Origin of the sequence: Pseudoalteromonas rhizosphaerae, from assembly GCF_902498845.1 — a bacterium.
Taxonomy (GTDB): Bacteria; Pseudomonadota; Gammaproteobacteria; order Enterobacterales; family Alteromonadaceae; genus Pseudoalteromonas; species Pseudoalteromonas rhizosphaerae.
Genome location: NZ_CABVLM010000016.1, coordinates 1 through 57671 on the forward strand (window position 1 = coordinate 1; position 57671 = coordinate 57671).

Sequence of the window (57671 nt, forward strand, 5' to 3'; positions counted from 1 at the left end):
TTCACAAGGTTTAGTGTCATTGAGGGATATTTGGATCAATATTCATTACGGGAGATGAACCGCCCATTGCGGACCCGCATGATGGGTGGTGTGGGGGCTGGAGGTTAGAGACCTCCGGCTACCCGATTATGTTTTTAGTAGGTGGCAACTTCACTTAACCACCAGTTTAATTCGTCGTCTAACTGCCAGATTTCAGGAGCAACACAAGACTTTTGAATCACTCTTTCTTCAGAGTGAATATCAAGCGCTTCAAGTTCTAATTCTCCGGTTTCCCAAAGGGTTGCTCTGGCGACAAGCTTATCGGTATCTAAATCTATGTATCGTGCTTTCTTGGAATCACCAAGTTCGCCTGTGATGGATGCTTCATAGCCCTCACAAGTGAATATTTTCTGCTTTGATAACTTCCACACTTCTAAGTGCTTTAATAGCTCATTCATAGTTTTTTAAACATAACAATTTTGTAGTGCGCGCGTCGCGCATATTTCTGCCGATGTCACGCTCATGTATACAATAAGTATATTTTTAACAAATAACATAATGTATTGCCAGCTATAATTTTTTATTGTTCCTAAAGATATTCAGAAAAAAGAAAATGCGCTCGTCGCTCATTTTCTTGAATATGGGAGCCAAACAACTACACTGTACACATATACAGCATGACTATTGGTGATGACATGAAAACGCGCTCCCCATTTTTAAATTATATCGCTGATTATATGTTGGTACGTCAGTATTCATTACGTACCGTGGACACCTACCTGAGATGGATTGCATCTTATATCCATTTTCATGATAAGCGCCACCCGGCCTCAATGGGAGACAATGAAGTCGAACGCTATCTAGAACACTTAGTGTTAAAGCAAAACGTTGCACCGCGTACGCAAGCAACGGCTCTCAATTCATTGTCATTTTTATATAAGCACATAATAAAAAATGAGCTGTCGTTAAACTTAAATTTTGCTCGCAGTAAAAAACAAGCAAAACTGCCTGTCGTGATGACCCCAGAAGAAGTCAAAATATTAATGGCTCATTTAAATAAACGCTATTATTTAATTGCTGCCCTTATGTATGGAAGTGGTTTAAGAGTAATGGAAGCTGTGCAATTAAGAGTGAAAGATATTGATTTTGATTATAAATGTATTCAAGTATGGAATGGCAAAGGCAATAAACACCGTATTGTTACGTTGGCCACAGAGCTAATTCCTATGCTGAGAACTCAAATTTTAAACGTTGATGACTATTTAAAACTTGATTTAAAGAATACCGATTATGCTGGCGTATGGATGCCATATGCTTTAACAAAAAAATATCCTTGCGCCGCAAAATCAATTGCGTGGCAGTATTTATTTCCCTCTCATATATTAAGTACAGATCCTCAAAGTGGTGAAATAAGACGACATCATTTTCATCACTCGTGCATAAGAAAAGAAGTAAAGAAAGCAGTTCAAAAATCGGGATTAACAAAAATAATAACACCGCATACCTTGCGTCATTCATTTGCAACGCATCTATTGCAAAGTGGCGCCGATATCAGAACAGTTCAAGCTCAGCTTGGCCATTCTGATGTCAAAACAACACAAATATATACTCATGTTTTACAGCAAGGAGCAAATTGCGTAGTGAGCCCCTTAAGTAAAATATTTTAAACTTTATCAATGTTCGCTTCACGCCAAAAGTATGATGAAAAAGCACGTCTATTTGATTAAAAAATGATGCCATTACAATTTTGATGAGAATTCACCAAAAAGCGCATTGTGAGAACGTAGTATTGGTGATTTTTAGATAATTTAAAAGGGAAATTTACAACACCCAAATGAGGAATTTGGGTGGCAGTCTTACCAGCCACATCTCGGCACACACGTCACAAACTGTGGCTGCTCCCTTCCGGGCCTGACCAGGTTCGCCTGCTAGTGTTGCGAGAGGACCAATAAGACTACCATTGAGGGCCTTGGTTGGCGCGGGAGGGATTATCTCTACTTTTGCTGTGTTATTCAAGGGGAAACACAAAAAGAAAGTGCGATTGCATGTTAAACATACAATCGCACTGTTTTTTAAACGATTTAAGTAAGATTATTGATTATCTAACTCTTTTTTTACGTTGCGTAGTACAGCTTTTATTTTTTTCATGTTTTCAGGGCCCATGCGTAGCAGTTGTTTTTGTGCCGCCGGTAGGCGTTCCCATTCTGAGTAAGCATATTGATAAGTGACTGAATCACGTAACAGTGGCATATCCCCTTTTGGCTCTGGGGTATCTAGCAGCAATTCTATGGCGTCAGTAAGTGTTTGATTAAACGCATCACCTTGATAGCCTATTTCTGTATATGCATCATTGATAAGTGGTTTGTACTCATCGTATAAACGTACGATTTGTGCTGCACTCATGCTAGTAAAGATTTTTACATAAGGGGTATAACGCTCATAGCTGTTTGGATCAATGGTAAGAATATCACCCTCTACTACACTAAAGCCTTCTTCTAACTTAATAACGGGAGTGTGTTTTTGGGCAATTTTACCTTTGGCAAGATTATCTATAAATACCACACCGCGACGAATAACATCGTCGTTTATAACCAAACTCATAGCTGCATCACCTAAGTATTCGTCTAACTTAGCAACAACGACAGGATCGCTTTCATCAAGAGTAGGTAGTGGTTCTACTTGCGGCTCAGGCTCTACTGGGCGTGGTGTTGGCACGGCTAAATCAGCAGGCTTTTCAGGATTAACAGATGGGGCATTAACAACCGGATCGTTCTCTGGTTTTAGCTCCATCATGGGGCGCTCTGCTACGGGTTGCTCAACTTCGGTTGCTGTTTGTGACTCATCACTTGAGTTTAATAACACAAACGCTGCAGCAATAATGATAATAATTAAAATGATGCCTGCAAATAAAAGGTTATTATTCGGTGGACGTTTTTGAACATCTGACGCTGATGGTTGATCTGACATACGAACTCCATAAATATTAAAATGCGATAACAGTAAGAGTACCCTAAATGGATTTAATTCATAGCCTACACTAATAATTATTAACGTAGCTAAGGTATCCTTTGATTCTTCTAGCTTAAAGACTTACAGTTAATAAATAAAGTAAAGACGCTTAACCGCTTAATTGCAACGACGAAACTCAACTATGAAAATCAAGCAAATCGATAAAAACAAACCTAAAGTTGCTCTGTTACTGACCGGTGGTGGTGCACGTGCCGCTTACCAAGTTGGGGTTCTTAAAGCGCTCGCGCAAAGTATGCCGCGTACCGCCCCGCTACCATTTACTATTATTAATGGTACATCTGCCGGAGCGATCAATTCAGCCGCGCTAGCAAGCTATGCTTCATGCACCCATTTGGCGGTACGTAAACTGGAATCTGTTTGGAAAAACTTTTCTACGTCAATGGTATATAAAAGTGATTTTATCAGCGTGTTTGGCCATTTAATGCGTAACATGCTGACCAGTTTTCAATCTGAACATATTAATCATCCACCAGCGAGCTTGTTGAATAATCAGCCTTTACGTAATTTACTTAATGAAATTTTAGATTTAACTCGCATTGAGCGTAATTTACACCGTAATTATTTAGATGCGCTGTCAATCACCGCATCAAGCTATACCACGGGTGATTCTGTGGCGTTTTTTCAATCTAATACACAATCACCTTGGCGGCGCGCTAAACGCGAAGGCCAAGCGACCCGTATTAACGTTGAACATTTAATGGCGTCCAGTGCAATTCCTATGGTGTTTCCGAGCGTAAATGTATACAACCACTACTTTGGTGATGGCTCTATTCACCAATTGTCGCCACTGAGTCCATGTGTCCATTTAGGCGCTGAAAAAATATTTATTATTGGTGTTGATCAGCCCAAAGAAGCTCATCCGCCGGGTTATCTCCCTCACTTCCCAGGGTTATCCTCAATTGCGGGCCATTTGCTCGACAGTGTGTTTACCGACACCTTACAGTCAGATCTTGAGCGCCTTGAACGAATTAACCGAACTTTAGGTTTGTTACCTGGGCGTGATAAACACCAAGAATTAAAGCAAATACAAAGTTTTGTGATCAATCCATCAGAAAACTTTAACGCCATTGCTGCAAACTATTACGGTGATATGCCTTTAGCCATTAAAATATTACTGCGCATGATCGGGGTTAAAAAACGTTCTCAATCGAGTTTAACCAGTTACTTATTGTTTGAAAAACGCTATACCCAGCATTTGATTGAAATTGGTTATAAAGATGGTTTAGAGAAACTGCCACAGATACGCGAATTTTTAGAGCTCGATTAACAGTTAACGATTCACTAATCCGTACCATCGAGTAAATAGCACTCTACCCGCTCTACTCGTCGAGGTTTACCTTGTAGTACAAGAATATCTCCGGCGAGTAAAATAGTGTGCAGCGATGGACTCTCAATTTCACGATCTTTGCGCCGTAATGCTCGCACTGATACTTTACGTTTTTCGAGATTTAATTCATTAATATTTTTAGCAACCGCAAAAGCATGTTCAGGCAGTGCTATTACGTGTAAATACTCAAGCCGCTCGGCATTGTTTTCTTCACTATCAAATTTATCTCCGGCAAAAAAACCATGTAAAAATTGATAGCGATTCCGCCGCTCTTTACTAACCCGCCTAACAATACGCGACATTGGTACGCCCGACATAGACAACACGTGCGACACTAACATTAAGCTCGCTTCCAGCGTTTCTGGCACCACCTCAGTCACGCCAAGCTCTTTGAGTGCTTCGAGATGACTATCATCGCGCATACGTACCAGTATTTTCACGTCAGGAGCTATTTGCTTTATCGCATCGATCACGATTTGCGCATGTTCAAAATCGGTGAAAGTAATGATCACTAGTCGAGCTCGTTCGACTCCTGCTGATTTTAAAATATCTTTTTGTTTTACATGACCAAAAATAACGGGCTCTCCAGCTGCTTTGGCCTCTTGAACTAGTATTGGGTTACTTTCAACAGCAACATACTCTATTGCTTCTGGCTTTAAAAACCGCGCAATAGTTTGCCCAACCCGAGAGAACCCACAGATCACTACATGGTTTTGATACAAGGTGCTACTGTTAGGCTGTTGCTGCCACTCACCGCTGGGGGTTTTTAATACCCCAAGTTGTTTTAATAACCAAGGCGTCGATTCTATTAAATAAGGTGTTAAGCCCATCGACATGACTGCAATAGCAATTAAAAATGAGGCGTGATCTAAAGCTAATAATTGGTGTTTAGTAGCAAGCGCAATTAATACAAAACCAAACTCGCCCATTTGCCACAGCATGATGCCTGCTGCAATTGCATCTTGTTTTCGCTCGCCCATCAGTTGCGCTAAGAAAGTAATAACACCAATTTTTAATACTAGCATTAGCGCTAATGCAGCCACTATCCAATACCATACACCAAACACATATAGAATATCGAGCTGCATGCCGACAGTGACAAAAAATAGGCCCATTAAAATATCGCGAAATGGTCGAATATCAGCTTCTAATTGATGTCGGTACTGGCTTTCGCCGAGCATCATTCCTGCTAAAAATGCGCCCAGCGCCATCGATAAGCCAAATAAATACGTTAAGCCTGCGGCAAATAAGGCAACCACTAAAGTAGTCAAAACAAACAATTCATCGGTGCGCATTAATGCAACTTCGCTAAAGACTTTTGGCAATACCCACTTGCCTATCATCCATAACAACAAACATACAAACGCGCCTTTAGTTAAAGCGAAAGTCAGCGCCCAGGCAATGCCTTCAGTACCACTGCTTTGGGCCAGTAAAGGTAAAGTAATCAGTAACGGCACCACCGCAATATCTTGAAATAATAACATTCCGATAGCGAGCTGCCCTCGCCGCTGTTTAAGTTCGCCGGTTTCTTTAAGTAATTTAACCACCACCGCTGTTGATGACAGCGCCATTAATGTCGCGATAGTAAAACTACTCAGCACAGACAAATCCATCAGCAATAAAATCAGCATAAATACAATACTTGTAACTATTACTTGCAACGTGCCCAAGCCAAATACAATATTGCGCATTGCCATTAAGCGGCCAACAGAAAACTCCAGCCCTAAACTAAATAATAAAAATACAATACCAAGCTCAGCTACAAAATGTATTTCATGACTTTGCGCCATCCAGCCAATACCATGACTACCCGCTAATAAGCCAGTAGCAAGGTAGGCGAGGATCGGCGGTAAGCCAATGCGCTTAAATAACCATACCAGCACCACAGCAGCCAGTAATAAGCCAAATATTTGAGCCAATACACTTTGCAAATAAACCTCCTATTTATATTATTGCCATACCGTCAAAATTTTAGCTGCTTAAGAGTTAACTATAGCAACTATCTGTTTTTCAGCCAGTTTGGAATAGTGGCACAAAAATCGCTTAGGAAAGTAATAACAAACTCCTAGGGGGAGAAAACCATGGAAAATGTCCATATTTTGACGCAGCGCATCTCAGCACGTGGCGAGTTCCTGCCGTTTTCGGCAGAGCATTACCGTAATAATGAGCCCGCAGCTATCCATAGTTTGCTCGAGAAACTGCAAACAACGTTGAACATAGAAGAGCTACTAACGATTTATGCTGAACACGCAAAGCAGCTTATTAATTTTTCAGGCTTGCAGTTTCAGTCATCTCTTGGGGTGGCACAAATTGCTAATAGTGATAACAGCAAACCGCCATATTCATTTAATTTAGACATAAATAATGAACATTTAGGACAGCTTATCTATTTTTGCCAATATCCGCTTTCGGGCAATATTGAACAAAAGTTAGTTGGCTTACACTGCGCATTGGTTTACCCATTACGCAATGCATTAATGTATAGCCGCGTACTAAAACTAGCGACTAAAGACACCTTAACAGGGCTTAATAATCGTAGTCAGTTTGATGCTATTTTGACGCAAAAATTAGAGCGCTTTCGCCGCCATCATCGCCCATTTAGTTTAATGTTGTTAGATTTAGATAACTTTAAACAAGTTAATGATAGCTACGGTCATAAAATTGGCGATGACGTATTACAAGAGTTTGCCAACGTTTTATGCAGTAGTATTCGCGGCACAGATTCTGTATTTCGTTTTGGTGGTGATGAGTTTGCAGTATTAATTGATGATCCTGAATTTACCACAAATAAAGTGATTGCTCAGCGAGTGATGCAGTTAGTGGCGCAGTCAAGTTTAATGAAACAATATGAAGTCACCACCAGCATTGGATTTACCTTGGCAAACAGCAAAGATTGTGAGAATGAGATTTTTGCCCGCGCCGATAAAGGTTTATACAAGGCCAAAGCATCAGGGCGTAACTGCGCTAAAGCGTATTAATTAAAGGTAAGCCTAGTTCCCCCCCTAGGCCTTACTTTGATACTTATACTAACTTTTTGACTTGACCAATAACTTATAGCCTAATAGTGCTAAGCAAAAACCAAAAAAGAAACCACTAATTAGGTATAACAAAGCAGCCATGCTGGTCAGTGGTACAACAATGACCATTAATAATGGAATACTCACCCCAACAATAAAAAATAGTCCGCCTTTACCTAACCAGTACGCAATTAAAATAATCGCACACACCAAACCACCTGCAACCGAATACGCTAACGTTAATAGCGCCAGCTCAAACATTACCGTGGCAATGCCCGCTATAACGGCTGTAACTATAAGCCCTAACGGTGCTTTATTGACTAGTGATAAACCAACGTGTGGCTGTGACGTTGTCATATTTTTATCTCCCAAAATATACCTTTTTCATCGGCGTGTTCTGCACTTATAAAATGCCCTACGACATAAACTAATTGCTCATTATAAAAAATAAGTGGCACATTAGCACGTAACCATGGCGCTACTTTGGCATCTTTAAACCAATGTTTAATGCTGTTGTGACCCGGTTTTTTAAGCGGTTTAATACGCGCCTGAGGGCAATTAAACTGAACAGAAACGTGTTCATCAGGCAATGGCTTTCTAACTCCTATACCTGATAATTGTATGAGGGTGCGACCATCTGAAAGTAACTGTTTTTGAGCTGTTAGTGATTGGCTGTCAGGAACGCTTGTTTCACGTACAAAATATAAAAAGTTTTGATGCCGGCGTACTTGCCCTTCGGTTAACTGAATAAGTAGCTGCGCATCAGCTTTTGCTGTTAAACCTTGTGTAAGTATTTGCTGAGTTTGTTGTTGTGATGGCATAAGCGTCGTAAACTGTCCAAGCCAACAACGCAAAACATTTGCTTGGCGCGCAGCGCTAAAATTTGCTAGCTGTAAACAACTTAATCCTTGCTGGGTGTTTTGGCATTGACTTAAATCTAACTGAGTGTATTCATCAAGTACATCTTGCTGCTGTTGAAGAAGGTTAACACTGCGTGCTGCGCTTTTCTCAAAGCCGGTAAATCGTTCACTTAATAGAGGCACTATTTGCTGACGAATAAAGTTGCGATCAAAGCGCTCATCCGTATTTGAATCATCGGTAATATGCTCAAGCTTAAACTCGGTAGCAAATTGTTCAATACTGTGTCGAGTGCTGTTCAGCAGTGGCCGTAAACATTCTCGCCCAGAACTCAAGGTGCGAGTTTGCCGCATAGATGCTAAGCCTTGTAATCCTGAGCCGCGTTTTAGCCGCAGTAAAAACGTTTCTAGTTGATCATTTAAGTGCTGCCCTAGCAAAATAATACTGCCGCTTGGGCTATGCTGATCAAGTGCCTGATACCGAGCATCGCGGGCGAGCTCTTCTAGACTCGTGCGTGATTTATTGGTGATTTTTACCTGAGCCGAGTAAAAAGGAACTTTTACTATTGCACATAGTTTTTCGCAAAAATGCTGCCAATCGTCGCCATACTGACTTAAACCATGATTAACATAAACAGCGCTTAATTGCAGTTGCGGTATTTCAGCTTTTAGCGCATTCATTATATGCAGTAATACCACCGAATCCACACCACCAGAGAGCGCTACCGTAAATGCGGTTTTGTGCTCATCGGTATAAGGCGTAATGGCATTTTTTACTTGTTGGTATAACGATGTAGTTTGCATGAGTAACCATCAACTTAAATTTAGTAGTGCTCCTAGCTCCTAGCTCCTAGCTCCTAGCTCCTAGCTCCTAGCTCCTAGCTCCTAGCTCCTAGCTCCTAGCTCCAAAGCATTCTAAAACAAAAAAGCCGCAATAGCGGCTTTTTTTCATCAATTTGGTTGTTTTGTTTATCTTAACAATAACCAAACGACATTAAACGTTTATAGCGTTGATCAAGCATCTCATCCAGTGACAGAGCTTGTAAATCAGCTAAATCGCGCTTAAGTTGATTTTTCAGGTTACGCGCCATACCTTCGTAGTTACGGTGTGCGCCACCTAATGGCTCTTCAACTAAGCTGTTGATCAAATCAAGCTCTTTAACACGCTCAGCGGTTACACCCATCGCTTCTGCAGCAAGAGGTGCTTTATCAGCGCTCTTCCACAAAATTGATGCACAACCTTCTGGTGAAATCACCGAGTAAGTACTGTACTGCAACATGTTAACGCGATCACCTACACCAATGGCTAGAGCACCACCTGAGCCACCTTCACCAATAACCGTACAAATTGTTGGCACTTTTAATGCTGCCATCACTTTAAGGTTACGTGCGATTGCTTCAGATTGGCCTCGCTCTTCAGCGCCAACACCAGGGTATGCACCTGGGGTGTCGATAAAGGTCATAATTGGCATTTTAAAACGCTCTGCCATTTCCATTAAGCGTAATGCTTTACGGTAACCTTCAGGCTTTGGCATACCAAAGTTGCGTTTAATTTTTTCAGCTGTGTCACGGCCTTTTTGTTGGCCAATAACCATCACTGGTTGACCTTCAAAGCGTGCAACACCGCCTAAAATTGCCGGATCATTCGCAAAAGTACGATCGCCAGCAAACTCGTCAAATTCCGTGAAAATACGCTCGATATAATCTCGAGTATAAGGACGCAACGGATGACGGGCTAACTGAGAAACCTGCCAAGCACCTAATTTAGAGAATATTTCCTCTTTCATTTTAGCGCTTTTCTCTTTTAATCGACTGACTTCCTCTTCTAACTCAAGGTCTAAATCGCCAGCGCGGCTTATATTTTGTAACTCTTCAATTTTTGCTTCTAACTCTGCGATTGGAAGCTCAAAATCAAGATAATTGAGGCTCATGCTCTAAACTACCTAATTAGTTAAATTCTAGTTCTACATCTTGCGCCGCCATTAACGATAACTTATGAATTAAGTCATCACTAGGCGTAACACACCATTCTGTCCCGAGGGTTAACTGTGCCAACGCATCTGGACGCTGATAGTAAACCTTAATCGGACAAGTACCAAACTTATAAGGTTCGAGTACTTTTTGTAATTTATCGAAGAAGTTGGCTTCGATTTGCACCATATTTAGCGTCATTTTAATCGCTTTAATACGTTTTTCGCGCGCTTGCGCGATGGTGCATATGTCTCTAGCGGTCATTGTAATACCACCGGAGAAGTTATCAAAGCTGACCTGTCCAGATATTACCAAGATATTGTTGATTTGCAGCATATCTTGGTACATTTCAAACTGTTCTGGGAATAAGCGTACATCAATACGGGCACTCTTGTCATCTAAAGTTACAAGCCCCCAACGATTTCCCTTTTTATTTACTAGTGTACGTGCAGCTATAACAAGGCCTGCAGCGGTTGATTGCACATCACGATTAGTTGGCTGTAAATCCACTAATTTACCACTGGTGTAATATTTCAGCTCTTTACGATACTGATTTATTGGGTGCCCGGTTAAATATAAGCCTAAGGTTTCTTTTTCCCCATCAAGCCATTGGTTATCAGTCAGTGGCGTGGCTTTTATAAATGCTTGCTCGACTTCATCCGGCTCTGTCGCTAATAAACCAAATAAATCAGTTTGCCCTAACGACTCTGCTTTATGATGCTGATCAGCCGCTTTCATCGCGTCTTTTAAGCTTGCCAATAAAGTAGCACGCGCTGGTTGCGTTTTCTCGGGACCGAGTTGATCAAGCGCACCGGCGTAAATAAGTTTTTCGGTTACGCGTTTATTGATACGTTTTAAATCTACCCGCGCACAAAAATCGAATAGGTCTTTAAATGGCCCACCGTTACTTCGCGCTTCTAAAATTGCATCTACAGGCGCTTCACCCACGCCTTTGATAGCACCAATACCATAAACAATTTCACCCTTGAGGTTTACTGTAAACTTATAGGCACCAGCATTTACATCAGGCGGTAATAAAGTGAGCTTCATGTTCTCACATTCATCAACCAAGGTGACGATTTTTTCAGTGTTATCCATATCAGCCGACATCACCGCCGCCATAAATTCAGCAGGATAATGGGTTTTCATCCACAGCGTTTGGTACGATACTAACGCATAGGCTGCGGAGTGTGATTTATTGAAACCGTAGCCTGCGAACTTCTCTACCAAGTCGAAGATCTTAATCGCCAGTTCGCCGTCAATGCCGTTATTTCGCGCACCATCTTCAAATGTTGAACGCTGTTTTGCCATCTCTTCTGGCTTTTTCTTACCCATTGCACGACGTAACATATCGGCGCCACCTAGGGTGTAACCTGCCAGTACCTGAGCAATTTGCATTACTTGTTCTTGATACAAGATAATGCCGTAAGTCGGCTCCAAAATAGGCTTTAAGCTTTCGTGTTGATATTGTGCATCTGGATAAGAAATTTCTTCGCGACCAAGTTTTCGGTCGATGAAGTTATCTACCATACCTGACTGTAATGGCCCGGGACGAAACAAGGCTACCAAGGCGATCATATCTTCAAAGCAATCGGGCTTTAAGCGCCTTACTAAGTCTTTCATACCCCGGGATTCAAGTTGGAATACCGCGGTAGTTTCTGCTCTTAATAGCAGCTCTATACTCTTTTTATCATTCAGTGGAATGGTGTTGATATCTATTGACTCTTTGCCCTCTCGGGTTAAGCGCTCATTAGTCATATCAACTGCCCATTGCAAAATGGTCAGGGTTCGTAGACCTAAGAAGTCAAACTTTACTAATCCGGCGGTCTCTACGTCATTTTTGTCAAACTGAGTAACCGGAAACTTACCTTCATCGTCACAATACAGGGCGGCAAAATCAGTAATTGTAGTCGGTGAAATAACCACACCACCGGCATGTTTACCAGCGTTACGTGTACAGCCTTCAAGGATGCGACACATATCGATTAAGTCTTTTACTTCTGTATCGCCATCGTAAGCTTCTTGCAGGCGTGGCTCAACATCAAACGCTTTTGCCAACGTCATGCCGGGATCGCCTGGGATCAGTTTTGATATACGGTCAACAAATCCGTACGGGTGGCCAAGTACTCGGCCAACATCACGTATTACCGCTTTTGCTGCCATAGTACCAAAAGTAATGATCTGTGATACCGCATCTCGTCCATACAGAGCCGATACGTGATCGATTACTTCATCGCGTCTATCCATACAGAAATCGACGTCGAAATCCGGCATTGATACACGTTCAGGGTTCAAGAAGCGCTCGAAAAGTAAATCAAATTCAAGCGGATCAAGATCGGTAATTTTCAGCGCGTAAGCCACTAACGAACCCGCACCTGAACCACGTCCTGGACCAACTGGAATATTGTTATCTTTACTCCACTGGATGAACTCCATTACGATCAAGAAGTAACCAGGGAAACCCATTTGGTTAATTACATCGAGCTCGATTTGCAAACGCTCGTCGTATTCAACACGTTTTTCTGCTCGGTCCGCTTCATCAGGGAATAAAAACTGTAGGCGCTCTTCAAGACCGTCTCGGGATACTTTCACCAAGAAGTCTTCAATTTTTAATGAGCCAGTTGGATAATCTGGTAAGAAATACGTACCAAGCTGCACCGTCACATTACAGCGTTTGGCGATTTCCACACTGTTTTGCAGCGCTTCTGGGATATCACTAAACAGCTCAGCCATTTGTGCTGGGGTTTTTAAGTACTGCTCTTCAGAGAAGCGCTTTGGTCGGCGTTTATCATCAAGCGTATAGCCGTCAAATATTGCTACACGTATTTCGTGGGCCTCGAAGTTTTCAGGCTTCAAAAATACCACTTCGTTGGTAGCCACCACTGGCAATTGCTCAACGGTTGCAAGCTCAACCGCTAAGTGTAAATAGTCTTCTTCTTGTGTACGCTTAGTACGTATCAACTCAATATAGTAGTTATCACTAAAATGCTGTTTATAAAAACTAACCACCGACTCAACTGTCGCTGGGTTGCCTTTTAATAGCGCTTTACCTAAATCGCCATCTTTGGCACCAGAGAGTAAAATAAGCCCTTCTTTGTGCTCAACTAACCAATCTCGTTCAATAACAGGGCGATGAAATAAATGCCCACGTTGATACGCTTTAGAGATTAAAAGGGTAAGATTTTTATAACCGACATTATCTTTAGCTAAAATAACTAACCGACAAGGCCCTTCTGGAAACTCTGGGCTGTGTAACCAAAAATCAGCACCAACAATTGGTTTAATACCCGCATTATGAGCGGTGTCATAAAAGCGCACTAAACCACATAAGTTCATTTGGTCGGTAATGGCCAATGCCGGTAATTGTAATTCCTGCGCTTTGGCGACAATCGGTTTAGTTTTCGCTAAACCATCGACCATTGAAAAGTCTGAATGAACCCGTAAATGCACAAAATCTGGAGCTGCCATTACTTCTCCTGCATCACCAGTACACGTTGTACTGGTTTAAAGCTTTTACGATGTTCACTAATGGCGCCGTACTGCTCAAGAGCAGCAAAATGTGCCTTGGTTGGGTAGCCTTTATGACCTGCAAAACCATATTCTGGATAGCGTTTATCAAGCTCAATCATTTCATCATCACGGGCAACTTTAGCAATAATGGATGCTGCTGAGATCTCTGCCACCAGACTGTCGCCTTTTATTACGGCTTGTGCCGGCATACTGAGCGCAGGCAGGCGATTGCCATCGACAAATACAAACTCAGGGGTGGTACTTAAGCCTTCAACCGCACGAGTCATTGCCAGCATAGTGGCATGGAGAATATTTAACTCGTCGATTTCTGTGGGGCTACATCGGCCAATGGACCAACACAGCGCTTTTTCTTTGATCTCAATTGCTAGTGCTTGGCGTTTTTTATCGGTTAACTTTTTTGAATCCGCAAGACCAGCTATCGGTTTAGCTGGATCGAGGATCACCGCAGCGGTCACTACATCGCCAACTAATGGCCCACGGCCGACTTCGTCAACGCCAGCGATAAAGCTGAGGTTAGGTCGTTCAATTTGCATCTATAATCTCCGCAACAGCAGTGGCTGCTTGCTCACTAGCATTTAAGCGTATTTGCTGGTGAATGGCTAAAAAACGCGCTTTTAACTCGCGATTATCACTATTTAGCATTGGTTCAAGGGCGTTCGTTAGGTTTTCAACGCTGCAATCATGCTGCATAAATTCAGGCACTAGCTCTTCGTCAGCTAATAAGTTTGGTAACGAAAAGTATTTAATATTAAAAGTGAATAAACTTTTAAAAATCCAATAACTTAGGGATTTTATTTTATAGCCAACCACCATAGGTTTTTTATAAAGCATGCCTTCCAGGGTCGCGGTACCTGATGCAATTAAAATCACATCTGCCGCTTGCATTGCAAGGTTCGATTGCCCATCCAACAACTGAATATTTAGTTGTGGCGCTGTAGCTGCCAAAATAGCACTAAATTGTGCTTTGCGTTGCTCATTTACTAATGGCACCACTATTTTTAAATCAGGATTTTTAGCTTGTAGCCCGGCCGCTGTTTTAAGGTAAGTTTCACTAAGCAACCCTACTTCTGAGCCTCGACTACCTGGCAATAATGCCAGTACTTTATCATCAAGGCTTAAACCCAATTGTTGACGCGCTGCGCTGTCGTCATGCTTAAGGGCAATATCATCAGCCAGTGTATGGCCAACAAAAGTACATGGCACATTATGTTTATCGTAAAATGCTTTTTCAAACGGTAATAAAGCCAGCACCATATTGGTTGCAGCGCTGATTTTGTGGATACGTTTTTCTCGCCATGCCCACACTGATGGACTTACATATTGAATCGTTTTAATCCCAGCATCTTTTAACGGCTTTTCAACCCGTAAATTAAAGTCAGGTGCATCAATACCTATATAAACGTCTGGCGGGTTATCAATAAAGTGTTGGACTAGTTGCTTGCGAATTTTTAATAACCGCGGTAATCGGCCTAGCACTTCCACTAAGCCCATTACAGCTAACTCTTCCATATCAAATAAGCTACTACAGCCTTGCGCCTGCATTTTCGGCCCTGCAATACCTTCAAAAATGGCATCAGGGTAGCGCTGTTTCAATGCTTTAATTAGGCCTTCACCTAAAATATCACCAGAGAGCTCTCCAACTACAATCGCTATACGTAGTGGCTGTTTATCTTTATTCATGGCTGTTTTTTATTCACAAGTCAACAAGACGGTCATAGGCAGTAGTCTAGCTTGTTTTACTGCGCGATTAAATGACACACCCTGAATAAATTAGAGAAACCTTCAGCAACGTACCTTTACTGATACAATTAGAACTATTTGCCTGTTTTTCAAACATATATTGGTAAATAGTTAAGCTCTGTGTTTCACTAACTAAAGCTGATTAAAAAGCGTCGCATTAATCATAATGGGGTAATATTTATCCATGTTGTGATTGACAATAATTAACCAAAAGAGAATAATGCATAAAGTTTCAATAATTACTGAAACTTCATTAACTAACTTTTGCTTACTTTATTTGTTTTGTGACTCGCCCGCACATACAAGGAGCTATAAAAAATGATAGATGAAACCTTTGTGGATCTATCGCGATTACAGTTTGCTGTCACCGCCCTGTTTCACTTTTTATTTGTACCACTGACTCTAGGTATGACCTGGATTTTAGTGATCATGGAGTCGGTTTATGTAATGACCGGCCGAGAAATCTACCGTGATATGACCAAGTTTTGGGGTAAACTATTTGGCATTAACTTCGCCATTGGTGTAGCCACAGGCCTTACCATGGAGTTTGAATTTGGTACTAACTGGTCTTATTACTCTCATTATGTGGGCGATGTATTTGGCGCTCCCCTTGCGATAGAAGGGTTAATGGCATTCTTTTTAGAATCGACCTTTGTGGGTATGTTCTTTTTAGGCTGGGAGCGGCTCAGTAAACGCCAGCATTTAGGTGCAACCTTTTTAATGGCTATTGGTACTAATATGTCTGCGCTGTGGATATTAGTCGCTAATGGTTGGATGCAAAATCCTGTCGGTGCTGAATTTAACTATCAAACTATGCGCATGGAAATGACTAGTTTTGCCGAGCTTGTGTTTAACCCTGTCGCACAAGTTAAGTTTATTCATACTGTGTCTGCGGGCTATGTTGCCGCATCCATGTTCGTATTGGGGATCAGTAGTTGGTATATCCTTAAGGGCCGTGATCTCGCTTTTGCAAAACGCTCTTTTTCAGTCGCCAGCGGCTTTGGTTTAGCCTCAGTATTGTGTGTTATTTTACTTGGCGATGAATCAGGCTATGAAGTCGGTGAAGTACAAAAAGTAAAACTGGCAACCATTGAAGCTGAATGGCACACCGAGGAAGCACCCGCTGCGTTTACGTTAGTTGGGATCCCTGATTCCGATAAACAAGTGACCCATGCTGCCGTTAAAATCCCGTATGCACTAGGCTTAATAGCGACCCGCTCGCTAGATGAGCAAGTCATCGGCATTAATGATTTAGAAAAACAACACGAAGTGCGTATTCGTAACGGTATGATCGCTTATAAATACCTTGAAAAACTGCGCAGTGGTGATGACTCAGCTGAGAATATTGCAAAGTTTGACACCCTCAAAGCTGATTTAGGCTACGGCTTATTGTTAAAGCGTTATACACCAAATGTAGTGGATGCAACTGAAGCACAAATTCAGCAAGCCGTTAAAGATTCGTTCCCTCAAGTAGGCCCGATGTTTTGGTCATTTAGGATCATGGTTGGCTGTGGTGTGATTATGCTGGGCGTATTTGTATTGTCTTTTTATTACAATGCACATCGTGTGATTGAACAAAAACGTTGGTTATTGTGGGCTGCGGTGTGGAGTATCCCTCTACCTTGGATAGCAATTGAATTTGGCTGGATAGTTGCCGAGTATGGCCGTCAGCCGTGGGCAATTTCAGAAATACTGCCGACCTTTTTAGCGACCTCGTCACTGACTGTCAATGATATTTTAATAAGCTTAACCGGCTTTATCGTATTCTACACCGGCCTTGCTATTGTCGAAGGCTGGCTGATGCTGCGATTTGTAAAAATAGGACCAAGTTCATTGCACACTGGTAAATATCACTTTGAACATTTAGATGAGCATACTAATGGCGACCAAATAACTGACGAGCAAGGAGCAAAATCATGATTTTCGATTATGAAACGTTAAAGTTACTTTGGTGGGTTATCATCGGCGTATTGTTAATTGGTTTTGCAATCACCGATGGTATGGACATGGGCGTGGCTATGCTTATCAAGTTAGTTGGTAAAACCGACAGTGAACGCCGTGTGGTGATCAATACGGTAGGTCCACACTGGGATGGTAACCAAGTATGGTTTATCACCGCAGGGGGTGCCTTATTTGCAGCGTGGCCGATGGTTTATGCGGCTGCATTTTCGGGCTTTTACTTTGCTATGATGTTGGTATTGTTTGCCTTATTTTTTAGACCTTTGGGTTTTGACTATCGCAGCAAAATTGACTCTCCACGCTGGCGTAACAATTGGGATTGGGGCTTATTTGCTGGTAGTGCTATTCCTGCTCTGGTATTTGGCGTGGCCTTTGGCAATCTGTTTTTAGGTGTGCCATTTAGTATTGATGAATACCTTAGAACCAGCTACCAAGGATCTTTCTTTGCATTATTAAATCCATTTGCCTTATTAGCCGGCTTGATCAGCGTAACTATGTTACTTGCCCATGGCGGTATGTGGTTACAGCTGCGTACAGACAGTGATGTTGCTCGTCGCTCAGCGCAATATGGTCGTTATGCACTGTTAGCATTCATCGTGTTATTTGCTGTTGCAGGTATTTGGATTGCTAATCTTGATGGTTACCAAATAATCTCGATGGGTGATACGCAAGGCTTTGCAAACCCACTAGATAAAACAGTAACCACCTCTGCAGGTGCTTGGTTAAACAATTATCAACAAATGCCTTTAACTATGCTGTTCCCTGCAGTCGCTTTTTTAATGGCTGTATTAGCGTGGATATGTTCAAAAATTAATAGACCGGGGCTGGCATTAATAGCAACAAGCTTTATGCTTGGCGGTGTGATCATGACGGCTGGAATGTCCTTATTCCCATTTATTATGCCATCAAGTAATCACCCTGATATTAGTTTAACAATATGGGATGCGGTTTCTAGCCATAGAACATTGAATGTAATGTTTATTGCAGTAAGTATTTTTGTGCCACTTATTTTACTTTACACCACATGGTGTTATGTGAAAATGTGGCGTAAAGTAACCGTAGAAGAAATTGAAAATAACAGCCATGGCAGTTACTAAGGAGATTTGATCTATGTGGTATTTTGCTTGGATACTCGGTGTTTTATTAGCCTGTACGTTAGGTGTGATCAACGTTATGTGGTACGAATTTGGCCAGAACAAAGACAGTATCGCTGACGACGAACAAGAATTACACGATAGGCTTAATCGCCAAAATGACGACTAACCCCCGACCAAATCGCGCGCAGCAAACTACGCTGCGCGCGTTTTTAAAAACGCATTCCAATCACGCAGGCAGTCTTTTAAAAGTCAGTATTGCGCTAGGAACATTTAACGCATTATTGATGATTGCCAGTGCTTATTTAGTGGCACGATCAATTCATTTAGTGATGTTTGAACACGCCAATTTAGCCACTATTACCCCTTTACTTTGGCCATTAGCAGCATTGATTTTAGGGCGCGGAATATTACTTGGATTTTCGCAGCGCATAAGTGCCCAAGCCGCACTTAAAATTAAAACTACAATGCGCCATGCTTTACTCGAGAAACTCACCTTACTTGGGCCAAGTTATATTGAACAACAAGGTCATGGCGCGACTTTAAACACCCTACACAATGGTGTTGAAGCACTGCACGATTATTATGCTAATTATTTACCGAGTGTGGCTTACAGTGCGCTTATTCCTTTGGCTATCCTGATGGTGATTTTTCCTACCGATTGGAAAGCTGGGTTGATTTTTTTATTCACCGCCCCCCTAATTCCGTTTTTTATGATTTTGGTTGGCCACAAAGCAGAACAACTGAATCAACAACGTTGGCAACAACTAGCTGTGTTGGGTAATTACTTTTTTGACCGCTTACAAGGCTTAACCCAACTAAAGTTATTTAATGCGACTACGCGCGAACTAAAACAAATTGCCAAAATTTCCGATGACTTTCGCCATGCGACTTTAAACGTATTAAAAATCGCATTTTTATCATCTTTCGCACTCGAGTTTTTAGCGACCATTAGTGTCGCGTTAGTAGCGGTGATAATCGGTTTTCGGTTGTTTTTTGGTACCTTAGATTTTTCGACCGGCTTTGTTGTACTGTTACTTGCTCCGGAGTTTTATTTACCGCTGCGCCAACTCGGCAGCCATTACCATGCCCGATTAGAAGGGATTAGTGCCGCCGCTGATATGCTAAAAATATTAAATGAGCCACTCCCTGCTAAGGATCTTGAGAACATACAACCAAATACTCAAAATAGCTTAAACTTACCAAGTATCGAACAACTCAATATTGATAATTTAAATTTTCATTACCCACAAAGTAATGAAGGCGTTAACAATATAAACCTAACATTTGCAGGCACAGGCCTGCATGCCATCGTTGGTCAAAGTGGTGCTGGTAAAAGCACCTTACTCGATTGTTTATTAGGGTTTCATCCTCAGGTGATCAGTGCAATTACGGTAAATCAGCAACAACTAGCCGCATCACATATTAAGCAATGGCAGCAACATATTGCCTGGATCCCACAACAACCTACTTTATTATTTAACAGTGTCAAAGCTAACTTACTATTGGCCAAACCGGATGCCACACTCACGCAGCTAGAAACTGCAGCAGAGCAAGCTGGTGCACTTGAGTTTATCAATCAATTACCAGAGGGCTTTGACACTCAAATTGGTGAACAAGGCGAAGGACTCTCAGGCGGGCAAAAACAACGGATCGCTTTAGCTCGGGCATTTTTAAAACAAGCGCCAATTTTGATCCTTGATGAGCCAACCGCACACCTCGATAGCCAAACTGAGCAACAGGTGCAAGCGGCTATCAATCATTATGCACAGCAACATCTCGTTGTGGTGATAGCACATCGCTTAAATACCATTGCACAAGCTAAACAAGTTATTGTAATGAAAGATGGTGCTGTTATTGAACAAGGTAGCTTTAAAACCCTCATCGATAACCAAGGCGCGCTGTATGATTTAGTGCATGCAAGGAGTAAACAGCATGACTAATTTTTTACGTTTATTAAAACTGTGTAGACCGCACCTAGGTGCAATGCTGTTAGGGGCATTTTTAGCAACCTTAACAGTGCTGGCAAACGTTGGCTTATTGGCTATATCTGGCTGGTTTTTAGCCGCTATGGCTGCGGCTGGCTTGGCTGGCACGCAAATGAATTACTTTACCCCCGCTGGCGTCATTCGGTTTTTAGCGATAGTACGCACGGCCTCACGCTATGGCGAACGCTTAGTCACTCACAACGCCACCTTTTTATTGTTAAGTGAAATTCGCGTCAGTGTCTTTAACACTTTGAGTCAGTTAAGTAACGTTGATTTAGCCATGAGCCGCAGCGCGGATCTATTTAACCGCATGCAAAATGATGTTGAAGCGCTCGATAAATTTTACTTAAACGTATTATTACCGATGATTGTTGCGCTAATCAGCGTGCCAATTGTGGTTGCAATTATGGCAGCCTACAACAGTAATGTTGCGCTAATATGCTTTACTGCACTCTTAATAGTAGGCGTTGCCCTGCCGCTCATACTAAGTAAACAACTTCAGCAAACTGCCAACCTCGAAACTCACTATTCGGCGACTTTACGTGCTGAATTATCAGATACCCTAAGTGGCTTACGAGAGCTGGCTATCTATCAAGCCACCGAGCAACAAATTCAGCAATGTCGGGCAGCCAGTGAACGCTATAATCAGCAACTATTTGTTCGCCATAGCGCCGAAGCACATAGTAATGGCGTATCACTATTAATAGTACAACTGAGTATGCTCGGTGCCATTATGATAATTGCACCGCTAGTTTACAGCGGAGCTATGGCCAATGTTGAACTGGCAATGCTTAGTTTATTTGTGCTTGCTAGTTTTGAAACGGTGCTAACGCTGCCAAATGCGTTTATTCAATTGCCCGTAGCGCTAAGCGCTGCAAAGCGTATTTTTGATTTAGAAGATAAACTGCACCCTGAAACTACAAGCGTTCAGGAGTCGTTATCAGTGCAACCTTTAGGGCTTGAATTTAAAGGTCTTAGTTATTGTTACCACAGTGATACTTTTGCGCTTAACAACTTAAGTTTTGCTATTGAGCCACTGCAAAAAGTCGCGATTGTAGGCCAAAGCGGCAGCGGGAAAAGTACACTGGTTAATTTACTCAGTGGTTTATGGCCACAGCAAAATGGTGAAATAAATCTAACTTCAGCAGACAAAACCATAGCAATTAACGCGATCAGTCAACAAAATCGCTGCGAACTGATTAACATCGTCGCACAACAACATCATATTTTTGATGGCACCATTGCTGAAAACTTACGCTATGCGGCGCCCTCAGCAACTAAACAACAAATGCGTACAGCCTGTCAACAAACACAGTTAGGTGATTGGCTTAGCGAGTTAAAACTAAGATTAGACACCCGCTTAGGCACAGGTGGCAGAAGTTTGTCGCGCGGACAATCGCGGCGTTTAGCGTTAGCGCAAGCCTTACTCAGAGCACCGGCTATTTTAGTGCTTGATGAGCCAACCGAAGGCCTCGACAATCAATCTAAGCATCAAGTTATGGATGCGATATTAACCAGCATGGGGCACTGTACTGTGATCAGCATAACTCACGACCCTGCCTTACTTGCCAATATGGATAACGTAATTTGGTTAGAGCAAGGGCAAATAAAAGCGATTGCAACGCATCAGCAACTATTAGCAGAGCAACCTGAGTACGTGAACTTGATCACACGCTTTTAATCAATTACTTCAACGGTTACGTTAATAACGCCCGAGCTTGGCTCTGCGAGTTGCTCAAACGCATGCTTTGTTAAATCGATGATACGCCCGCGAATAAAAGGACCGCGATCATTCACTCTAACGACCACTGAACGGTTATTTGCTGTGTTTGTGACTTTAACTTTGCTGTTAAAAGGGAGCTGTTTGTGCGCCGCAGTCATGGCTTGTTGGTCAAACTTTTCACCACTAGCGGTCAGCCGACCATGGTATTTATCGGCATAAAAGCTAGCATTTCCCTGCTCACGAATACCTGTGCTTGTTGCAGAATAGTTTGTCGGCGAGCTACTACAGCCAGCTAAAATAGCCAGTGATAAGCTAATTAAAAGTGCTTTAATCAAAATTCAACGCTCCCTTAGAATGCATAAAGGTAGCAGGTATCAACTGAGCTGCAACTGAATTAAAGTAAATACAAAACAGTGAATACAAAAAAGCCACCAAGTTAACTTAATAACTGGTGGCTTTTATACACTGCATAAACGAATTAACGAATAATACCGCGTTCAGAATTTTTCACAAAATCAACCATTAACTGTACTGCTGGGTACTTAGCGGCATCATCAGCAAGCGCTGCAATTGCCTCTTCAACACCTAAACTCTTGCGGTATAGTGTTTTATAAGCACGACGTGTTGCCATAACTTCATCGCTTTCAAAGCCACGGCGCTTCATGCCTTCAGTATTAATTGCAACAGGACCTGCTGGCGTACCTATAGTTGTTACAAACGGCGGCACATCTTTGTTGACGCCAGAGTACATACCAACAAAGGCATGTGCCCCCACTTTACAAAACTGATGAATACCTGAATTACCCGCTAAGATAACCCAGTCACCAATATGTACATGGCCTGCAACAGATGCATTATTAGCAAAAATAACGTTATCGCCAATCACCGCATCATGGGCTACGTGAGTGTAAGCCATAAATAAGTTATTGCTGCCAATCTTAGTCACACCTTGGTCTTGAATTGTACCTCGGTGGATGGTAGCGCATTCACGAATAACATTGTTATCGCCAATGATAAGTGTGGTTGGCTCATTATTATATTTTTTGTCTTGGCAGGCTTCACCTACAGACGCAAATTGAAATATATGATTGCCTGAACCTATTGTTGACGGGCCTTTGACCACAACATGAGATTCGATAATGCAATTGTCACCAATAACCACATCGTTGCCAATGTAGCTATACGGGCCAACCGATACATTATTACCTAACTTTGCACCTGGTTCGATTATCGCTGTAGGATGGATCACAATTAAAGCTCTCTTCTCGCACACATGATTTCGGCACTACATACTATTTTGCCATCAACTTTTGCTTCTGCTGCAAACTTCCAAATATTACGACGCTCTTTTAAAAATTGAACGTGTAAATGCATGGTGTCACCAGGCGTTACTGGTTGTTTAAAGCGCGCATTATCTATCGCTGCAAATAAATATAGTTCATTTTCACTGCGATTTTCGACAGTTTTAAAACCCAATAAACCGGTTGCCTGTGCCATGGCTTCTAAAATTAATACACCAGGAAAAATTGGCTGGTTAGGGAAATGGCCGGTAAAAATCGGTTCATTAAAAGTTACGTTCTTAATTGCATGTAATGATTCACCTGGGGTGTAATCAAGCACACGGTCAACTAGTAGCATCGGGTAACGATGCGGAAGTAAGCTTAAAATTTCTTGTATATCAAGGCTATTTAATTCGTTTGCCAAAATAGCATCCTTATTAATTATCAACGTTTAATGACTTAGTCAGAGTCTCTAGCGCTTTAAGGCGAACTTTCATCTCTGGCAAATTACGGAAATGGGCAATGTTTCGGCGCCACTCTTTATTTGAAGAGTGTGGAAGTCCTGAGGAATAAATACCAGGTTTCGTAATCGCTTTAGTCACCATGCTCATACCCGTAAGTATAACACCATCACAGATATCTATGTGACCATTTATGCCTACAAGCCCGGCAATCTGGCAATTTTTACCAATAGTTGTACTACCTGCTATCACGGTACAGCCAGCAATTGCTGTGCCTGAACCAATTTCAACATTATGGGCAATTTGACATTGGTTATCGATAATCACATTGCTGTGAATAATCGTGTCATCAATTGCACCACGGTCAACCGTAGCACCAGCGCCAATTTCAACCTTGTCACCTATAATAACGCGACCAAGCTGAGGAATTTTTATCCATTGGCCTTTATCGTTTGCATAACCAAAGCCATCACTGCCGATTACGCTACTTGATTGAAATAAGCAATCACTGCCAATTTCTACATCGTGATAAACACTGACATTTGCCCACAGTTTTGTGCCATTGCCTATTTTTGTGTTTTCACCAATAAAGCAATTAGCGCCTATTTGCGCGTTATCACCAATTACCGCTCCAGCTTCAATCACCGCATTAGCTGCAATAGCAGCTGTGCTTGCAACTGTAGCATCAGGATGGACCACCGCACTTGGGTGAATACCTGGTGACGCTGAGCGTGGCGTTGTATCGAGTAACTGGGCTAATTTCGCATAGCAAACATAGGGGTTAGCAACAATGAGCTTATTACCTTGATAATACTCTGCGTCTGCGGCAGATAGGATCACTGCCCCCGCCTTAGTATCACTAAGTTGTGAGCGATATTTCTTATTCGCTAAAAATGCAATATGCCCAGACTGGGCATTTGCAAGTGTAGCAATTTTTGAGATTTCCCAAGCGCCATCACCGTCAAGCGTGGCGCCTAGAAGTTCCGCAATCTGCGAAAGCGTATAATTATGCATATATCAGTTCTATTGCTTACTTACTTTATCAACAACTTTACTTGATAAATCAACGACCGTTTTAGGGTTAAAGTAGATAGTCGTATCTTTAACTTTAACTTCATCGTACTTACCATCTTTAGCAATATCTTCGATTGCTTTGATAATAATACCTTGAACTTTAGCTAGTTCTTGGTTTTGACGAGTTTTAATTTCTTGCTCTAAAGGACGACCTTTTTCAGCAAGATTTTTTTGCATGCCTTCCACTTTTTCACGCAACGCATCTTTTTGCGCTTGGCTCATTGTAGTGCTTTCACGCTTGAATTTTTCTGCTTCAAAGCGGATATCGCCCTGTAGCTTTTCAAGTTCTTGACGACGCTCAGCAAATTCAGCTTGCAGTGTTTGCTCAACTTTTGCCATTTGTGGGATTTGCTTATAGATTTCTTGCATATCTACAATACCTACTTTATGTGCAAAAGCACTTGCAGAAGTACCCATCATAAGTGTTGCTAAAATGGCAATTGCCGATGATTTAAATGATTTTTTCACAAAAAACTCCTTTAGAATGTATTACTAATGTTAAAGCTGATGGTCTTCGTATCGTCATCTTCTTCTTGTTGCAATGGATACGCAAAACTAATCAACATTGGACCCATAGGGGAGATCCACTGTAATGATAAACCGGTTGATACCCTAAAGCGCAGCGGATCTGAATAATCCTCAAGCTTAGCGCGTTCATCCGGACCTAAATTTTTATAACGGTCAACGTTAAATTCAGTGTCCCATACGTTTGCAGCATCAACAAAGAAACTAGTACGTACAGAACTGGTATTATCTTCATCCAAAAATGGGGTTGGCACAATTAACTCCATGCCTGCAACCGCTTTGGCATTACCACCGATACGTCCTCGCTGTGTTAACACATCAAACTCTGGCGAGCCGCCTATATTGCCTGTTAGACTACCATCTGGCAATGAATTGCCTGGAATTACTTGTGGTGTACGCGATATTGCACGCGGCAAAATAGTATTACGGTCAAAACCACGTAATTCCATTTCGGTTATACGGAAATACTCTTGGAATGGTAATGTTTGATCGTAACCATTGGTTGTGCCATAACCGTTACCATAGCCAAATGCCGCACGGGTTGAGAATACCCAACGGTGGTTATTAGTAAGTGGCCAATAAAAACGCGAGTCGTAATTTACCTTAAAGTAAGTTAAATCAGAGTTTGGCGTAGTACCGGTTAAGTTTAATGTTTGACGCGAACCTGCCGTTGGGAATAAACCACGGTTTACAGTCACACGAGACCAACCAACGCTGAGTTCGTATTTAGTAAAATCAAATCCTTCATCCGGGTTATTCACGTCTAGGAAGGTCTCACGCATAACACGAGTTTGCTCATATTCAGCAATCTCAGATAATTCTTCTTGGATCCAACGTACACCAAAGTTGATACGGTTTACCGCATCAATTGGGAAGCCTATATTTGTACCAATGCCGTAGCTTTTTGATTTGTAATCGATGAGGCTAAACTTACTTGCATCGTAATTACTGTAGAAAATACTACTGCCTTGCGACACACCATCTGGGGTGAAGTAAGGGTCGGTATACGATAAACTAACACGTTCTGAACCACGCGAAGTATTGATGTTAAAGCCAATCTGGTTACCCGTACCTAAGAAGTTAGACTCAGTCACACCGATATTAAATTGCAGACCTAAGTAAGAACCATAAGCAAGACCTGCGTTAAAGCTACCAGCTGATTGCTCTTTAACGGTAAAATCGACATCAACTTGGTCATCTATACCAGGGACTGGCACAACATTAAAATCAACACTTTCCATGTAAGGAAGACGTTGAATTTGAAGCTTTGAACGCTCAAGATTCTGATTCGATAACCAGGCGCCTTCCAGCTGGGTCATTTCACGACGTAATACTTCATCTGCGGTATTTTGGTTACCACCAACAATAATACGACGCACATAAACACGCTGACCAGGATTAACTGAGAGTGTTAACTGAACTTCTTTGGTTTCGTCATCAATTTCAGGAATGGTGCGAACTTCCGCATTCGCATAACCGAAACGCGCTAAATAACTTTTGATAAATTCTTCAGATGAGGTAACCACTGAGCCATTATAAAGTTCACCGGCACGCAGTGGAATAACACTTTTGATCAGTTCTTCACGGCCAAGTAAATCACCAATGAAGTCAAAGCCTTTCACTTTGTATTTAACGCCTTCGGTGATGTTAGCTGTTACATACACAGATTCACGCTCAGGACTTACTGATACTTGTGTTGAGTCAATATTAAAACGTAAGTAACCACGGTCTAAATAATAACTACGAATTTTCTCGAGATCGCCTTCAATGGTTTGTTTCTGGTAGCGATCGCTACCCATAAACTGCCACCAAGGTAAATCTTGCTGTGACTCCGCAAGCGCTAACAAGTCTTCATCACTAAACAATTCGTTACCAACTAAGTTGATCTGACGAATAGATGCGGCATCACCTTCATCAAACTTAAGTTTTAGCTTAACGCGGTTACGCGGTAACTTAGTGATACTGACATCAATTTTTGCGTTGTATTTACCAATACTGTGGAAAAACTCTATTAAGCCTTTCTCGATGTTATCAACCACAGTTTTATCCAGTGGTTCACCTTGGCGAATATCTTGCTGATCAAGCGACTGATTAAGCTGCTCGTCTTTAATGTCTTTATTACCTTCAAACTCAATAACACTAATTGTTGGGCGCTCTGTTACTCTAAAAATAACATTATTGCCATCACGTAGTGCCTTGATATTGTCGAAGTGACCTGAGTTATACAAAGACTTAATCGTTTTTGAAATTGTATAGTCATCAACACTATCACCCACGTTAATAGGAATATGTGTTAATGCTGCTCCCAACGCTACGCGCTGCAAACCTTCAACTTTTAAATCGTCAACAATAAAGGAGTTTTGGCCTAGGGCTGCAAAGCTAGCACCTAATAAACTTGTTACTGCCAAATGTTTTTTTATAGCCATTTTATTATCTTTATCCTTTACAACGGTATTACCGCTCAACACCTTAAAATTATACTTTAGCGGTGTTTTACAATCGTGTTTTAATTCGAGACTGTCGCAATTGCTTACAATCGCGATACATCATTGAACAAAGCGAAACATGTAAGAAAAATGAGTAGCAAGGCACCCACTTTAAAACCAAATTCTTGTGTCTTTTCAGAGACCGGCTTTTTACGAAAAAGTTCAATTATGTAATACATTAAGTGCCCACCATCAAGCACTGGTAAGGGCAATAAATTAAATACGCCCAAGTTTACACTTATCAATGCTAAGAAGCCTAAAAACGCCACTAAGCCATAGCTTACGCTAGTTCCCGCCCCTACAGCAATACCAACTGGACCACTTAAATTCTTCACGGATACTTGACCAGTAATTAAGTTACCAATCATATCAAAACTTAGGCTGATCAAGCGCCATGTTTCACTTACGCCCAGCACCATACTATCGAGTGGGCCATAATGTCTAGTTTCAATGTAACCATCTGGCCATTTTTCAACCACCGGTGCTACACCTAAAAAGCCTTGTAGCAAGCCATCACTATTACGTTGTCCTTTCGGGGTAACATTTAGCAGTTCTATACTATCTTGTCTTTTTACACTAAATTGTAATGATTTGTTAGCGGATTGCTGAATAACATTAACTAACTGCGTCCAACTGGTTATTGTTTCACCATTTACGGCGATAATTTCATCGCCTGCTTGTAAATTAGCGTCTGCAGCAGCAGAGTTTGGCGAAATTGTAGCAACGGTTAAAGTAGCCTGCGGACGAAACGGAACAATACCTAATGAAGCTAATGGTGGCACATCTTGTTGATCAAGTTTCCAACCATCAATATCAAGCATTTTAACCTGTTCTTGAAATTGCTCGTCACGCACGGTAACAGCAACACTTTTATCACCTAGGCTGGCCATTAATGCAAACGTAGCATCTTGCCAAGTCGCAATATTATCATCGCCAATTTTTACAATTTGTTGACTAGGCATAATACCGGCCTGCTCAGCGCGGCTACCCTCATTTACTGAGCCTACCACTGGCTTCACCGATTGAACCCCAACCATGTACATCGCAGCTAAAGCAAAGATAGCAAATATAAAGTTAGCCAGCGGCCCTGCCGCTACAATCGCGATACGCGCTTGTACTGACTTGGCATTGAATGATAAGTGGCGTTGGTCAGCAGGCACCTCATCAACACGTTCATCAAGCATTTTCACGTAGCCGCCTAAAGGAATTGCTGCAATAACATATTCAGTGTCGTGTTTATCGTGCCATTTTATTAGCGGTTTACCAAAGCCAATAGAAAACCTTAATACCTTCACACCCGCTTTGCGGGCAACCCAAAAATGGCCATATTCATGCACTGTTACTAAAATTCCCAGCGCTAGGATAAAAGAACCTAAATTCCACAGAAAATCGAACATATTAGCGTACTACCTTTGCAATGAGTTGCGTCGCTTGAAGTCGAGCTAAACGGTCACATTCAAGAATTTCATCGAGCGTGTGTACGTTTACATCAACCGTTGTGTCTAATGTTTGTGCATTAATGCGGTATATATCAGTAAAGCCTATCTGCCCTTGTAAAAATGCCTGTACAGCAATTTCATTGGCAGCATTAACTGTCGTTGTAGCACCTTGTCCAGCATTACACGCAGCAATAGCTAATTGTAAATTGGGATAGCGGGCAAAATCTGGTTTCGTAAAAGTAAAATCAGCAAGCTGTGAAAAATCCAGTGGTGTTACTCCAGCATCAATACGCTGTGGGTATGCTAAAGCATGAGCAATCGGTGTACGCATATCTGGATTCCCCATTTGCGCTAGCACCGAGCCATCTTGGTATTGCACCATTGAATGAATAATACTTTGCGGGTGAATGACCACTTCAATATCGTTTGCCTGGCAGTTAAATAGCCATTTAGCCTCAATAAACTCAAGGCCTTTATTCATCATAGTGGCTGAATCAACAGATATCTTTTGTCCCATCGACCAATTTGGATGCGCCACGGCTTGTGCCACAGTAACGTCTTTTAAAGAGGTAATATCACACGTTAAAAAAGGCCCACCAGAACCGGTAAGTAAAATTTTACTTACCCCATGCTCATGTAACTGTGCATTAGTTTTAGAGCCTTGCAGTGCACTTGGCAGGCACTGGAATATGGCATTATGTTCACTGTCAATCGGTAGTAAAGTGGCTTTATGTTGTTTTACTTTATCAATAAACAACTGACCTGACATGACTAAAGATTCTTTATTCGCCAGTAATACTTTTTTACCTGCTTCTACCGCACTGAGTGTAGGTATGAGCCCTGCTGCACCAACAATCGCCGACATTACCGCGTCAACGTCTGGGTGAGCGGCCAGTTCACTCATGGCGGCAATGCCACTGCGGATCACTGTTTTGCAGCCACTGCCCGATAAGTGTTGGCTTAACTTAGCTGCAGCGCTGTTATCTGCCATCACTGCAAAGCGTGGTTGATGAGCTATACACAATTGCGCCATCAATTCACTATTATTACCTGCCGCAAGTGCAAATACAGCAAACTGTTCTTGATTACGCGCAACAACATCTAAGGTACTTAAACCAATGGAACCTGTCGCGCCGAGAATGACGAGTTGTTGTCTACAACTCATAAACTAAGTGTCCATGCATAGCACAACACAAAAATGGGGGCTGCAGCAGTTAGGCTGTCAAGGCGATCTAAAATCCCCCCATGGCCAGGCAAACATGAGCCACTATCTTTAAGACCAGCTTCGCGTTTAAACATACTTTCGAGTAAGTCGCCAATAGCTGAGAATAACGCGATGAATACAGTCATAATCGCGTAAATTGGCCAAACAGACATATCTACATTGGTAAAATGACAAAACGCTAAAACAAAAATCACCGCAGCAACTAAGCCACCAGCTAAACCTTCAATGGTTTTATTAGGGCTCACTTTTGGCATTAACTTATGCTTGCCAAAGTTTTTACCCGTAAAGTATGCACCAATGTCAGCACTCCATACGATCCCCAGTACCACTAAAATAAGCATCGAACCAAAGTGCGTTGATTGCTCATAGTTAGCACTGCGCAGTGTATTAAGCGCAAGCCACAGCGGTACTAAGGTGAGAATACCAGCAATAGCGCGCATAACCACTCCTTCGTTCCATGCTTTAGCCATTGCTGGGTAGCGCCACACTAGGTAGGTGGCTACAATCCACCACGAAAATGACAGTGTGAATATATAATTTGCGTCTCCTACGAGCTGGCCGTCGACCCACAGTTCATCAATTGGCCAATGCCAATTAAGCAGTACCAGTAACAAGCCAATAAACGTCACAAACGAAAAACGTTTAACTTTATCGCATAACCCCATAAATGCCGACCATTCCCACGCGCCTAATAAAACAATCGCGCCAGCAATGTAACTAAACAATGTAAGAGGTGTATAAAAAACCAACACCAGTGCCAAAGGCGCTAGCACTAAAGAGGTTAAAATTCGTTGTTTTAGCAAAGTGTTACCCTTTTTAATTAGGTTTCAGCGAGTAATTGTTTTATTTGTTCGCCAGTACAACCAAACCGTCGCTCTCTGGCAACGTAACAAGCGATAGCATCAGCAAAAGCTGCTTCATTGAAGTCAGGCCAAAGCGTATCGGTAAAGTAAAGTTCAGCATAAGCAGCTTGCCACAATAAAAAGTTGCTTATGCGTAAATCGCCACCAGTACGGATCAACAAGTCAGGTTCAGCCTGATCTTGCATACTCATATGGGCGGCTAAATCGTGCTCTGTAATATCATCAGGGTTTAACGTCCCTGCAGCAATCAGCTTACCTAATTGCTTTGCAGCATTTGTTATATCCCATCGACCACCATAATTTGCCGCTACATTCAGTTGCAAACCAGTATTATTAGCCGTTAATTCATGTGCTGCATCAACCTTGCTGCGCAAAGTATCTGAAAAACGAGATAAGTCACCAATAATGGTTAACTTAACATTATTTTTGTGTAGCTTTTTAACTTCCTTACTCAGCACAAACAAAAACAGCTCCATCAAGGTACTGACTTCATCTTCGGGGCGATGCCAGTTTTCACTACTAAAAGCGAATAGAGTCAATGACTCTATTCCTAATTTAGTACAAAACTGCACAGACTGACGAACCGCATCCACGCCTTTTTTATGACCGTACACACGTGGCCTATTCTTGGCTTGTGCCCAACGACCATTGCCATCCATGATTATAGCGACATGCTTGGGTAAACATTGCTGGGAAATTTTATCAGCGTTAAGAACCATAAATATCGAGTATTCCATAAAAAAACGCCGCCTAGTATACCCCAGACGGCGTTTCAAAACTAATAAATTTACTAGCTTAGATTTCCATCAACTCGGCTTCTTTCGCCGCTAATTGAGTGTCCATCTCTTTAATGAATTTGTCCGTAAGCTTTTGAATTGCATCATCAGATTGACGCGCTTCATCTTCAGAAATATCTTTATCTTTCAATAAGTTTTTAACGTCACCGTTAGCATCACGACGAATATTACGGATTGCAACACGGCCACTTTCAACTTCACCACGAACGATTTTAATTAAATTTTTACGACGCTCCTCAGTTAGCGGAGGAAGTGGTACACGGATCACAGAACCCGCTGACATTGGGTTTAAACCTAAGTCAGATGCCATGATTGCTTTCTCTACCGCTTGTGCAAGCGATTTATCAAATACACTTAACGCAAGTGTACGTGAATCTTCAATCGTTACATTGGCAACTTGGTTCAATGGCGTTGGTGCGCCGTAGTATGGCACCATAATGCCATCTAATATTGCCGGATGAGCACGGCCAGTACGGATTTTAGATAGTTGACTGCTAAGTGCCGTTACACTTTTCTGCATACGTTCTGCAGCATCTTTTTGAATATCGTTTATCACGGTTCAATCCTAATCTAGTTAATAACTTCATCTGAGGCTTGTGAAGAGATAAGAGTGCCTTCTTCTTCGCCCATAATTACACGCTTTAATGCGCCTGATTTATTCATATTAAATACGCTCAACGGCATCTTGTGATCACGCGCAAGGGTGAATGCCGCAAGATCCATTACTTTTAATTCTTTTTCAATGATTTCATTGTAGCTCAAGTGACGGTAAAGTGTCGCCTCTGGATTTTTTACCGGATCATCACTGTAAACACCATCAACCTTGGTGGCTTTAATCACGGTATCGGCTTCAATTTCAATACCACGTAAACACGCGGCCGAATCCGTTGTAAAGAATGGGTTACCAGTACCTGCTGCAAAAATAACTACACGGCCCGTTTTTAATAAGCTAATTGCCTCAGCCCAGTTGTATGCATCACACACACCGTTAAGTGGGATAGCTGACATTAAACGACAATTTACAAATGCACGGTGCAACGCATCACGCATTGCAAGGCCATTCATGACAGTTGCTAGCATCCCCATATGATCGCCAACTACGCGATTCATGCCTGCTTCAGCAAGTGAGCCGCCACGTAAAAAGTTACCGCCACCGATAACTAAACCCACTTCTACGTCGAGTTCTACAAGCTCTTTGATTTCTTGCGCCATACGATCTAATACTTTTGGGTCGATGCCGAAGCCTTCGTCTCCCATCAGTGCTTCACCGCTTAATTTGAGAAGAACGCGTCTAAAAATAGGTTTACGATTGATTGTCATAGTATTTGGGCCAACTTTATAAAAAAAGGATAAAAAATAACCGCGCTTATGATTTTCACATAAAGAGCGCGGTTATTTTAAAGAATTTTCAGCGATGACGCAAAAGCAAATAACAGAATAATTTCATCTAACTCACTTTTTCGTCAAAGGAAATCGATTTTATTGACCTTTAGCAGCAGCAATCTGTGCAGCAACTTCAGCAGCAAAATCTTCAGTTTTCTTCTCGATACCTTCACCAACTTCTACACGTACGAAGCCAGTAACTGTTGCGTTTTTCTCTTTAAGAATTTCGCCAACAGATTTTTTAGGTTCCATGATGAAAGCTTGACCAGTAAGAGAAACCTCACCAGTGAATTTTTTCATGCGACCAACAACCATCTTCTCAGCGATTTCAGCAGGCTTGCCTTCGTTCATCGCGATTTCGATTTGTACTTGCTTTTCTTTTTCAACAACGTCAGCAGGTACATCTTCAGGTGCTAGGTACTCTGGGTTTGAAGCAGCAACGTGCATTGCAACGTGCTTAAGTGTTTCTTCATCAGCAACACCCGCAACAACAACACCAATACGCTCACCGTGACGGTACTCAACTAGTTGCTCACCAGCAATGTACTGTAGACGACGTACGTTGATGTTTTCGCCAATTTTAGTAACTAGTTCAACACGATCTTCTTCGAACTTAGCTTGTAAGTCTTCGATAGAAATCGTTTCTGCAATAGCAGCATCAGCAACTTTGTTAGCAAATGCTAAGAAACTTACGTCTTTTGCTACGAAGTCAGTTTGACAGTTAACTTCAACTAGTACTGCAACACCTGCATTTTGCTTGATGATGATAGTACCTTCAGCAGCAATGTTACCTGCTTTTTTAGCAGCTTTTGCAGCGCCACTTTTACGCATATTTTCAATCGCTAACTCGATGTCACCATCTGTTTCAGTTAACGCTTTTTTACAATCCATCATGCCAGCGCCGGTACGCTCGCGTAATTCTTTAACTAGGGCAGTAGTTACAGCCATTAGTAAATCCTCAAATCTGAATTCAGGTTTAGATAAGCGGGTTACCCGCTCTACAAGAATAGCAAGTCTTCATCTAAAATTAGATGAAGACTTGATGACAGCTAATTACTCAGCTTCTACGAAGTCGTCTTTCTCAGCTTGAGCAACGATATTGCTCTCACGACCTTCAGTGATTGCTGCTGCAACTGCGCCTGTGTAAAGGTTGATTGCACGGATAGCATCATCATTACCAGGTACGATGAAATCAACACCGTCTGGGTTAGAGTTAGTATCAACGATCGCAACAACTGGAATACCTAGGTTGTTAGCTTCACGGATAGCGATGTGCTCGTGGTCTGCATCGATAACGAAAAGTGCGTCAGGAAGACCACCCATGTTTTTGATACCGCCAAGGCTCTTTTCAAGCTTTTCCATTTCGCGGTTAAGCATTAACGTTTCTTTCTTAGTTAACTTCTCGAAAGTACCGTCTTGGCTTTGGATCTCAAGGTCTTTAAGACGCTTGATTGATTGACGAACTGTTTTCCAGTTAGTCAACATACCACCTAACCAACGGTGATTTACGTAATACTGATCACTAGCGATAGCGGCTTCTTTAACCGACTCGCTTGCTGCGCGCTTAGTACCAACGAAAAGAACTTTACCTTTGTTTGACGCAGCACCAGTTAAAAACTTAAGTGCGTTGTTGAACATTGGAACAGTTTGCTCAAGGTTGATGATATGAACACGGTTACGTGCGCCGAAGATGAAAGGCTTCATCTTAGGATTCCAGTAACGTGCTTGGTGACCGAAGTGAACACCAGCTTGAAGCATGTCGCGCATTGAAACGTTTGCCATTTTGTATTTCCTCTGTTTAGTTTAGGGTTAGGCCTCCACATACCCCATAGCACCAACACCGCAGTTAAATGAAACTGAAATGCACCCAAGTGTATGTGACGATACGTGTGTGTGTTAAAATAAAATTGTGTTTGCCTTAAATACAAAAAATCATTTAAGAATTTATTTGTAAAAAGACGGCGCGCTTTATACCATATTAAAAACAAATATTCAACGTCGCGTGCAAAAATTGTGCGACGATAAATGTGTAAAACTCGACAATGGAGCCTCCATGAGTGCTGTGATCAAGACCCCTGAAGAAATAGAGAAAATGCGTGTAGCCGGGCGCTTAGCGGCAGATGTCCTGGAAATGATAGAGTCACATGTAGTTCCCGGTGTAACCACTGATGAACTAAATACAATTTGTCATAATTATATTGTCGATGTGCAAAAGGCAATTCCTGCCCCACTAAATTACCATGGTTTTCCTAAATCAATTTGCACCTCAGTAAACCATGTAATTTGCCATGGTATTCCTAACGACAAAGCATTAAAAGATGGCGACAGTGTCAATATCGATATCACGGTTATCAAAGATGGCTACCACGGCGACACATCAAAAATGTTTCATGTTGGCACGCCAAACATCCAAGGCAAGCGTCTTGCTGAAGTAACGCAAGAAAGCCTGTATTTAGCAATAAAAATGGTTAAACCAGGCGTGCGTTTAGGTGATATCGGCGAAGCGATTCAAAAATATGCAGAGAGCTTTAACTACTCAATTGTTCGTGAATATTGCGGCCATGGTATTGGTGCAGAGTTTCATGAAGAACCACAAATAATGCATTATGGCCGCGCTGGTACTGGCGAAGCCCTAAAAGCAGGTATGTGTTTAACTATTGAGCCAATGGTTAACGCGGGTAAACGCCAGTGTAAACTATTAAAAGATGACTGGACTGTGGTTACTAAAGACCGTAGCTTGTCTGCGCAGTGGGAACACACCTTGTTAGTAACTGAAAATGGTGTTGAAATTTTAACGCTTCGATCAGATGATACGATTGACCGGATCATTGAACATTAAATACTGACTCACCCGACTTAGGGTGAAATTAGTATGCTAAGGAGCCAGCCCACGTGGCATTACCCAATAAAGTTAAAAAATTGCTCAGCGATGCTGACCAATTAACCGATTATCGCGATTGTTCTAATTATTTTTATAAATGGTTACAAAACGAGTTTTCAAAACAGCCAGTCGGTAATTTGATTAATGCCCGGGCTGAGTTTATCGACCGCTTACTGATTAAACTGTTTCATGTTTATGATTTAGCCCATGAGCCAGATTTAGCCTTGATCGCCGTTGGCGGTTACGGTCGCGGTGAGCTGCATCCCTATTCAGATATCGATTTTTTACTGCTAGTTACTGAGCAACCTAGTGATGCCGTGTGTGAAAAAATCGGCCAATTTGTGACCATGCTCTGGGATCTTAATTTAGAAATTGGCCACAGTGTGCGTACCATTGAGCAAGCGATTGAGCAAAAACGTGCCGACGTAACTTTTGCCACTAGCTTGCTTGAAAGTCGACTACTGTTCGGTAATCACATTGAATATGAAAAACTCAAAGAGCATATTCTTGATACGCCTGTATGGCACTCTGACGAATTCTTTTTAGCAAAAGTACATGAGCAACAACTGCGTCATAAAAAATGTCACGGTACAGCATACAACCTCGAACCAAATATCAAAGAAAATCCCGGTGGCCTGCGAGATCTGCAAACCATCATTTGGGTTGCTAAAAAACATTTTAGAGCCGAAACCTTACAAGAGCTTATTAGCCACGGCTATCTCACTCATGAAGAATACCAAGAGCTCCTAGAGTGTTTAGAAAATCTCTGGAATATCCGTTTTGCGCTGCATTTAGCCGCTGGACGCTCTGAGAACCGGTTGTTATTTGACCATCAACCACTGGCTGCTGATTTACTTGGCTTTGGTAGCGATGGTAAAGCCTCAGTTGAGCGGATGATGAAGCGATTATTTAGGATCATGAGCCGGGTCCGTGAGCTAAATCAAATGTTGTTATCATATTTTGAACAAAGCATTTTACCGGAAAGTAACGAACAAGCAGTAGTTGAACTCGATCGTAATTTCGAACGTGTTGGCCATCAAATTAGGGTAAAAAATCCGTCCGTGTTCTTTCGCCGTGATCAACTATTTGTATTGTTCGAACATATTGCCGATAACCCTGAAATTACCCATATTTACCCAAGTACTATCCGTACCATCCGCCAAGTGCGCCGTCGTCTGTTAGGAGATTTGCAAGATTATGCCGCCTGTCGTGAAGCCTTTTTACGGCTAATTAAACACCCTAACGGCATGGGCCGTGCATTTACTTTAATGCACAAGCACGGCATGCTTGCCGCTTATTTACCCCAGTGGCGAAACATTTTTGGACAGATGCAATTTGACTTATTTCACGCTTATACTGTGGATGAACATACTCATAAGTTGATCAATAACATTTATCAATATTTTGATAAAGCAAACGTCAGTGAGTTTCCTATTTGTTGTGAAATAGTCACCCGCATGGACAAGCCCGAGCTACTGTATTTAGCGGGCATCTTCCATGACATTGCCAAAGGCCGTGGCGGCGATCACTCAGAACTCGGTGCTGTTGATGCCATTGCTTTTGCCAAATTACACCGTTTTTCAACTTCCGATGGCAAATTGATTGCTTGGCTAGTTAGTAACCATTTACTTATGTCTGTAACTGCACAGCGTAAAGATATTAATGACCCAGATGTGATCAAAGACTTTGCTACTCGAGTTAAAACCGAACGACAACTTGATTATCTATACTGCTTAACCGTCGCAGATATTCGCGCCACTAACGACAACTTGTGGAATGATTGGAAAAACACCTTGTTGCGTGAGCTTTACCTGCATACTCAAAGGGCGTTACGGTTAGGCCTTGAAAATCCTATGGATCAGCGCGACCAAATTCGCGATAAAAAGCATCAAGCCAAACAAAGGTTAATCAACAATGGCTATGATGAAAATCAGATTGATTTAATTTGGAGCCGTTTTAAAGCAAATTACTTTACGGCCTTTAGTGAACAACAACTATCATGGCACACCGAACATTTACTAAACTGCGTTGATTTAAGCCAACCCAGTGTTGCGGTATCAAATACAGCCATGCACGGCGGTACACAGATTTTTGTTTATAGCCCCTACTCCGGCGGTTTATTTGCCCGTTTAGTAAGTGTGATCGGCTCTAAAAAAGCGCAAATTCAACATGCTCAAGTGCTCACCACTCGCGACGGCTATGTGCTGTTTAGCTTTGTCGTACTTGAAGTCAGTGGCGACCCGATTGCCAGCGCTCAAGCGCAGTCAATCAAACGCGGCCTTGATCAAGCGCTTGCTGATCCGAAAAAGAAAATTCGCTTTAAAAAGAACCGCTCACAACGCTTTAAAGATTTTAATATTAAACCAAAAATTATCCTGCGCCCTCACCCGCGTAAAGACCGCAGCTTAATCGAAATTCAAGCGGTAGATATTCCTGGCTTATTAACCAAAATTGCCGAAGTGTTTCAAGCCCATTTATTACATATACACGCCGCGCGGATCACCACCGTAGGTGAACGTGCAGAAGATTTCTTCGTGGTATCGAATAACGAATACCAAGCTCTTACCGACGAAGAACAAGCAAAAATTCATCAAGCATTGCGTAAAAAACTCAACGCAGAAACCGAATAAGAGGATCTTATGTCAGATTTAAAAACCACCATTGAAAACGCCTGGGATAACCGTGATAGCATCCGCCCGAGCACAGTACCTAGTGATGTAAAACAAGCCATAATCGATGTACTTGAGCTACTTGATAGTGGTGCCGCACGCGTTGCTGAAAAAATCAGTGGTGAGTGGGTTGTCCATCAATGGCTAAAAAAAGCCGTGTTACTGTCGTTTCGTATTCGTGACAATCAACCAATGAACGACGGCGTAAACCAGTTTTATGACAAAGTACCACTTAAATTTAGCGACTATACACCGGAGCAATTTCAGCAAGGTGGCATGCGCGTTGTACCAAACGCTGTTGCCCGTAAAGGCAGCTTTGTCGGTAAAAATGTAGTATTGATGCCATCATATGTAAACATTGGTGCTTACGTTGATGATGGCACTATGGTTGATACATGGGCCACTGTAGGCTCGTGTGCACAAATTGGTAAGAACGTACACTTGTCAGGAGGTGTTGGCATAGGTGGCGTTTTAGAGCCATTACAAGCCAATCCTACTATCATTGAAGATAACTGTTTTATTGGTGCACGCTCTGAAATTGTAGAAGGCGTGATCGTTGAAGAAGGCGCTGTTATTTCAATGGGTGTTTACATCAGCCAAAGTACTCGCATTTACGACCGCGAAACTGGCGAGATCCACTACGGCCGCGTACCAGCAGGTGCTGTGGTTGTTCCAGGCGCACTGCCATCAAAAGACGGTACTCACAGCTTGTACGCTGCAATTATCGTGAAAAAAGTAGATCAGCAAACCCGCGAAAAAGTAGGGATTAATGCATTATTGAGATCGATAGACGAATAATAGAGAGCTGAAAAGTTCTAAACGATAAGCTGATTGACATTAACAGTAAATAAATGAAAGCCCTAAATCTATATAGATCTAGGGCTTTTTCTATCTGTGTTATTTTCTCTTTTATGATAAATATCACCTTTAAATACAACATACTTGATAGCTAAGAACTTATTCTGGTTTATTAGCTTTGATTTGTATGACTGCGGCAACTATAATTATTAATCACATCATTAAGTAACTGAGATCAAGTTGTTACGGCTTTTCGTTATATGTTGGTTCCTGTTACTTGGTTTTCAGCAAGCTTTTGCTACTGAACTAAGCACTTTTGAAAATAAGTTAAACGAAGCTGAAGACTACCTTGTGGTCAACCCAGCGCAATCTATTATTATTCTTGAAAATCTTGACGATATCGATAAAGTTTCACCTGAGTTATTTATTCGTTGGCATCTTATTAACGCCCGAGCAGCCGTTCCGACCAGCCAATTTGACCGCCTTCATCAGTCTGTAGATGCAATATTTAGTCAGCAGCAAGCCCCTTATTTCAAAAAGAAAATAACGTCCATTATGAGTGCGTTAGGTATTTGGCTACGCTATGCAGAGTATTTAGACGATGCCCAACTAAGTTTTCAATGTGGTTATAAATACGCTGAAAATGATCGTCAACGCTTGACGCTTACCAACAGTATGGCACTGGTCGCTATGGCACAAAATAACAATGACGAAGCGCGAAACCTATATGCCGAAAGCTATAATTTTACGGTGCGTTTGAACCTCCCTAACGTTGTCGCCATGATAGAAAGTAACTTGGGCTATTTGGCACTTGATGAGAATAAAATCCCAGAAGCTGAACATTATTTTCGTAGTGCCTTAAGCCGTTATCAAATTATTGACAAGCGAGCGGGACAAATTTCTGCAGGATTAAATCTGTTAATGGTATTTTTGATCCAAGATCAAACAATAAACTTTGAAAGGTTATACGGACCCACATCCACTTTAACCCATGCCTTTCCCAATGAGGCTAAACAAGCTTTATTACTCTGGCTGGAAATGCGTTTTAAAAAACTTAAAGGAAATTATGTTAGCCGAAAGGACAAAGCAAAATTGCAAATAGCTTACGAGCAATTAGAAAGCGATCAAATGAAAACCTTTGTACACCGTTACTTTGCTAAAAAGCTCGAAGTCCCTATCGCACCACCAAAGAAAATCCCCCCTAAAAAGTTTACTCGTTCTTGGTTTGAGTTAGTTAAAAAATGTCAGTGGTAATTGTTGGTGGCACTTTACAACATCTCCCTTTTTTCTTATTACCAACTGGGCAGATTTAATTCGCAGCGCTGGGGTTCACGCCTGAGCAATTTGGTTATAGTGAGATTTTTTTGGGACTTGGCTCACTGCTGGGGAGTTACCTTAACAACGGCTTGCTGGCGAAGCATGTGTCGCAGCATTTGCTGTTGCAAGCTGCCGCGACTTTACTCACGTTGGGTGCTGTCGGTGTTTACCTAATACAAGATTCGATTTGGTTTATCACGCAGTGTATTAAGCACTATAGTCGTTAAACAAATCGATTGAATTTAGTGAAGCGGCAACGAGCTGATCTTGGGATAGATGTTAAGTTCATTTTTAAACGATAGTCAGGTTATACCAATCGTGTTAAGTTACTGACCATTTATAGCCACAGATAAATGGAGTGATAACAAGGCATAAATTTTGACATGCAGTTGTTCTACTTGAAAAAATTATAACGCAGTTAGCGCTTTATTTAGCTCGCTAGAATGGTTAAATATTTAAGTCGATTGGTATTAAGTACTCTTTACCACTTCGCATAGTGGTCTTCGGTAAATCCCCATTCGCCGTTAAGTGTGATAACTTCGTCTGCAAGAGTTATTTCACCATAGTAACGGCCGAAGTGTTGAGTGAAGTTAGTCGCGATAATAATTAAGTTGGTTTTATCTTGGCGTTTACCTGCTGGTTCGAAGTATAAATTGATGATACCGTCGTTTGAACGCAGCCGCCATTTACTCGTTGCTTTAGCATTACCATAGCGCTCAAATTGAAAATCGACCATATCAATTTTATAAAGCGTGCCATCGAGCCACAAGGCGTTTTCGGTAAAACCTGTTTCAATAACCCCCGCACTTAAATTTAAACCTAAGCGGCGGCCATCAGCTAATGTGCAGGCTAAACTCCCCCAGTTCCAAAAGGTTTCGCGACGCATGAAACCCGCGCTCCAATCAACACTTGCCAGTATTTTAAGCTCTTCAAATACATATTTTTTACCACGCCACTGAAGTGTTCCAGTACAGGGTAATGCGGCAGTTTTTTGGGTAAAATGAAAGCCTGTAAAACCGGCACGAACACACACCGCAAGCGGGTTATAATTTATCGATTCATCAATACAGGCACTAATTTTCAGCCCGGACTTTAAATTTACCTCTACCGAGCGTATTTGCGGCTTAGCGGTTGTATTAATAGTTACGCTGTTACGCCCTTTTCGAAAAGTCGCTTGCCCGGTGTTTGGTGTGCTATCAATACACGTATTTAAAGCCAGTAAGCTGATAAAACTGACTTCATCGAATTCTGTCGTTTGTGGGTCGTATACATATACAAAACATTGACTCGCAATTTTTAAATCAACGATCGCTAAACCAATAATTAACTGCTCGCAACTCAAACTAATAAATTGAAATTGATTAAAGCTTAACTTTTTAAAAAGCGTACTTCTGGATTTACCCATAGTACTACGCAGGTCAAAATCCAAGTAATTGATGTCATCTACTCCATCTGGAAAAATACCAAAGTCGGCTTGTCCATCTTGGTCAATCAGCTCATGCTTTTTCATAATAAGCTCCTTGCTTTTTAAACAACATTTTATCGATTAAAAATATTGTTGGTAAGTCTAACTCAAAACAACTTAAAAATGATCGCTTAAAAAAGTGCCACCGAATTTATACTTAAAGTGTTACAAGTTATTACAAAATTGCCTCTTTTGGCTGATTTAGTGGTTTCTTGGTTACTTTTTGACATACATTCTATTTATGATAGTGGCGCTTTTTTTACATATCACTACAATGCACAAAAACAAATATTGGAAGACACACAATGAACCTGACACGTAGTTCGCTAAAAAACCCTGCGAGTGTCATTGTTATCTTGGTGCTAATTATGTTGTTTGGCATATTAAGCATTTTTAAGTTGCCGATTCAATTAACCCCTGATATTGAACAACCGCAAATTACAATTTTCTCTGGTTGGCGACAAGCTGCACCCGAAGAGATTGAATCGGTTATCATTGAGCCCATTGAAAATGCAGTTAAAAATACACCTGGCGCATTAGAAGTAAATACCAATATCAACCGAGGCAATGGCGCTATTACGCTAACCTTTGCTGTTGGCCAAAATATGCAACAAGCCATGCTTGATGTATTAACCAGCCTTAATCAAGCTCCCCCTTTACCTTTAGACGCATTCGACCCTGTTGTATTCGCTGGCGGAAATAATGGTGAGGCGGCAGCAACCTTACTGATCACACCTAAAGATTATCAATCGGATAGTTTAGATTTTGATATGTCGCAGTTTCAAAAACAAATTGATGAGTTTATCGAACCACGATTAGCGCAAATTCCAGGTGTTGCGCGGGTGGATCTGGCCAGTGAACGCCCGAAAGAATTGCGTATTACGTTTGATCCGCATAAAGCAGCAGCCTTAGGAATAAGCCTAGATAAAATTAGTAACGTACTTGCCAGTTCACGAGATACTTCAGGTGGCTTAGCTAATGTAGGTAGGCGCCAATATACAGTGCGTTTTACGGGACAATATGACTTATCTAGCATGGCACAAATGCGCGTTGGTTACTCAGATGATAGGCCTATTTATTTAGGCGATATAGCCAGTGTTGAACGGACTTACTCTGACCGCTTAGGTATGAGTGGACGTAATGGAAAACCAGCCTACTACATCCGTATTTCTCGCGCTAATAAAGCCAATACGGTTGCGTTACTTGACGATATTAATCTAGCAATAAAAGAGCTAAATGAAGGGCCGCTGGCAGCGAATGGACTCTCTATTGAGCTTAGTTTTGATGCCTCGGTGCATATACGCAATGCACTGTCGTTAGTTAAAAGTAACTTAGGCCTTGGCGTTATTTTGTCTTGCTTAATTTTATGGTTATTTTTTAGAGGCCTGAAAGCTACTTTAGTGATTGCAGCGACTATTCCAATCTCATTGATGGTGGCATTTTTAGCGCTTAATGTTTTTGACCGTAGTCTAAATGTTATATCACTCGCGGGTCTGGCATTTGCTGTTGGCTTAGTGTTAGATGCGGCTATTATAGTACAAGAAAATATCGCCAGACTTCGCGCTGAAGGCCTAGATAATAAAAAAGCGGCGCTTAAAGGAGCGGCCCAAGTTACTGGGGCGTTATTTGCATCAACAACAACGAGTGTTGCAATATTTTTACCTATTTTATTTATGGCTGGTATTGAAGGGCAATTGTTTTCTGATTTAGCACTGACACTCTCTGTAGCGGTTATCACATCAATGATATGCGCAATTACACTTATCCCATTAGCGAATCATCTATGGCCCGATGCGCAAATCAAAGCGGACCCATATCATTACTATTGGCAAAAGCTCAGTAATTTTATTATGAAGTTAACGAACACTCGCGTTAAGCAAATTATGTGGATTATCGTATTACTTGGCGGCTCAGTGATAGCAACATTAACTATGCTACCGAAAACCGATTTTATGCCACGCGCGCCTACTGATGGCTTCTTTTTCAATTTGGTCACGCCACCAGGTGGGAATGTGCAATTTATGGAAGAAGAGCTCTTACTCAGAGTTAAAAAACGACTCATGCCCTACTTCAATGGCGAAAAAGAACCTGGCATTAAAGATTTTAATTTTTATGCTTTTGGCTCAAATGCAGGTGGCTTTATTTACTCAGCCGATCCACAACGAGTCGAAGAGTTAATGAAAGTAGCCAAAGAAGAGATTTTTATTGATTTACCCGACACGCAAGTATTTTTCTTTCGTGGTTCAATGATCCAAGTTGCAAACGGTGGTGATGGCCGCGATATCAATATTGACCTAACCGGGCCGAACATGGATGACTTAGTTAATGCAGCACAAATTGCACTAAACGCCGTCAATGAAGTTCTACCAGATGCTACCGCCCAGCCACAGCCTCGTCTTGATATGGCTGAACCTGAACTTAGACTAACACCTAATGATCGCCGTATTACCCAAGCAGGCCTGACTCGTCGAGATGTATCGCAAGCAGTACAAGCATATACTGGTGGTTTATTTGTGAATGAATATTTTGATGGTAATGAACGCATGAATGTCATTTTACGCGGCATTCCTTGGCAAACCCCAGAAGAACTAAAAGCACTGCCGATTGTTACCCCACAAGCAGGTATACAAACCCTTGGCGAGCTTGCCAACATTGAACGTACAGTGGGACCCACCCAGTTACGTCGGGTAAATGGTCGCCGTACAGTGAGCATAGTAGTAACTCCACCTGCTGATATGAGCTTACAACAAGCGCAAGCAATTTTAAGCGAACAGGTAATGCCTAAAGTCAGAGCTAGCCTGCCAAGTAATGCGGGAGCAATATTGGCTGGCAACGCACAAAAAATGAATTCGGCGATGACCGAAATGGCGCTGAATTTTGTGTTGGCGTTGTTTATTTTATTTTTATTAATGACAGCACTGTTTAAATCCGCAAAAGACAGTGCGTTGGTTTTACTGGTTATGCCTCTAGCCATTGCTGGTGGCGTATTAGCGCTGTTTATTTTAAACCTATTTACTTTTCAATCGCTTGATTTGCTCACCATGATAGGGTTTATCATTTTGTTAGGGTTAGTAGTTAACAATGCCATATTATTAGTGGATCAAACTAAGGTAGCGATGACATCAGGTTTAAGTCGTGAGGCGGCGGTCAAACAAGCGATATTACTAAGGGCAAGGCCTGTTTACTTAAGTACACTTACGAGCTTATTTGGCATGCTGCCATTGATGCTAATGCCCGGTGTAGGCTCTGAAATTTACAGAGGGCTTGCAACCGTTATAGTCGGTGGTATGGCGATCAGTGCGTTGTTCACACTCATTTTAATGCCTAGTTTGTTACAGCTAGGCCGAAGCACACCGCCTGCGTCAAATAATCAATCAGTAAACAATACAGCAAAAAGTTTAGCTACAAGCCAATGAGTATAGAGAACCTAATCATGAATAGAATTAAACTAGCCATGCAGTCTTTCATCCTATGTAACTGTTTATTTATAGCACCTGTTTTTGCCGTTATTCCTGTGACTGTTGCACAGGTCACTAAAGCGCCGTTAACCAGTGAAATAGAAGTTAATGGTACACTGTTTGGCAAAGACGATGTTACTTTAACAGCAGGCATTAGTGGCCGTCTTATCTATGTTGCCGAGCCTGGCAGCGTGATTAAGAAAAATGATATTTTAGTTCGTATGGATACCTTACCTTTAGAATTAGATAAAGCACGCCAAGAAGAAATGCTCAATCGCGCTAATATTAATTTACGTTTATATCAACAAGACCTAAAACGCTTAAAAGAGTTAGAAAAATCTAGCAGCGCCGCACTAAGCCAAGTAGAAGAAGTGCAAAATAAGCACGATCTGGCTCGCTCTGACATAGCACTTGCGAAGATCGAACTTAAAGTAATCGATGACAAACTAACAAGAGCAACTATTCGTGCGCCATTTGCTGGCGTTGTAAGCGAGCGCTTTAAGCGCGCAGGTCGTGAAATAAACCGTGCTGATGAGTTACTTACGCTACTTGATATTCATCATTTAGAAGTACGTATATATGTACCCGTTAGATACTTAAAATATTTACGAACAGGCATCGAACTTCCCATTAAAGCGGGTGACTTATCGCAACCAGAAACAGCTGCAGCAATAATAACTGCGGTAATTCCATCTACAGATCCACGCTCTCAGACAGTTGAAATACGCGCCAATTTACAAGCAGATGCACAACACGCTTGGGCAATTGGCCAACTTGTTGATGTAACCGTGCCATTGACCAGCAAAAATCCGGTATTATTGGTAAATCGAGATGCGTTAATCATCCGTAAGCAAGGCATACATGTGGTTAAAATTGATGCGAAAAGTCAAGCGATAAAAATACCTGTAACCGTTGGCAGTGGAAAAGGGCCACTTGTCGAAGTCTCGCCAATTGCAGATAACGGTTTAAATGCAGGAGATAACGTGGCTGTGCGTGGTGCTGAACGTTTACAAACAGGGCAAGATGTCGAGATACAGATAAAATAATCAGAACTCTAACTAGTAGGCCGTCTCATCCAGCAACTTTTCCCAAAGTTGCTGGGTACAACTCAGTATTTACAGCCAAATCCACTGATATCTATTGGTTTAATTTGTTCGCCTTTACCACTGTGATCGTCATGCTTGATGATTAAGGTATTCGCTTTTTCACTAAATGTGAACGACCCTAACCAATCGAGGGTGGCTATCGGTGTTAAACTATAAAAGCCATTTTTATCAGTGCATTGATAAGAAAAATAATGCGTTGCTTTGCCAAACGCGCCAACATCCGAGGTATACACACTAATATTCCCCTGTTGCCGGTAGTCGTCGGCTTGAGTGCCAACCACTAGATACAATGCACTAATGATTGCTAGGACAATAAATTGGATCCCTGCCAATATAAAAAAGCTGATATCAAATAATTTAGCATACCAAACTCGGGGCTCGTCATGATGGGGATGACCGTGGCTTGCTAACAAAAAGCCACCGATAGTCACCAATATTAATTTAATCGGCATCATATAAGCACTGAATAAATACATGCTTTTTGCATTATGCCATTGCAGCCCAAAAGCCGTTGGTATAAATAAACTATCTAGCAACGGCAATAATATCAGCAAGCACGCGATAATAAGTTTTTTATGTTTTAGCATTTATAAGTGATGGCAGTTGATGATAGGTTTGAGTGTACAAATAAAAACCGTTAATAAAAAGCCCGTTAAAGTAACTTAACGGGCTGATATTAATCTTCAATCTTCAAAAAATTAATCGTCTTCGATGTTATCCAAACCTTTGGTGCCGTCTTTGGCTTTTAGTTTATGGTGTATTGCTGATTTTATTAACATGTAACCGCTGATCGGTGCGGTGATCAATAAGAAAATTGAGATCAATAATTCTTTGACACTAACACCATCTTGCGTGTTGCTAAAAAATACCATCGCGGCGATTAGCATTCCAGCCATGCCAAGGGTTGTAGCTTTTGTAGGACCATGCAGACGCATAAAAAAGTCCGGCATTTTGATAAGGCCTATCGAGCCTATTAATATAAATGCACCACCGATTAATAATAATATAGAAACTATCCATTCACTGATCATGTTATTACCCTTTATTCGATGATGTCGCCACGTAACAAGTACTTACATACCGCTACTGTACTTACAAAGCCAAGCATCGCGATTAACAGTGCAGCTTCAAAATACAACCCTGTGCCCATACTCATACCGTATAAAATAATTAACGCTATGGTATTAATATACATAGTATCTAGCGCTAAAATGCGGTCAGGTACCGAAGGGCCTACCACCAAACGCCATAAGTTAAGCAGTAACGATAAACCAATCATTGCAAAAACAATTAAAAAGACCGTTTCTAACATTGAAATATCTCCTTAAGAGGTGCTTCGTAACGTTGTTTAATGGTGTCGATCAATGCTTGTTCGTCATCTAAATCTAATACATGAATAAGCAAATAACGCTGCGTTGGTTGCTCACCCTCAGCGAGAGATTCAGGTATCGGATATACCTCTGCACTTACGGTACCCGGTGTGAGCGATACTGTGCTTGCCAAAATAGTTATAGGCATAGCATGACTGAGCTCTATTGGTACTTTTACAAACGCGGGACGCAGTTTTTTAACTGGCCCAAGAATAAGCAATGCGACTTGCATATTGGCGGTAATAATGTCGTACATCACGATAATTAACTGCTTTAGTGCTAAACCGGGCTTAATAATAAGCGGTTGCGGTTCGCGAAATGGAAAACTGACTAAAGGAATTAAAATAGCGAATATCACAGCCAACACTATATGACCTGCCGATACGCTGTTATTAAGTAGCAGCCATACGACAAACAATAATGCACTGCGAAAAGGTGTTGGTAACCAACGAAAACGTGATTCTAAACGCATTATAAGCCCCCTCCAAGTACCGTATTGATACCACCGGTAATATCATGCAATTGCGTAGCAGCAGCAATCATATATTCACTTACTGCGCCGCCAAAGATCACTAACAAGGGCGAACAAACTAATAAAGCAATTATTGCCGTGACCTGCAATGGATGCGCTTTTACTCCTTCAGTCGGTTCACTGTCTTGGTGTTTTCGTTCCCAAAATAAGGTAGTACCCGCTCGAGATAATGCGACCAATAATGCAAAGCTGGCAAGCAAGTAAACAGGCCAAAATAGCAATGCTTTTTCGCTATCTAAGGTGGTTTTTAAAATCCATATTTTACCAACAAACCCTGACAGTGGTGGCATGCCGACTACCGCTAAAGCAGCAATAATAAAGCACGTGCCTAATAAGTATGGTTGCGCTACGCCGCGTCCTGGCGCAAAACGATCCGCAACTTTACCACGCTGATGAGCAATCAGGTCGGCCACTAAAAATAAGGCCGCGCACACTAAGGTTGAATGCACTAAGTAATACAACAGCGCCGCTGTGGCATTAATGTTTTGTAATGCGACTAAGGCGACTAACGTCCCCACCGATACAATCACTAAATTAGCAGTGAGCTTACGTAAATCTTGCGCGGCAACAACACCAATGGAGCCAACTATAATAGTTGCAACGGCCAAGCCCCACAACCATGGTTGTGCCATGTGTGCAAGTTGCCCTGCTTCATCACCAAAGATAACGGTATAGACACGCAGCATTGCGTATACACCCACTTTAGTCATAATTGCGAATAACGCTGCCACCACAGGCATTGCACTAGCGTAAGTATTGGGTAACCATAAGTGCAGTGGTAACAATGCGCCTTTTAGCGCAAAAACAACCAGCAGTAATAACCCACCAATTTTTGCAAGGTAGACGTCATCGCCCTGTAACTGCGACACTTTTTGTGCCATATCGGCAATATTCAAGGTGCCTAATACACCATATAAAATACCCAGTGCAATCAAAAACACACTCGATCCAATCAGGTTTAAACTCACGTATTGAATGGCTGATCGCGTTTTGTGTTTATCACCGTCATGCATTAGTAATGAGTAGGAAGCAATTAACAGCACTTCAAAAAATACAAACAGGTTGAATAAATCCCCTGTTAAAAACGCACCGTTAACACCCAGTACCAAAAAGTGTACTAAAGGATGAAAAAAGCCCCCTTTTTCATCATCTCCCATACAGCTGTACACAGTAACAGCCAAACCTAGAAATGACGTTAGTAACACCAGTAGGACTGACACTAAATCAGCAACCAGCACGATCCCAAATGGGGCTTGCCAGCCGCCGATGGCATACACAATAATGCCTGACTGGAAAACTTGCCATAATAATAGCGCACTGACGAAAGTGTTTAATAATGCCATGACTACAGAGGCAACACGACGAATAGGAATACTTTTCCCACAGGGAGGTAACAGTAAAATAATGCCGGCAAGCATAGGTAATAAAATTGGCCAAGAAGCTAGATGCTGGATCATTTGTGCTCCTTGTGTTCAATTTTACCTAAGTGACCATCTACATGATCATTGCCTAAATCAGCACGACCACGAATTGCCAAAATCACGACAAAGGCGGTCATTGCAAAACCAATTACAATAGCTGTCAGTACCAACGCTTGCGGCAGCGGATCGGCATAGTCAGTGCCTGTACCAAGCACGACGGCTTTATTAATAGTTAAGCGCCCCGCAGAGAATAAAAATAAGTTCACTGCGTATGACAGCATCGTTAACCCTAATACTACCGGAAAAGTCCGTGCTCTTAGGATCAAGTACACCCCACAAGTCACCAGTACACCAACGCATGATGCGTATAACAGTTCCATTAAATATTTACCTCTTTCTTAGGTGTATCTGCGGTTAACTTACCTAGGCTTGCGAGTATCATTAAGGTCGCGCCGACTACGGTCATGTAAACACCTAAATCAAATACGATGGCACTGGCCAGTTCTACTTTGCCGATAAATGGCACATCAAAATATTCAAACCAAGTGGTTAGAAACGGTCGTCCAAATGCCCAACTTCCTAGCCCTGTTAACATTGCAATGGCGATACCCGAGGCAATGATCTTTCGATAGTTCACATCAAAGCGCTCAGAGATCCAAATTGAACCATGAGCCATATACTGCAAAATAAAGGCAATTGCAGTAACTAACCCGGCAATAAAGCCCCCACCAGGTAAGTTATGACCGCGCAAAAAGATATACGCAGAGACTAATAACGCCAATGGCAATAAACTTTGTGAAATACTGGCTAATAACAGTGGATGACGTTCTCGCGCCCAAGGGCGACCTTCACTGTCGCTGGCTGGCATAAACAATGGTAAATTAGTTAATACTTTATAAATACCTAACGCTGCAATCCCCAGTACCGTGATTTCCCCTAGGGTATCAAAGCCCCTGAAATCAACCAAAATAACGTTTACGACATTGGTACCGCCTCCGCCAGTTTTTGCATTGGCGATAAAGAAATCTGAAATTGACTCAAGCGGACGCGTTAATAATGCATAACAAATACTGGCAATAACCACCCCCACTGCTGAGGCAATCCCTAAATCACGTAAAATACGTAATGAACTCGACTCTTTAGGGGTGCGTTGCGGTAAGAAGAATAATGCCAGCATTAATAAAATGACTGTCACTACCTCTACGGTTAACTGTGTAAGCGCTAAATCGGGCGCTGAGAAGCGAGTAAATGCCACTGAAACCATTAACCCTACGATTGATATCATCAATAACGATACCATCCGTGAGCGATGCCAAATCACAGTGCTAATGGCACCAATGATCATTAAACCTGCACCAATGGCATTATGAAAATCGATCGGCGTACGTGGCGCAGTACCCGCCAAAGCGTTCATTTCAAACAATGGCCAACCAGCACACAACAATACGACCCCCAACATCACAACAATGTAACGTTGCAGAGAACCATTTTCGGTGCTGCTGATTTTTTCTTGACTCCACTTAATGATCGCATAGACAAACCGCTCAAAGGTTTTTTTAGCATTTAATGGAGGTAGTGATGCTTGAAACTTAAATAAGTGCTTACGCTGAATATATATAAATACACCGCCCACGACAGCCATCGCACTCATAAGCAATGGTAAATTAAAACCATGCCAAATTGACAGTTTAAACTGTGGTGTCGCTTCCCCAAGAACTGCTAGCGACGCCGCTGACAAAATACCATCAACCACAAAGTTTGGAAACATACCGACTAGTAAACACAACACAACGAGTATTTCGATTGGCACACGCATATAGCGAGGAGGCTCATGCGGTGTTTTTGGTAAATTGATTGGGTCGCCATTAAAGAATACATCGTGAATAAAGCGTGCCGAATATGCCACAGAAAAAGCAGCCGCTAGAGTTGCTAATACAGGAATAAGCCACGACATAGAACCTAGTATTTGTTGATGTAAGGTTTCTGCAAAAAACATTTCTTTTGACAAGAAACCATTTAATAGCGGCACCCCAGCCATTGCCGCTGCAGCAACCATTGCCAGTGTCGCTGTATAAGGCATAAATCGCCACATACCATTGAGCTTACGCATATCTCGCGTACCAGTTTCATGGTCAATAATACCGGTGGCCATAAATAATGATGCTTTAAACGTTGCATGGTTAATAATATGAAATATTGCCGCTACTGTGGCAAGTTCAGTATCTAACCCAAGTAATAAAGTGATCAAACCTAAATGGCTAATGGTTGAATACGCCAGCAGCCCTTTTAAATCATGCTTAAATAAAGCGATGTAGGCGCCGACCAATAACGTTGTTAAGCCGGTCATGGCAACCAAAATAAACCAGATATCTGTTCCAGCTAACGCTGGATAAAAACGTGCAAGCAGGAAGATACCGGCTTTTACCATAGTCGCTGAATGCAAATAGGCACTCACTGGCGTTGGGGCTGCCATTGCGTGCGGTAACCAAAAATGAAATGGGAATTGAGCTGATTTAGTAAATGCACCTAGCAATACCAACACTAATGCAACTTCGTATAAGTCATGTGACTGGATCAATGTTTTGCTAGCTAAAATAACGTCTAGATCATAGCTACCAACAATATCACCAAGCAGTAGTAAGCCGCCTAGTAGAGCTAATCCACCGGCTCCAGTGACTGCTAATGCCATACGTGCCCCTTTGCGGGCCTCTGATTTATGCCACCAAAAACTGATTAACAAAAATGAGCTAATACTGGTTAATTCCCAAAACAGCCATAGTTGAATCACGTTATTCGACATCACAATACCGAGCATTGCAGTCATAAACAGCATTAAGTAACAGTATAATTTTGGCATCGAGTCATTATTACTTAGGTAATAACGAGTATAAAAAATAACCAGCAACCCGATCCCTAAGATCATAAAGATAAACAATAAGCTTAAGCCATCTAGGCGAAAAGCCAGCTCCATACCCAGCGCTGGTATCCATTGAGTGGTAAAGCGAATTGTCTCACCCGCTAAAACCGCTGGCGTGTGATAAATCGCAATTGCTAAGGCGCATAAAGGCGCTAGCATAGTTAAGCTCGTAGATTGATTACGAGTCAATTTGCCGGTGCAGGAAGAAATAACACTGCCAATTAAGGATAACAGGGGTATCCAGAGCAAAGTCATAGAGAGAAACCTTTTGAAGTCATAAGAGTATCAATACACTGCTAGTTAGTTTTAGTTTAGTACTGGTCATTTCGGATGGTTTTAATTTTAGCTTCAATAAACGCTTTATAGGTATATAGTTATACTGATCAGCGACGATTTTGTCTATAGTAAGCCCTTCTACCTGCTGTTATTTTGTACTATTTTAGTGCTGACAGCATATTATTTACAACTTTATCCCTCAATATTTTTTTTTGTCATTTTGTTTATAAAGTTCATAGGTGCTTTAAATTGCTGAAAATAGTCGCTAAATCGTAGTGGTTGATAGCTCGGATCAGTAATTTGTTGCAACCATAATTGTTGATAATGCACTGACAAAGGGATTTGTTGATATTGCATTATTGACCAGTTATGACTTGGTTTATATGCTTTAATTGGTGTTTGACAGCTATCACTTAGCTGCCAGCCAGCCGGTGGTGTAAGATCATTGGCAATAAAAAGGTTCGGCGCCACCAAGCCTTTTTGATTACATAACCACGCCTGCTTCGCTGCGGGTAATGGATACTCATCTTCAAAGCCGTTAAAGTGCATCAGCTCATGTAAAAATAAACCGTAATAACTCGCCGAGTTTAAGTGCATTATGCCACCTTGCACATTGCCTGAGCCAGTTGCGGTCATCATCACTATAAAATCAAAGCCCGTTGGCCAAGCTTTATTGTGAGCTAAAGGCTGCCAATCACATTTAGCGGCATGTTGCGGCTGTTGTTGGCAGTTTATGGAGTCCCCTAAATAAATAGGCTTACTAAAACAAAAGCTGCCTGAGCTCGGTTGGGGGTGTTGTTGATAACGAATTTTAAATGCATTAAGTTTTGCTAAACCTTGGCGATGATCTGTCATCATCAACACATTAAACTGACACTGCGGTTGCGCTTGCAGCTGTGAAAAGGATAATAAAAATCCCTCATGACTGGCAAAGCTTTGGTCAATACTCGCCGGTGTGGCGCCATGGTGTAATTTTAATTGTTCTGCCGCATGACTTGCAGGCAACAGGTGTTGCTCTGCCAGTGATGTTAAATCATCCCAACGTTCTGATTGCAGTAACAATGCACTGAGTCTGCGGCGCTTATCAACACTTTGCTGAGCCACGCTGACACGCCAAAAAGGTAAAGCCGATTGTGCCTGATCATTTGTTAGTAACCGCAGTGCCCAAGCAAATTGTGCATCCGTAACAGCATTTATAGCTAATAAGTATAAGGTAGCATCAGTCAATGAATTAAGCTGAGCATTAAAATCGTCAATAAAACGATAATAACTAATAAGAATAGAATCTGGGGTATGTTTTACATGCCAAAAGGCAATATCGCGATGCTGATTAACTGAGCCTGGTAAATATCCCAAACTCAGCATAACAACAACGCTAATAAATAATTTAACTGTCGTTTTCACCAGCCATTAACTCAAGCTCTAAACGGGCATATTTATATTCCACAAACTCATGCACATTGGTGGCAAGTGCTAAACGAAAGAAATCTGCGGCTTGATAATTAAGCCCTTTAGCTTGATATATTTTAGCTAAATAAAAGTAAGCTTCGCATAGCCGCTGCGCATATTCTTGTTCAGTTTTAACACCATCGGCAAGACTTGTTAAAAAGCTCTGCTCGCTCATATCGCCCAAATAAAGTGATATTAAACTATACGCCCATTGGCTATCATCCAGCCCTTGTGCATTGCTTTTTAAGTTTGCTAAAGCTTGCACAGGATCAGCGCTTGCTTGCGCTAGATAAAGCCATAACACCCGGTAAGGATCACTTGGCGAACGAGATAAAAACTCTTTAAGATCAGCTGCTGCAAGATTTGCTCTATCGCCATAGTAAAGAGCAATACCACGATTTAAGTAGGCATATTCGTGTTGCTCATTGAGTTCTAACGCTGAATCAAAAAATTCATAGGCTTTTTCAAATTGTTGCATCAAGGTATGGTGAATACCTAAAAAGTTATACACTTCGGCTAAATCGGGCTTCAATTGCACAGCACGATTAAAATCAATCCGCGCCAAGGTAGACATACCTAAACTATCAAATAATACGCCACGGTCATAAAATAATTTTGCTTGTTGATCTGGCGCTAGATCAGCACGATTTAATAATTCAGAATAACGAGCTATCGCTATTTCACTACGAAAATCAGACGCTAAAGGCGCAGTGAAAGGCACATTCACAATCGCAGTCGGTTGTGCTTGCGAAGTAGATTGACAGGCGCTTAAAGACAGAATAGCAAACGATGCCAAGGCTATGTGTTTAAGTATCATTAAAATCCTTTATACCAAGATAAGTAGCAAACTGATAGGACAAGTGCTATCCAAAGAGGTTTCATTAAAGCATAAAAAAAGAGGCTATACAGCCCCTTTTTATATTATCCAGAGAATATCTGGATTAAATATCAACAATTAAGCGTCAGTTGGTGCATCAGCTGCGGCAGCTGCTGATTCCATTGCTTCTTTGATACTTAAACGTACACGACCTTGACGGTCTACTTCTAGTACTTTAACTTTAACTTCTTGACCTTCAGATAGGTGATCTGTCACGTTATTTACGCGCTCAGTACTGATCTGAGAGATATGCACTAGGCCATCTTTACCAGGAAGAATGTTTACAAACGCACCGAAATCAACGATACGTACAACTTTACCTTCGTAGATAGTACCTACTTCTAGTTCAGCTGTTAATTGCTCAATGCGGCTAATTGCATTTGCTGCGCTTTCACCGTCTGTTGCTGCAATTTTGATTGTACCGTCATCACCGATTTCAATCGTAGTACCTGTTTCTTCAGTAAGTTGACGAATAGTTGCGCCGCCTTTACCGATAACTTCTGCGATTTTCTTCTGTGGTATCTTCATAGTGTAGATACGTGGAGCAAACATTGAAAGCTCTTCAGATGGTGCAGAAATCGCTTCGTCCATCACACCTAAGATGTGTAAACGTGCAGCTTTTGCTTGTTTAAGCGCAATTTGCATGATTTCTTGAGTGATACCTTCAATCTTGATATCCATCTGTAGTGCAGTGATACCTGCAGCAGTACCAGCTACTTTAAAGTCCATGTCACCTAAGTGATCTTCATCACCTAAGATGTCAGAAAGAACTACGAATTTTTCGTCTTCTTTAACTAGACCCATCGCGATACCCGCAACAGACGCTTTAATTGGCACACCCGCATTCATAAGTGCAAGTGAAGTACCACATACTGATGCCATTGAAGATGAACCATTTGATTCAGTGATCTCAGATACAACACGGATTGAGTAAGGGAACTCAGTCAATGTAGGCATTACAGCTTGGATACCGCGCTTAGCTAGGTTACCGTGGCCGATTTCACGACGCTTAGGAGAACCTACAAAACCTGTTTCACCTACGCAGAACGGAGGGAAGTTATAGTTAAGCATAAAGTGGTTTTTGTGTGTGCCAGTTAAATCATCGATTAACTGTGAATCACGTTCTGTACCAAGTGTAGCTGTTACAAGTGCTTGTGTTTCACCACGCGTAAAGATTGCAGAACCGTGAGTACGTGGCAATACGCCAGTCATTACGTCAAGTGCACGGATCATATCTGGTTCACGACCATCGATACGTTTTTCGCCAGCAGTGATGCGCCCACGTACGATTTTCTTCTCAAGAGAACCAAATACTTTGCCAACTTCTTGCTTGTCTAGTGACTCGCCTTCAGCAAGCTCAGCTGTTAATACAGCAACAACTTCGTC

The 57671-nt window shown here is 41.8% G+C and carries 48 protein-coding genes and 1 other RNA gene (1 of these 49 running past the window's edge); 14 read left to right on the forward strand and 35 right to left on the reverse strand.

Features of this window, described 5'->3' with window-relative positions; all coding sequences use genetic code 11:
- Positions 1 to 134: 134 nt before the first annotated feature.
- Positions 135 to 437, reverse strand: coding sequence for an immunity protein TriTu family protein (locus PSR9079_RS19795; RefSeq protein WP_149982975.1), 303 nt, complete (start codon positions 435 to 437; stop codon positions 135 to 137).
- A 237-nt stretch (positions 438 to 674) separates the two neighbouring features.
- On the opposite strand from PSR9079_RS19795, the gene PSR9079_RS19800 reads away from it, so the two are divergent.
- Positions 675 to 1646: an integron integrase gene (locus tag PSR9079_RS19800; RefSeq protein WP_149983047.1), complete on the forward strand. Its 972-nt coding sequence runs from the start codon at positions 675 to 677 to the stop codon at positions 1644 to 1646.
- A gap of 187 nt (positions 1647 to 1833) precedes the next feature.
- Here PSR9079_RS19800 and ffs read toward each other — a convergent pair.
- Positions 1834 to 1930, reverse strand: an RNA gene (gene ffs, locus PSR9079_RS19805) — signal recognition particle sRNA small type.
- Between the two features lie 140 nt (positions 1931 to 2070).
- Positions 2071 to 2946 (reverse strand): DUF3014 domain-containing protein, encoded by an 876-nt coding sequence (locus tag PSR9079_RS19810; protein WP_145240520.1) that lies wholly within the window; start codon positions 2944 to 2946, stop codon positions 2071 to 2073.
- A 184-nt stretch (positions 2947 to 3130) separates the two neighbouring features.
- Here PSR9079_RS19810 and PSR9079_RS19815 point away from each other — a divergent pair, with 184 nt between their 5' ends.
- Positions 3131 to 4276: a patatin-like phospholipase family protein gene (locus PSR9079_RS19815; protein WP_149982976.1), complete on the forward strand. Its 1146-nt coding sequence runs from the start codon at positions 3131 to 3133 to the stop codon at positions 4274 to 4276.
- A gap of 14 nt (positions 4277 to 4290) precedes the next feature.
- Here the strand turns inward: PSR9079_RS19815 and PSR9079_RS19820 are convergent, their stop codons facing one another.
- Complete coding sequence (locus tag PSR9079_RS19820; RefSeq protein ID WP_149982977.1) at positions 4291 to 6267, reverse strand: monovalent cation:proton antiporter family protein; 1977 nt, start codon at positions 6265 to 6267, stop codon at positions 4291 to 4293.
- Between the two features lie 150 nt (positions 6268 to 6417).
- On the opposite strand from PSR9079_RS19820, the gene PSR9079_RS19825 reads away from it, so the two are divergent.
- On the forward strand, positions 6418 to 7314 hold the full coding sequence (locus PSR9079_RS19825; protein WP_149982978.1) for a diguanylate cyclase: 897 nt from the start codon (positions 6418 to 6420) through the stop codon (positions 7312 to 7314).
- A 48-nt stretch (positions 7315 to 7362) separates the two neighbouring features.
- Here PSR9079_RS19825 and PSR9079_RS19830 read toward each other — a convergent pair whose 3' ends face one another.
- From PSR9079_RS19830 to lpxB, 6 genes are all read right to left on the reverse strand, one after another.
- Entirely contained in the window at positions 7363 to 7710 is a 348-nt protein-coding gene (locus tag PSR9079_RS19830) for a hypothetical protein (RefSeq protein WP_149982979.1), read from the reverse strand.
- Positions 7707 to 9014: a tRNA lysidine(34) synthetase TilS gene (gene tilS, locus PSR9079_RS19835; protein WP_149982980.1), complete on the reverse strand. Its 1308-nt coding sequence runs from the start codon at positions 9012 to 9014 to the stop codon at positions 7707 to 7709. Before tilS ends, PSR9079_RS19830 begins: the two co-directional genes overlap by 4 nt.
- 170 nt (positions 9015 to 9184) lie before the next feature.
- Positions 9185 to 10141, reverse strand: a complete 957-nt coding sequence (gene accA, locus PSR9079_RS19840) for an acetyl-CoA carboxylase carboxyl transferase subunit alpha (protein ID WP_145240508.1) — start codon at positions 10139 to 10141, stop codon at positions 9185 to 9187.
- A gap of 16 nt (positions 10142 to 10157) precedes the next feature.
- Entirely contained in the window at positions 10158 to 13649 is a 3492-nt protein-coding gene (gene dnaE / locus PSR9079_RS19845; RefSeq protein ID WP_145240506.1) for a DNA polymerase III subunit alpha, read from the reverse strand.
- A complete protein-coding gene (gene rnhB, locus PSR9079_RS19850; RefSeq protein WP_149982981.1) occupies positions 13649 to 14245 on the reverse strand; it encodes a ribonuclease HII in 597 nt (198 codons plus the stop codon). Before rnhB ends, dnaE begins: the two co-directional genes overlap by 1 nt.
- Positions 14235 to 15392 (reverse strand): lipid-A-disaccharide synthase, encoded by a 1158-nt coding sequence (lpxB, locus tag PSR9079_RS19855; protein ID WP_149982982.1) that lies wholly within the window; start codon positions 15390 to 15392, stop codon positions 14235 to 14237. The genes rnhB and lpxB overlap by 11 nt, the downstream gene beginning before the upstream one ends.
- 378 nt (positions 15393 to 15770) lie before the next feature.
- Here lpxB and PSR9079_RS19860 point away from each other — a divergent pair, with 378 nt between their 5' ends.
- From PSR9079_RS19860 to cydC, 5 genes are read left to right on the forward strand one after another with little or no spacing between them, the layout of a single operon-like run.
- Positions 15771 to 17372, forward strand: a complete 1602-nt coding sequence (locus PSR9079_RS19860) for a cytochrome ubiquinol oxidase subunit I (RefSeq protein WP_149982983.1) — start codon at positions 15771 to 15773, stop codon at positions 17370 to 17372.
- Positions 17369 to 18508, forward strand: a complete 1140-nt coding sequence (gene cydB / locus PSR9079_RS19865; RefSeq protein WP_149982984.1) for a cytochrome d ubiquinol oxidase subunit II — start codon at positions 17369 to 17371, stop codon at positions 18506 to 18508. Before PSR9079_RS19860 ends, cydB begins: the two co-directional genes overlap by 4 nt.
- A 13-nt stretch (positions 18509 to 18521) precedes the next feature.
- Positions 18522 to 18674 (forward strand): cytochrome bd-I oxidase subunit CydX, encoded by a 153-nt coding sequence (cydX, locus tag PSR9079_RS19870; protein ID WP_064667585.1) that lies wholly within the window; start codon positions 18522 to 18524, stop codon positions 18672 to 18674.
- Complete coding sequence (cydD, locus tag PSR9079_RS19875) at positions 18664 to 20448, forward strand: thiol reductant ABC exporter subunit CydD (RefSeq protein WP_149982985.1); 1785 nt, start codon at positions 18664 to 18666, stop codon at positions 20446 to 20448. Before cydX ends, cydD begins: the two co-directional genes overlap by 11 nt.
- A complete protein-coding gene (gene cydC / locus PSR9079_RS19880; RefSeq protein ID WP_149982986.1) occupies positions 20441 to 22174 on the forward strand; it encodes a thiol reductant ABC exporter subunit CydC in 1734 nt (577 codons plus the stop codon). The genes cydD and cydC overlap by 8 nt, the downstream gene beginning before the upstream one ends.
- Here cydC and PSR9079_RS19885 read toward each other — a convergent pair.
- From PSR9079_RS19885 to rpsB, 14 genes are all read right to left on the reverse strand, one after another.
- Positions 22171 to 22554, reverse strand: a complete 384-nt coding sequence (locus PSR9079_RS19885) for a septal ring lytic transglycosylase RlpA family protein (RefSeq protein WP_179959229.1) — start codon at positions 22552 to 22554, stop codon at positions 22171 to 22173. The genes cydC and PSR9079_RS19885 overlap by 4 nt on opposite strands.
- Positions 22555 to 22694: 140 nt before the next feature.
- Positions 22695 to 23465, reverse strand: coding sequence for an acyl-ACP--UDP-N-acetylglucosamine O-acyltransferase (gene lpxA / locus PSR9079_RS19890; protein ID WP_149982988.1), 771 nt, complete (start codon positions 23463 to 23465; stop codon positions 22695 to 22697).
- Positions 23466 to 23467: 2 nt separating this feature from the next.
- On the reverse strand, positions 23468 to 23920 hold the full coding sequence (fabZ, locus tag PSR9079_RS19895; protein ID WP_145240491.1) for a 3-hydroxyacyl-ACP dehydratase FabZ: 453 nt from the start codon (positions 23918 to 23920) through the stop codon (positions 23468 to 23470).
- A 13-nt stretch (positions 23921 to 23933) separates the two neighbouring features.
- Entirely contained in the window at positions 23934 to 24971 is a 1038-nt protein-coding gene (gene lpxD, locus PSR9079_RS19900) for a UDP-3-O-(3-hydroxymyristoyl)glucosamine N-acyltransferase (protein WP_149982989.1), read from the reverse strand.
- 9 nt (positions 24972 to 24980) lie between these two features.
- Complete coding sequence (locus tag PSR9079_RS19905) at positions 24981 to 25499, reverse strand: OmpH/Skp family outer membrane protein (RefSeq protein ID WP_149982990.1); 519 nt, start codon at positions 25497 to 25499, stop codon at positions 24981 to 24983.
- 11 nt (positions 25500 to 25510) lie between these two features.
- Positions 25511 to 27982 (reverse strand): outer membrane protein assembly factor BamA, encoded by a 2472-nt coding sequence (bamA, locus tag PSR9079_RS19910; protein WP_149982991.1) that lies wholly within the window; start codon positions 27980 to 27982, stop codon positions 25511 to 25513.
- 104 nt (positions 27983 to 28086) lie between these two features.
- On the reverse strand, positions 28087 to 29439 hold the full coding sequence (gene rseP / locus PSR9079_RS19915; protein ID WP_149982992.1) for a sigma E protease regulator RseP: 1353 nt from the start codon (positions 29437 to 29439) through the stop codon (positions 28087 to 28089).
- Position 29440: 1 nt separating this feature from the next.
- Positions 29441 to 30646 (reverse strand): 1-deoxy-D-xylulose-5-phosphate reductoisomerase, encoded by a 1206-nt coding sequence (ispC, locus tag PSR9079_RS19920; protein WP_149982993.1) that lies wholly within the window; start codon positions 30644 to 30646, stop codon positions 29441 to 29443.
- Entirely contained in the window at positions 30643 to 31509 is an 867-nt protein-coding gene (locus tag PSR9079_RS19925) for a phosphatidate cytidylyltransferase (RefSeq protein WP_149982994.1), read from the reverse strand. Before PSR9079_RS19925 ends, ispC begins: the two co-directional genes overlap by 4 nt.
- Positions 31510 to 31526: 17 nt before the next feature.
- A complete protein-coding gene (locus tag PSR9079_RS19930) occupies positions 31527 to 32306 on the reverse strand; it encodes an undecaprenyl pyrophosphate synthase (RefSeq protein WP_149982995.1) in 780 nt (259 codons plus the stop codon).
- A gap of 58 nt (positions 32307 to 32364) precedes the next feature.
- The gene (frr, locus tag PSR9079_RS19935; RefSeq protein ID WP_215909106.1) at positions 32365 to 32886 is read right to left on the reverse strand and encodes a ribosome recycling factor; all 522 of its coding nucleotides are present in this window, start codon (positions 32884 to 32886) and stop codon (positions 32365 to 32367) included.
- 50 nt (positions 32887 to 32936) lie between these two features.
- Positions 32937 to 33686, reverse strand: coding sequence for a UMP kinase (gene pyrH, locus PSR9079_RS19940; protein ID WP_145240474.1), 750 nt, complete (start codon positions 33684 to 33686; stop codon positions 32937 to 32939).
- Between the two features lie 159 nt (positions 33687 to 33845).
- The gene (gene tsf / locus PSR9079_RS19950; RefSeq protein WP_145240472.1) at positions 33846 to 34697 is read right to left on the reverse strand and encodes a translation elongation factor Ts; all 852 of its coding nucleotides are present in this window, start codon (positions 34695 to 34697) and stop codon (positions 33846 to 33848) included.
- Positions 34698 to 34802: 105 nt separating this feature from the next.
- Positions 34803 to 35531 (reverse strand): 30S ribosomal protein S2, encoded by a 729-nt coding sequence (rpsB, locus tag PSR9079_RS19955; RefSeq protein ID WP_145240470.1) that lies wholly within the window; start codon positions 35529 to 35531, stop codon positions 34803 to 34805.
- A gap of 271 nt (positions 35532 to 35802) precedes the next feature.
- Between rpsB and map the strand changes: the two genes are divergently transcribed.
- The 4 genes from map to PSR9079_RS19975 all read left to right on the forward strand — a co-directional run bounded on the left by map (position 35803) and on the right by PSR9079_RS19975 (position 41351).
- Positions 35803 to 36588 carry a type I methionyl aminopeptidase gene (gene map / locus PSR9079_RS19960; RefSeq protein ID WP_145240468.1) on the forward strand — a complete coding sequence of 262 codons (786 nt, stop codon included), beginning with the start codon at positions 35803 to 35805 and terminating at the stop codon, positions 36586 to 36588.
- Between the two features lie 53 nt (positions 36589 to 36641).
- Positions 36642 to 39260 (forward strand): [protein-PII] uridylyltransferase, encoded by a 2619-nt coding sequence (gene glnD, locus PSR9079_RS19965; RefSeq protein ID WP_149982996.1) that lies wholly within the window; start codon positions 36642 to 36644, stop codon positions 39258 to 39260.
- A gap of 9 nt (positions 39261 to 39269) precedes the next feature.
- A complete protein-coding gene (gene dapD / locus PSR9079_RS19970) occupies positions 39270 to 40097 on the forward strand; it encodes a 2,3,4,5-tetrahydropyridine-2,6-dicarboxylate N-succinyltransferase (protein WP_149982997.1) in 828 nt (275 codons plus the stop codon).
- Positions 40098 to 40448: 351 nt separating this feature from the next.
- Positions 40449 to 41351, forward strand: a complete 903-nt coding sequence (locus PSR9079_RS19975; RefSeq protein WP_342799469.1) for a tetratricopeptide repeat protein — start codon at positions 40449 to 40451, stop codon at positions 41349 to 41351.
- Positions 41352 to 41895: 544 nt separating this feature from the next.
- On the opposite strand, the gene PSR9079_RS19980 is transcribed toward PSR9079_RS19975, so the two are convergent.
- The gene (locus tag PSR9079_RS19980) at positions 41896 to 42924 is read right to left on the reverse strand and encodes a DUF2804 domain-containing protein (protein WP_149982998.1); all 1029 of its coding nucleotides are present in this window, start codon (positions 42922 to 42924) and stop codon (positions 41896 to 41898) included.
- 260 nt (positions 42925 to 43184) lie between these two features.
- Here PSR9079_RS19980 and PSR9079_RS19985 point away from each other — a divergent pair, with 260 nt between their 5' ends.
- Together PSR9079_RS19985 and PSR9079_RS19990 are read left to right on the forward strand one after the other, a co-directional pair.
- The gene (locus PSR9079_RS19985) at positions 43185 to 46295 is read left to right on the forward strand and encodes an efflux RND transporter permease subunit (RefSeq protein WP_149982999.1); all 3111 of its coding nucleotides are present in this window, start codon (positions 43185 to 43187) and stop codon (positions 46293 to 46295) included.
- 17 nt (positions 46296 to 46312) lie between these two features.
- Complete coding sequence (locus PSR9079_RS19990) at positions 46313 to 47383, forward strand: efflux RND transporter periplasmic adaptor subunit (protein ID WP_246175619.1); 1071 nt, start codon at positions 46313 to 46315, stop codon at positions 47381 to 47383.
- 62 nt (positions 47384 to 47445) lie between these two features.
- Here the strand turns inward: PSR9079_RS19990 and PSR9079_RS19995 are convergent, their stop codons facing one another.
- From PSR9079_RS19995 to pnp, 10 genes are all read right to left on the reverse strand, one after another.
- Positions 47446 to 48030, reverse strand: a complete 585-nt coding sequence (locus tag PSR9079_RS19995) for a hypothetical protein (RefSeq protein ID WP_149983000.1) — start codon at positions 48028 to 48030, stop codon at positions 47446 to 47448.
- Positions 48031 to 48141: 111 nt separating this feature from the next.
- Positions 48142 to 48474 (reverse strand): Na+/H+ antiporter subunit G, encoded by a 333-nt coding sequence (locus PSR9079_RS20000; protein ID WP_145240456.1) that lies wholly within the window; start codon positions 48472 to 48474, stop codon positions 48142 to 48144.
- 11 nt (positions 48475 to 48485) lie between these two features.
- Positions 48486 to 48755: a K+/H+ antiporter subunit F gene (locus PSR9079_RS20005; RefSeq protein WP_016707651.1), complete on the reverse strand. Its 270-nt coding sequence runs from the start codon at positions 48753 to 48755 to the stop codon at positions 48486 to 48488.
- Positions 48749 to 49285, reverse strand: coding sequence for a Na+/H+ antiporter subunit E (locus tag PSR9079_RS20010; protein WP_145240454.1), 537 nt, complete (start codon positions 49283 to 49285; stop codon positions 48749 to 48751). The genes PSR9079_RS20005 and PSR9079_RS20010 overlap by 7 nt, the downstream gene beginning before the upstream one ends.
- Positions 49285 to 50802: a monovalent cation/H+ antiporter subunit D gene (locus PSR9079_RS20015; protein WP_149983001.1), complete on the reverse strand. Its 1518-nt coding sequence runs from the start codon at positions 50800 to 50802 to the stop codon at positions 49285 to 49287. The genes PSR9079_RS20010 and PSR9079_RS20015 overlap by 1 nt, the downstream gene beginning before the upstream one ends.
- Positions 50799 to 51146, reverse strand: coding sequence for a Na+/H+ antiporter subunit C (locus PSR9079_RS20020; RefSeq protein ID WP_145240450.1), 348 nt, complete (start codon positions 51144 to 51146; stop codon positions 50799 to 50801). The genes PSR9079_RS20015 and PSR9079_RS20020 overlap by 4 nt, the downstream gene beginning before the upstream one ends.
- Positions 51146 to 53938 carry a monovalent cation/H+ antiporter subunit A gene (locus PSR9079_RS20025; RefSeq protein WP_149983002.1) on the reverse strand — a complete coding sequence of 931 codons (2793 nt, stop codon included), beginning with the start codon at positions 53936 to 53938 and terminating at the stop codon, positions 51146 to 51148. Before PSR9079_RS20025 ends, PSR9079_RS20020 begins: the two co-directional genes overlap by 1 nt.
- Positions 53939 to 54151: 213 nt before the next feature.
- Positions 54152 to 55363 carry a hypothetical protein gene (locus tag PSR9079_RS20030; protein WP_149983003.1) on the reverse strand — a complete coding sequence of 404 codons (1212 nt, stop codon included), beginning with the start codon at positions 55361 to 55363 and terminating at the stop codon, positions 54152 to 54154.
- Positions 55347 to 56225, reverse strand: a complete 879-nt coding sequence (gene nlpI, locus PSR9079_RS20035; RefSeq protein ID WP_149983004.1) for a lipoprotein NlpI — start codon at positions 56223 to 56225, stop codon at positions 55347 to 55349. The genes PSR9079_RS20030 and nlpI overlap by 17 nt, the downstream gene beginning before the upstream one ends.
- A gap of 138 nt (positions 56226 to 56363) precedes the next feature.
- Positions 56364 to 57671 carry the 3' portion of a polyribonucleotide nucleotidyltransferase gene (pnp, locus tag PSR9079_RS20040; RefSeq protein ID WP_145240442.1) on the reverse strand. 819 nt of this gene lie beyond the right edge of the window, so 1308 of the gene's 2127 nt are visible here — the last part of the coding sequence; the start codon falls outside the window, past its right edge; the stop codon is at positions 56364 to 56366.

Bases quoted from the DNA above. Each gene is read 5' to 3' on its own strand.
- PSR9079_RS19795 (WP_149982975.1), bottom strand. From the start codon at position 437: ATGAATGAGCTATTAAAGCACTTAGAAGTGTGGAAGTTATCAAAGCAG.
- PSR9079_RS19800 (WP_149983047.1), top strand. From the start codon at position 675: ATGAAAACGCGCTCCCCATTTTTAAATTATATCGCTGATTATATGTTG.
- PSR9079_RS19810 (WP_145240520.1), bottom strand. From the start codon at position 2,946: ATGTCAGATCAACCATCAGCGTCAGATGTTCAAAAACGTCCACCGAAT.
- PSR9079_RS19815 (WP_149982976.1), top strand. From the start codon at position 3,131: ATGAAAATCAAGCAAATCGATAAAAACAAACCTAAAGTTGCTCTGTTA.
- PSR9079_RS19825 (WP_149982978.1), top strand. From the start codon at position 6,418: ATGGAAAATGTCCATATTTTGACGCAGCGCATCTCAGCACGTGGCGAG.
- PSR9079_RS19830 (WP_149982979.1), bottom strand. From the start codon at position 7,710: ATGACAACGTCACAGCCACACGTTGGTTTATCACTAGTCAATAAAGCA.
- tilS (WP_149982980.1), bottom strand. From the start codon at position 9,014: ATGCAAACTACATCGTTATACCAACAAGTAAAAAATGCCATTACGCCT.
- accA (WP_145240508.1), bottom strand. From the start codon at position 10,141: ATGAGCCTCAATTATCTTGATTTTGAGCTTCCAATCGCAGAGTTAGAA.
- dnaE (WP_145240506.1), bottom strand. From the start codon at position 13,649: ATGGCAGCTCCAGATTTTGTGCATTTACGGGTTCATTCAGACTTTTCA.
- rnhB (WP_149982981.1), bottom strand. From the start codon at position 14,245: ATGCAAATTGAACGACCTAACCTCAGCTTTATCGCTGGCGTTGACGAA.
- lpxB (WP_149982982.1), bottom strand. From the start codon at position 15,392: ATGAATAAAGATAAACAGCCACTACGTATAGCGATTGTAGTTGGAGAG.
- PSR9079_RS19860 (WP_149982983.1), top strand. From the start codon at position 15,771: ATGATAGATGAAACCTTTGTGGATCTATCGCGATTACAGTTTGCTGTC.
- cydB (WP_149982984.1), top strand. From the start codon at position 17,369: ATGATTTTCGATTATGAAACGTTAAAGTTACTTTGGTGGGTTATCATC.
- cydX (WP_064667585.1), top strand. From the start codon at position 18,522: ATGTGGTATTTTGCTTGGATACTCGGTGTTTTATTAGCCTGTACGTTA.
- cydD (WP_149982985.1), top strand. From the start codon at position 18,664: ATGACGACTAACCCCCGACCAAATCGCGCGCAGCAAACTACGCTGCGC.
- cydC (WP_149982986.1), top strand. From the start codon at position 20,441: ATGACTAATTTTTTACGTTTATTAAAACTGTGTAGACCGCACCTAGGT.
- lpxD (WP_149982989.1), bottom strand. From the start codon at position 24,971: ATGCATAATTATACGCTTTCGCAGATTGCGGAACTTCTAGGCGCCACG.
- bamA (WP_149982991.1), bottom strand. From the start codon at position 27,982: ATGGCTATAAAAAAACATTTGGCAGTAACAAGTTTATTAGGTGCTAGC.
- rseP (WP_149982992.1), bottom strand. From the start codon at position 29,439: ATGTTCGATTTTCTGTGGAATTTAGGTTCTTTTATCCTAGCGCTGGGA.
- ispC (WP_149982993.1), bottom strand. From the start codon at position 30,646: ATGAGTTGTAGACAACAACTCGTCATTCTCGGCGCGACAGGTTCCATT.
- PSR9079_RS19930 (WP_149982995.1), bottom strand. From the start codon at position 32,306: ATGGAATACTCGATATTTATGGTTCTTAACGCTGATAAAATTTCCCAG.
- frr (WP_215909106.1), bottom strand. From the start codon at position 32,886: ATGCAGAAAAGTGTAACGGCACTTAGCAGTCAACTATCTAAAATCCGT.
- pyrH (WP_145240474.1), bottom strand. From the start codon at position 33,686: ATGACAATCAATCGTAAACCTATTTTTAGACGCGTTCTTCTCAAATTA.
- tsf (WP_145240472.1), bottom strand. From the start codon at position 34,697: ATGGCTGTAACTACTGCCCTAGTTAAAGAATTACGCGAGCGTACCGGC.
- rpsB (WP_145240470.1), bottom strand. From the start codon at position 35,531: ATGGCAAACGTTTCAATGCGCGACATGCTTCAAGCTGGTGTTCACTTC.
- map (WP_145240468.1), top strand. From the start codon at position 35,803: ATGAGTGCTGTGATCAAGACCCCTGAAGAAATAGAGAAAATGCGTGTA.
- dapD (WP_149982997.1), top strand. From the start codon at position 39,270: ATGTCAGATTTAAAAACCACCATTGAAAACGCCTGGGATAACCGTGAT.
- PSR9079_RS19980 (WP_149982998.1), bottom strand. From the start codon at position 42,924: ATGAAAAAGCATGAGCTGATTGACCAAGATGGACAAGCCGACTTTGGT.
- PSR9079_RS19985 (WP_149982999.1), top strand. From the start codon at position 43,185: ATGAACCTGACACGTAGTTCGCTAAAAAACCCTGCGAGTGTCATTGTT.
- PSR9079_RS19990 (WP_246175619.1), top strand. From the start codon at position 46,313: ATGAATAGAATTAAACTAGCCATGCAGTCTTTCATCCTATGTAACTGT.
- PSR9079_RS19995 (WP_149983000.1), bottom strand. From the start codon at position 48,030: ATGCTAAAACATAAAAAACTTATTATCGCGTGCTTGCTGATATTATTG.
- PSR9079_RS20000 (WP_145240456.1), bottom strand. From the start codon at position 48,474: ATGATCAGTGAATGGATAGTTTCTATATTATTATTAATCGGTGGTGCA.
- PSR9079_RS20005 (WP_016707651.1), bottom strand. From the start codon at position 48,755: ATGTTAGAAACGGTCTTTTTAATTGTTTTTGCAATGATTGGTTTATCG.
- PSR9079_RS20010 (WP_145240454.1), bottom strand. From the start codon at position 49,285: ATGCGTTTAGAATCACGTTTTCGTTGGTTACCAACACCTTTTCGCAGT.
- PSR9079_RS20015 (WP_149983001.1), bottom strand. From the start codon at position 50,802: ATGATCCAGCATCTAGCTTCTTGGCCAATTTTATTACCTATGCTTGCC.
- PSR9079_RS20020 (WP_145240450.1), bottom strand. From the start codon at position 51,146: ATGGAACTGTTATACGCATCATGCGTTGGTGTACTGGTGACTTGTGGG.
- PSR9079_RS20025 (WP_149983002.1), bottom strand. From the start codon at position 53,938: ATGACTTTGCTCTGGATACCCCTGTTATCCTTAATTGGCAGTGTTATT.
- nlpI (WP_149983004.1), bottom strand. From the start codon at position 56,225: ATGATACTTAAACACATAGCCTTGGCATCGTTTGCTATTCTGTCTTTA.